53 protein-coding genes, 3 pseudogenes and 2 other annotated features (1 of these 58 only partly in view) are annotated in these 57671 nt (G+C 36.1%); of the genes and pseudogenes, 35 read left to right on the plus strand and 21 right to left on the minus strand.

Annotated elements, in window-relative coordinates:
* Positions 1-631 precede the first annotated feature (631 nt).
* Both ACIQ7L_RS19710 and fabI read left to right on the plus strand, forming a co-directional pair.
* The gene (locus tag ACIQ7L_RS19710) at positions 632-1681 is read left to right on the plus strand and encodes a Fic family protein (RefSeq protein WP_400571116.1); all 1050 of its coding nucleotides are present in this window, start codon (positions 632-634) and stop codon (positions 1679-1681) included.
* 143 nt (positions 1682-1824) lie between these two features.
* The gene (gene fabI / locus ACIQ7L_RS19715) at positions 1825-2601 is read left to right on the plus strand and encodes an enoyl-ACP reductase FabI (RefSeq protein ID WP_400571117.1); all 777 of its coding nucleotides are present in this window, start codon (positions 1825-1827) and stop codon (positions 2599-2601) included.
* 73 nt (positions 2602-2674) lie between these two features.
* Here fabI and ACIQ7L_RS19720 read toward each other — a convergent pair whose 3' ends face one another.
* Both ACIQ7L_RS19720 and ACIQ7L_RS19725 read right to left on the minus strand, forming a co-directional pair.
* Positions 2675-3055, minus strand: a complete 381-nt coding sequence (locus tag ACIQ7L_RS19720) for a hypothetical protein (protein WP_400571118.1) — start codon at positions 3053-3055, stop codon at positions 2675-2677.
* Positions 3056-3342: 287 nt separating this feature from the next.
* Positions 3343-3711 carry a class I SAM-dependent methyltransferase gene (locus ACIQ7L_RS19725; RefSeq protein WP_400571119.1) on the minus strand — a complete coding sequence of 123 codons (369 nt, stop codon included), beginning with the start codon at positions 3709-3711 and terminating at the stop codon, positions 3343-3345.
* A 486-nt stretch (positions 3712-4197) separates the two neighbouring features.
* Here ACIQ7L_RS19725 and ACIQ7L_RS19730 point away from each other — a divergent pair, with 486 nt between their 5' ends.
* The 6 genes from ACIQ7L_RS19730 to ACIQ7L_RS19755 all read left to right on the plus strand — a co-directional run bounded on the left by ACIQ7L_RS19730 (position 4198) and on the right by ACIQ7L_RS19755 (position 10473).
* On the plus strand, positions 4198-5058 hold the full coding sequence (locus tag ACIQ7L_RS19730) for a glycosyltransferase family 2 protein (protein WP_400571120.1): 861 nt from the start codon (positions 4198-4200) through the stop codon (positions 5056-5058).
* 486 nt (positions 5059-5544) lie between these two features.
* Complete coding sequence (locus tag ACIQ7L_RS19735) at positions 5545-6363, plus strand: UTP--glucose-1-phosphate uridylyltransferase (protein WP_400571121.1); 819 nt, start codon at positions 5545-5547, stop codon at positions 6361-6363.
* Between the two features lie 28 nt (positions 6364-6391).
* Positions 6392-7672, plus strand: coding sequence for a UDP-glucose dehydrogenase family protein (locus ACIQ7L_RS19740; RefSeq protein ID WP_400571122.1), 1281 nt, complete (start codon positions 6392-6394; stop codon positions 7670-7672).
* A 167-nt stretch (positions 7673-7839) separates the two neighbouring features.
* The gene (locus tag ACIQ7L_RS19745; RefSeq protein ID WP_400571123.1) at positions 7840-8937 is read left to right on the plus strand and encodes a glycosyltransferase family 61 protein; all 1098 of its coding nucleotides are present in this window, start codon (positions 7840-7842) and stop codon (positions 8935-8937) included.
* A gap of 314 nt (positions 8938-9251) precedes the next feature.
* On the plus strand, positions 9252-9506 hold the full coding sequence (locus ACIQ7L_RS19750; protein ID WP_400571124.1) for a hypothetical protein: 255 nt from the start codon (positions 9252-9254) through the stop codon (positions 9504-9506).
* Positions 9475-10473 carry a glycosyltransferase family 2 protein gene (locus ACIQ7L_RS19755; protein ID WP_400571125.1) on the plus strand — a complete coding sequence of 333 codons (999 nt, stop codon included), beginning with the start codon at positions 9475-9477 and terminating at the stop codon, positions 10471-10473. The genes ACIQ7L_RS19750 and ACIQ7L_RS19755 overlap by 32 nt, the downstream gene beginning before the upstream one ends.
* Positions 10474-10577: 104 nt before the next feature.
* Here the strand turns inward: ACIQ7L_RS19755 and ACIQ7L_RS19760 are convergent.
* Positions 10578-11623, minus strand: a pseudogene (locus ACIQ7L_RS19760) (ISL3 family transposase).
* Here ACIQ7L_RS19760 and ACIQ7L_RS19765 point away from each other — a divergent pair.
* A pseudogene (locus tag ACIQ7L_RS19765) lies at positions 11600-11875 on the plus strand (cupin domain-containing protein); the annotation flags it as partial. The pseudogenes ACIQ7L_RS19760 and ACIQ7L_RS19765 sit on opposite strands and share 24 nt — an antisense overlap.
* Before the next feature lie 258 nt (positions 11876-12133).
* Here the strand turns inward: ACIQ7L_RS19765 and ACIQ7L_RS19770 are convergent.
* Positions 12134-13087: a GDP-mannose 4,6-dehydratase gene (locus ACIQ7L_RS19770; RefSeq protein ID WP_400571126.1), complete on the minus strand. Its 954-nt coding sequence runs from the start codon at positions 13085-13087 to the stop codon at positions 12134-12136.
* A gap of 200 nt (positions 13088-13287) precedes the next feature.
* On the opposite strand from ACIQ7L_RS19770, the gene ACIQ7L_RS19775 reads away from it, so the two are divergent.
* Together ACIQ7L_RS19775 and ACIQ7L_RS19780 are read left to right on the plus strand one after the other, a co-directional pair.
* On the plus strand, positions 13288-14016 hold the full coding sequence (locus tag ACIQ7L_RS19775; RefSeq protein ID WP_400571127.1) for a glycosyltransferase: 729 nt from the start codon (positions 13288-13290) through the stop codon (positions 14014-14016).
* 50 nt (positions 14017-14066) lie between these two features.
* Positions 14067-14657, plus strand: coding sequence for a CotO family spore coat protein (locus tag ACIQ7L_RS19780; RefSeq protein ID WP_400571128.1), 591 nt, complete (start codon positions 14067-14069; stop codon positions 14655-14657).
* Between the two features lie 52 nt (positions 14658-14709).
* Here ACIQ7L_RS19780 and ACIQ7L_RS19785 read toward each other — a convergent pair whose 3' ends face one another.
* Positions 14710-15141, minus strand: a complete 432-nt coding sequence (locus ACIQ7L_RS19785; RefSeq protein ID WP_400571129.1) for a CotY/CotZ family spore coat protein — start codon at positions 15139-15141, stop codon at positions 14710-14712.
* Positions 15142-15271: 130 nt separating this feature from the next.
* Here ACIQ7L_RS19785 and ACIQ7L_RS19790 point away from each other — a divergent pair, with 130 nt between their 5' ends.
* The 3 genes from ACIQ7L_RS19790 to ACIQ7L_RS19800 all read left to right on the plus strand — a co-directional run bounded on the left by ACIQ7L_RS19790 (position 15272) and on the right by ACIQ7L_RS19800 (position 17208).
* Positions 15272-15628, plus strand: coding sequence for a DUF1360 domain-containing protein (locus ACIQ7L_RS19790; protein WP_400571130.1), 357 nt, complete (start codon positions 15272-15274; stop codon positions 15626-15628).
* Between the two features lie 76 nt (positions 15629-15704).
* A complete protein-coding gene (locus tag ACIQ7L_RS19795) occupies positions 15705-15869 on the plus strand; it encodes a cytochrome C oxidase subunit III (protein WP_400571131.1) in 165 nt (54 codons plus the stop codon).
* 550 nt (positions 15870-16419) lie between these two features.
* Positions 16420-17208, plus strand: coding sequence for a HipA family kinase (locus ACIQ7L_RS19800; RefSeq protein WP_400571132.1), 789 nt, complete (start codon positions 16420-16422; stop codon positions 17206-17208).
* 249 nt (positions 17209-17457) lie between these two features.
* Here the strand turns inward: ACIQ7L_RS19800 and ACIQ7L_RS19805 are convergent, their stop codons facing one another.
* Complete coding sequence (locus ACIQ7L_RS19805; RefSeq protein WP_400571133.1) at positions 17458-18075, minus strand: polysaccharide deacetylase family protein; 618 nt, start codon at positions 18073-18075, stop codon at positions 17458-17460.
* Between the two features lie 136 nt (positions 18076-18211).
* On the opposite strand from ACIQ7L_RS19805, the gene ACIQ7L_RS19810 reads away from it, so the two are divergent.
* Entirely contained in the window at positions 18212-18919 is a 708-nt protein-coding gene (locus tag ACIQ7L_RS19810; RefSeq protein WP_400571134.1) for a glycosyltransferase family 2 protein, read from the plus strand.
* A 167-nt stretch (positions 18920-19086) separates the two neighbouring features.
* On the opposite strand, the gene ACIQ7L_RS19815 is transcribed toward ACIQ7L_RS19810, so the two are convergent.
* The 5 genes from ACIQ7L_RS19815 to ACIQ7L_RS19835 all read right to left on the minus strand — a co-directional run bounded on the left by ACIQ7L_RS19815 (position 19087) and on the right by ACIQ7L_RS19835 (position 23651).
* Positions 19087-19554, minus strand: a complete 468-nt coding sequence (locus ACIQ7L_RS19815) for a CotY/CotZ family spore coat protein (RefSeq protein ID WP_400571135.1) — start codon at positions 19552-19554, stop codon at positions 19087-19089.
* A 166-nt stretch (positions 19555-19720) separates the two neighbouring features.
* Positions 19721-21784, minus strand: a complete 2064-nt coding sequence (locus tag ACIQ7L_RS19820) for an ATP-dependent helicase (protein WP_400571136.1) — start codon at positions 21782-21784, stop codon at positions 19721-19723.
* Positions 21785-21884: 100 nt separating this feature from the next.
* Positions 21885-22307 (minus strand): GNAT family N-acetyltransferase, encoded by a 423-nt coding sequence (locus tag ACIQ7L_RS19825; RefSeq protein ID WP_400571137.1) that lies wholly within the window; start codon positions 22305-22307, stop codon positions 21885-21887.
* 1 nt (position 22308) lies between these two features.
* Positions 22309-22827 carry a YjcG family protein gene (locus tag ACIQ7L_RS19830; protein WP_400571138.1) on the minus strand — a complete coding sequence of 173 codons (519 nt, stop codon included), beginning with the start codon at positions 22825-22827 and terminating at the stop codon, positions 22309-22311.
* A 92-nt stretch (positions 22828-22919) separates the two neighbouring features.
* Positions 22920-23651 (minus strand): alpha/beta hydrolase, encoded by a 732-nt coding sequence (locus ACIQ7L_RS19835; RefSeq protein ID WP_400571139.1) that lies wholly within the window; start codon positions 23649-23651, stop codon positions 22920-22922.
* Between the two features lie 283 nt (positions 23652-23934).
* On the opposite strand from ACIQ7L_RS19835, the gene ACIQ7L_RS19840 reads away from it, so the two are divergent.
* Both ACIQ7L_RS19840 and ACIQ7L_RS19845 read left to right on the plus strand, forming a co-directional pair.
* A complete protein-coding gene (locus ACIQ7L_RS19840; protein ID WP_400571140.1) occupies positions 23935-24846 on the plus strand; it encodes a DMT family transporter in 912 nt (303 codons plus the stop codon).
* A gap of 47 nt (positions 24847-24893) precedes the next feature.
* Positions 24894-25055 (plus strand): annotated as a pseudogene (locus ACIQ7L_RS19845) (PH domain-containing protein); the annotation flags it as partial.
* Between the two features lie 26 nt (positions 25056-25081).
* Here the strand turns inward: ACIQ7L_RS19845 and ACIQ7L_RS19850 are convergent.
* Together ACIQ7L_RS19850 and putP are read right to left on the minus strand one after the other, a co-directional pair.
* Entirely contained in the window at positions 25082-25471 is a 390-nt protein-coding gene (locus ACIQ7L_RS19850) for an Ig-like domain-containing protein (protein WP_400571181.1), read from the minus strand.
* Between the two features lie 177 nt (positions 25472-25648).
* Positions 25649-27115, minus strand: coding sequence for a sodium/proline symporter PutP (gene putP / locus ACIQ7L_RS19855; protein WP_400571141.1), 1467 nt, complete (start codon positions 27113-27115; stop codon positions 25649-25651).
* 306 nt (positions 27116-27421) lie between these two features.
* Positions 27422-27660 (plus strand) — a binding site (T-box leader).
* Positions 27661-27754: 94 nt separating this feature from the next.
* Positions 27755-27996, plus strand: a binding site (T-box leader).
* 51 nt (positions 27997-28047) lie between these two features.
* On the opposite strand from putP, the gene trpE reads away from it, so the two are divergent.
* The 10 genes from trpE to ACIQ7L_RS19905 all read left to right on the plus strand — a co-directional run bounded on the left by trpE (position 28048) and on the right by ACIQ7L_RS19905 (position 37649).
* Positions 28048-29466 carry an anthranilate synthase component I gene (gene trpE, locus ACIQ7L_RS19860; RefSeq protein WP_400571142.1) on the plus strand — a complete coding sequence of 473 codons (1419 nt, stop codon included), beginning with the start codon at positions 28048-28050 and terminating at the stop codon, positions 29464-29466.
* Positions 29463-30050 (plus strand): aminodeoxychorismate/anthranilate synthase component II, encoded by a 588-nt coding sequence (locus tag ACIQ7L_RS19865; RefSeq protein ID WP_400571143.1) that lies wholly within the window; start codon positions 29463-29465, stop codon positions 30048-30050. Before trpE ends, ACIQ7L_RS19865 begins: the two co-directional genes overlap by 4 nt.
* A complete protein-coding gene (gene trpD / locus ACIQ7L_RS19870) occupies positions 30047-31072 on the plus strand; it encodes an anthranilate phosphoribosyltransferase (protein ID WP_400571144.1) in 1026 nt (341 codons plus the stop codon). Before ACIQ7L_RS19865 ends, trpD begins: the two co-directional genes overlap by 4 nt.
* 1 nt (position 31073) lies before the next feature.
* Positions 31074-31835 carry an indole-3-glycerol phosphate synthase TrpC gene (trpC, locus tag ACIQ7L_RS19875; protein ID WP_400571145.1) on the plus strand — a complete coding sequence of 254 codons (762 nt, stop codon included), beginning with the start codon at positions 31074-31076 and terminating at the stop codon, positions 31833-31835.
* Complete coding sequence (locus tag ACIQ7L_RS19880; protein WP_400571146.1) at positions 31832-32446, plus strand: phosphoribosylanthranilate isomerase; 615 nt, start codon at positions 31832-31834, stop codon at positions 32444-32446. The genes trpC and ACIQ7L_RS19880 overlap by 4 nt, the downstream gene beginning before the upstream one ends.
* On the plus strand, positions 32443-33636 hold the full coding sequence (gene trpB, locus ACIQ7L_RS19885) for a tryptophan synthase subunit beta (protein WP_400571147.1): 1194 nt from the start codon (positions 32443-32445) through the stop codon (positions 33634-33636). The genes ACIQ7L_RS19880 and trpB overlap by 4 nt, the downstream gene beginning before the upstream one ends.
* Before the next feature lie 3 nt (positions 33637-33639).
* Positions 33640-34401, plus strand: coding sequence for a tryptophan synthase subunit alpha (trpA, locus tag ACIQ7L_RS19890; RefSeq protein WP_400571148.1), 762 nt, complete (start codon positions 33640-33642; stop codon positions 34399-34401).
* 274 nt (positions 34402-34675) lie between these two features.
* Positions 34676-36172, plus strand: coding sequence for an L-lactate permease (locus tag ACIQ7L_RS19895; RefSeq protein ID WP_400571149.1), 1497 nt, complete (start codon positions 34676-34678; stop codon positions 36170-36172).
* 163 nt (positions 36173-36335) lie between these two features.
* Positions 36336-36533, plus strand: a complete 198-nt coding sequence (locus ACIQ7L_RS19900; protein ID WP_400571150.1) for a DUF3955 domain-containing protein — start codon at positions 36336-36338, stop codon at positions 36531-36533.
* Between the two features lie 384 nt (positions 36534-36917).
* A complete protein-coding gene (locus tag ACIQ7L_RS19905; RefSeq protein WP_400571151.1) occupies positions 36918-37649 on the plus strand; it encodes a DUF5694 domain-containing protein in 732 nt (243 codons plus the stop codon).
* Between the two features lie 43 nt (positions 37650-37692).
* On the opposite strand, the gene ACIQ7L_RS19910 is transcribed toward ACIQ7L_RS19905, so the two are convergent.
* Positions 37693-38526: a zinc metalloprotease gene (locus tag ACIQ7L_RS19910; RefSeq protein ID WP_400571152.1), complete on the minus strand. Its 834-nt coding sequence runs from the start codon at positions 38524-38526 to the stop codon at positions 37693-37695.
* 415 nt (positions 38527-38941) lie between these two features.
* Between ACIQ7L_RS19910 and ACIQ7L_RS19915 the strand changes: the two genes are divergently transcribed.
* The 3 genes from ACIQ7L_RS19915 (at position 38942) to ACIQ7L_RS19925 (ending at position 41866) form a co-directional block, all read left to right on the plus strand.
* Positions 38942-39727: a zinc-ribbon domain-containing protein gene (locus tag ACIQ7L_RS19915; RefSeq protein WP_400571153.1), complete on the plus strand. Its 786-nt coding sequence runs from the start codon at positions 38942-38944 to the stop codon at positions 39725-39727.
* Positions 39728-39930: 203 nt separating this feature from the next.
* Positions 39931-41265, plus strand: coding sequence for a CoA-disulfide reductase (locus ACIQ7L_RS19920; protein ID WP_400571154.1), 1335 nt, complete (start codon positions 39931-39933; stop codon positions 41263-41265).
* A gap of 190 nt (positions 41266-41455) precedes the next feature.
* A complete protein-coding gene (locus ACIQ7L_RS19925; protein WP_400571155.1) occupies positions 41456-41866 on the plus strand; it encodes a DUF3908 family protein in 411 nt (136 codons plus the stop codon).
* Positions 41867-41899: 33 nt separating this feature from the next.
* Here the strand turns inward: ACIQ7L_RS19925 and ACIQ7L_RS19930 are convergent, their stop codons facing one another.
* From ACIQ7L_RS19930 to ACIQ7L_RS19955, 6 genes are all read right to left on the minus strand, one after another.
* Complete coding sequence (locus tag ACIQ7L_RS19930) at positions 41900-42490, minus strand: class I SAM-dependent methyltransferase (RefSeq protein WP_400571156.1); 591 nt, start codon at positions 42488-42490, stop codon at positions 41900-41902.
* 123 nt (positions 42491-42613) lie between these two features.
* Positions 42614-44182 carry a SagB family peptide dehydrogenase gene (locus ACIQ7L_RS19935; RefSeq protein WP_400571182.1) on the minus strand — a complete coding sequence of 523 codons (1569 nt, stop codon included), beginning with the start codon at positions 44180-44182 and terminating at the stop codon, positions 42614-42616.
* Positions 44183-44297: 115 nt separating this feature from the next.
* The gene (locus tag ACIQ7L_RS19940) at positions 44298-46250 is read right to left on the minus strand and encodes a TOMM precursor leader peptide-binding protein (RefSeq protein ID WP_400571157.1); all 1953 of its coding nucleotides are present in this window, start codon (positions 46248-46250) and stop codon (positions 44298-44300) included.
* Positions 46250-48181 (minus strand): putative thiazole-containing bacteriocin maturation protein, encoded by a 1932-nt coding sequence (locus tag ACIQ7L_RS19945; protein ID WP_400571158.1) that lies wholly within the window; start codon positions 48179-48181, stop codon positions 46250-46252. Before ACIQ7L_RS19945 ends, ACIQ7L_RS19940 begins: the two co-directional genes overlap by 1 nt.
* Before the next feature lie 179 nt (positions 48182-48360).
* Positions 48361-49620, minus strand: coding sequence for a 2-oxoglutarate dehydrogenase complex dihydrolipoyllysine-residue succinyltransferase (gene odhB, locus ACIQ7L_RS19950; RefSeq protein WP_400571159.1), 1260 nt, complete (start codon positions 49618-49620; stop codon positions 48361-48363).
* A gap of 129 nt (positions 49621-49749) precedes the next feature.
* On the minus strand, positions 49750-52605 hold the full coding sequence (locus ACIQ7L_RS19955; protein ID WP_400571160.1) for a 2-oxoglutarate dehydrogenase E1 component: 2856 nt from the start codon (positions 52603-52605) through the stop codon (positions 49750-49752).
* A gap of 1246 nt (positions 52606-53851) precedes the next feature.
* Between ACIQ7L_RS19955 and ACIQ7L_RS19960 the strand changes: the two genes are divergently transcribed.
* The 3 genes from ACIQ7L_RS19960 to ACIQ7L_RS19970 are packed head-to-tail and all read left to right on the plus strand — an operon-like array spanning position 53852 to position 54668.
* Positions 53852-54055 (plus strand): helix-turn-helix transcriptional regulator, encoded by a 204-nt coding sequence (locus ACIQ7L_RS19960; protein ID WP_097895985.1) that lies wholly within the window; start codon positions 53852-53854, stop codon positions 54053-54055.
* Between the two features lie 23 nt (positions 54056-54078).
* Complete coding sequence (locus ACIQ7L_RS19965) at positions 54079-54456, plus strand: permease (protein WP_400571161.1); 378 nt, start codon at positions 54079-54081, stop codon at positions 54454-54456.
* Between the two features lie 29 nt (positions 54457-54485).
* Complete coding sequence (locus tag ACIQ7L_RS19970; RefSeq protein WP_400571162.1) at positions 54486-54668, plus strand: DUF3976 domain-containing protein; 183 nt, start codon at positions 54486-54488, stop codon at positions 54666-54668.
* A gap of 288 nt (positions 54669-54956) precedes the next feature.
* On the opposite strand, the gene ACIQ7L_RS19975 is transcribed toward ACIQ7L_RS19970, so the two are convergent.
* Positions 54957-55841 (minus strand): LysR family transcriptional regulator, encoded by an 885-nt coding sequence (locus ACIQ7L_RS19975; protein WP_400571163.1) that lies wholly within the window; start codon positions 55839-55841, stop codon positions 54957-54959.
* Between the two features lie 187 nt (positions 55842-56028).
* On the opposite strand from ACIQ7L_RS19975, the gene hpaI reads away from it, so the two are divergent.
* Together hpaI and hpaE are read left to right on the plus strand one after the other, a co-directional pair.
* Complete coding sequence (hpaI, locus tag ACIQ7L_RS19980; RefSeq protein ID WP_400571164.1) at positions 56029-56955, plus strand: 2,4-dihydroxyhept-2-ene-1,7-dioic acid aldolase; 927 nt, start codon at positions 56029-56031, stop codon at positions 56953-56955.
* A gap of 56 nt (positions 56956-57011) precedes the next feature.
* Positions 57012-57671: the start of a 5-carboxymethyl-2-hydroxymuconate semialdehyde dehydrogenase gene (gene hpaE / locus ACIQ7L_RS19985; protein ID WP_400571165.1), read on the plus strand. 864 nt of this gene lie beyond the right edge of the window; only the first 660 of its 1524 coding nucleotides appear in the window; its start codon is at positions 57012-57014; its stop codon lies off the right edge, out of view.

Consider the following 57671-nt stretch of genomic DNA (forward strand, 5'->3'; position numbering starts at 1 on the left):
CTTTGTATAAATACACATAAAAAACCTTTCTTTTTAGGTGGGAGAGAGGATCCGACCATGCATAGAAGCGGTTAGGGCCTATTTTCGCCCCGTGCCGAGTGAAAACAAAGGGAGAAAGTGAGGGTAGGTCAGCTTGAGTTTTCGTAGCAGTAATTCAGATGTGAAACCCGAAAAGTATGATTGGTGATGGAAGTGTGACTTTGTATAAATACACATAAAAAACCTTTCTTTTTAGGTGGGAGAGAGGATCCGACCATGCATAGAAGCGGTTAGGGCCTATTTTCGCCCCGTGCCATGTTAAAACAAAGGGAGAAAGTGAGAGCGGTTCACTTTTATTCTTCATAGCCGCGGTTTATATTTTGAAAAAACATAATGGAATTATACAGATACAGATCGGACAGGTTTATTTTTTCATTATGAAATATTTTGTATTTTAATAAAGAAGAGAATATGTGATGTTCAAAATGACATGATGGACGAACTATCGAATGAAGTAACGAGAGAAGTACATTGTCGCAAAGAAAATATAATCATTTGTAAAAAAAAGAATATGTTTATTATTGTTTCACTATGTTTATGTTATAATAAAAATAATATTTTTTGTTTTTTTGAATATGATAAGGGGATGATAATGTTTATGATGTCATTTCGTAATGAAAGGTTAAATGATTTAGCTTTTCCGATGCATACGGTTCGCTTAATTAGTAAAATCAACGAGTTTAAAGGGAAACAAGAATTATACAAACAACAATCTCCGCAAATTTTGAATACATTAAAAAACGTTGCAATTATTCAAAGTACGAAAGCGTCCAATAGTATTGAAGGTATTGTTATTACAAATCAGCGCTTAAAAGGATTAATGGAAAATAAAGTAGACCCAATGGATCGATCAGAAGGTGAAATTGCTGGATATCGTGATGTATTAGCTACGATTCATTCAGCATATGAAGCAATTCCGATCAATAGTAATGTAATTTTGCAGCTACATAGGGATTTATATAAATTTGTACCATTAGAAGGAGGGAAGTGGAAAAATACGGATAATGTAATTGAGGAAAAGCTACCAACAGGGGAGAGATTTATTCGTTTTCAGCCACTTTCTGCCTTTGAAACCCCAAGAGCGATGGAAGAGTTATGTGAGTACTATAACGAATGTGTTCGTAAAGAAGAAGTAGATCCACTTCTTTTAATCTCTGCATTTATTTTAGACTTTTTATGTATTCATCCATTTAATGATGGAAACGGGAGAATGGCCCGGTTATTAACATTGCTTTTATTGTATCGTGCTGGTTATGAGGTAGGAAGATTTATCAGCTTAGAAAAAATTGTAGAAGAAAGCAAAGATTCGTATTATGAAATGTTGCGCAAGTCATCGGCAAATTGGCATAGCGGTGATCATAATATTTTATTTTGGACAAATTACTGGCTTGGCACAATGATTGCGGCATATAAAGAATTAGAGAGTCGTGTTGGAACAATTGAAACGACAAGAGGAAACAAGAGTCAGCGTGTAGAAGAGTTTATTACACATCGACTTGGTTATTTTACAAAAGAAGATATTCGGAATGCTTGTCCAGATGTCGCAGAAGCAACAATTAACCGAGTACTAAAGTCTTTGCGAGATCAAAAGAAAATTGAGCCCGTTGGTAAAGGCAGAAATGCGAAGTGGATGAAAATATAATGAGGAAATGACGTTGAACAAAATTGCATTGCTGAGAATCTGTGATTTTTTGTTTTGCCTTCTTTTAAATTTGTGATATGATATAAATATGTTACCAGGTACTAATAACTGATTATATTAAATAGATTTAGGGGGATAAATAAATGAATCTTCTCAACTTACAAGGAAAAAATATTATTGTTATGGGTGTTGCGAACCAACGCAGCATTGCATGGGGGATTGCTCGTTCTCTACATAATGCAGGAGCAAACTTAATTTTCACTTATGCTGGTGAGCGTTTAGAGAAAAACGTACGTGACTTAGCGGAATCATTAGAAGGACAAAAATCACTTGTTTTACCATGTGATGTAACAAACGATGAAGATATCGCTCGTTGCTTTGAAACAATTAAAGAAGAAGTTGGTGTTGTACACGGCTTAGCACACTGCATCGCATTTGCAAACCGTGACGACTTAAAAGGTGAGTTTGTTGATACATCTCGTGACGGATTCTTACTTGCACAAAACATTAGCTCATTCTCATTAACAGCTGTTGCAAGAGCTGCAAAACCAGTAATGACAGAAGGCGGCAGCATTGTAACATTAACATACCTTGGCGGAGAACGCGTTGTATCAAACTACAACGTAATGGGTGTTGCAAAAGCATCACTAGACGCAAGTGTAAGATACTTAGCAAATGACTTAGGACAACACAACATTCGTGTAAACTCTGTATCAGCAGGACCAATTCGTACCCTATCAGCTAAAGGTGTTGGCGACTTCAACAGCATCTTAAAACAAATCGAAGAACGTGCACCACTTCGCCGTAACGTAACGCAAGAAGAAGTAGGGAATACAGCATTATTCTTATTCAGTGATTTAGCAACTGGAGTTACTGGTGAGAACATTCATGTGGATTCTGGTTATCATATTTTAGGGTAATACTCCTATATGAATAGTTAAAATGAGTAAAAAACCTCTTGGATCGTAAAAAATTATACGATTCAGGAGGTTTTTATTTTGTTTTTTTATCTTGATATACAAGCGAAAAAATATGAGTATAAGCCATGATATTGCTATAAACACTTGTGGGAAGAATCACGATGATAGAACATGAGAAAATAATTTCCTTGATTGGAAGAGAATATGGATTGAAAGATATAGTTCCTTTATTACCAAGCGGTTTTAGAGATTTAGTGAAAAGAAGAGCTTTTTCTATTTTGTGCATATCTCCTGATGAAAAAGAGTGGGAATACAATGAAGAACTAAGACGGTAAACAGAGCAGGAGATTTTTGAAAAAATACATAAAGGAGTGGAGAAAGCAAGAGCAATCTGTAGAATTACAACTCCTTCTGGTGCCCTTGGAACAGGCTTTTTAATTAATAATGGAATCATTATGACGAATCACCATATCATTGAAGATAAAAATATGGCTCAAGGTAGTTTTGTTGTATATTATTTGAGGAAGAAAAAGCATTAGATGAGACAACGGAACTCAATCAATAAGGTAGTAATGATGATTAAGTTTAATAATTTATAGTGGATAACTTTGACTCAGATCAATCGCAGAACTAGATCCTATATATTTACAGCTTCCTAACGAATAATAAACTGTCATATATTGTAACATATTCAAAGTTTTCATTGTTACAAAGTTCATCTACTGCTTTGATGACTCCTGGCTAATAATCAGCATAATCATGAAAAACGATTAATCCTCCCTTTACAACTCTTGAGGCATAATGAATAATGTCGTGCTTAACACCTGGATATTCATGGTCTCCGTCTATGAATATCGCAGCGATAGAATTAGGACAATTATCATAAGCTTCTGTACTATATTTTTTTATTGGAATAACAAATTTTTCAAGTCTATGATTCTTTACATTATCTTCAAAAAACTTATAGGGAGGAGATGCAATGAATGGATCAATCGCGTAGATTGGACGTTTCTTTATGCTCATTAAAGAACTTCCGAGAGCTAATGCAATTGTAATCTTTCCTTTATATGAACCGATTTCAACTATATCTCCAGACAGATGATCAACCATTGAAGGTAAATGTAATAATGCAAATTGTTCATTTTTAAACAGCTATCCCTCAATACTTTCTACAATTGATAGTAGTTCGTATATACTTTTCATAGTTTTCATATTAAAACGGTACCCCTTTCTCAATCTTATAATGCCACATATTATTTTTGTGCTTGAATGTAATGTTTAATATAGTTAACATTACAAATTCCTCAAATGGACTTATAGACGAAAAAATATATGAAATTTTACATTCATAAATATGATATTTAAAATACTTCTTTTTGCTACTATTAATTCGATTTTTTACTTAAGTAGTGCATTTTCCAAAGTTATTTCAAAAAGACATGCGAGTAGTGTAAGGAGAGAAAATTATTTTTACGATGATCTTCAACTTTTTAGTACCTCATAGAACAAAATTAGTATAATTTTATATGACATTTATAAGTGTCCACTCCAGAAATTTTACATATTATATAACTAATTAATTAAAGAGGTGATGGTGTGACTCATACAACACAAACAATTGAACAATTATTTAAAACCATTGTACCTTTAAAGTCTCAAGAGGATCAAAATAGAAATATGTCAGAACTGTTGGATATTCCAGATTACAGTAAATGTTTTTTGCAGGGGTTGAGAGATAAATACTCTAAAGTAGAGAGGGAAAGTGTTTCAATTGTGACTTGCACAAGAAAATCTCATTATATAGAAAATATATTCGAAAATTATCAAAATCAGATTTGGGAAAAAAAAGAACTTATTATCATTTTAAATAGTGATGATATGGATATTAACGAATGGGAAAAAAAGGCGTATGGCTATAAAAATGTTTTTATCTATCAATTACCGCAAGAGAAGTCTTTAGGCCACTGTTATAATTTTTCCATAGAAAAGGCCAATTATGACTTTATTGCAACATTTGACGATGATGATTACTATGCCCCTAATTATTTAACTGACCTAATGCATGCATTTCTATACACTGATGCGGATATAGTTGGGAAAAACACCTATTTTATATACCTAGAAGAAAAAGAGATTCTTGCACTTCGGAATCCTTCTGAAGAATATAAATACCTAGATGCGAGTTCATTTTTAGATGGAGGAAAAAAAATTGTAAAAAGGAAGGTTTTTGATCAAGTTCAGTATCGAGATGTTTCCAATTCTGAAGATGTATATTTTTGCCAGGATAGTATTCAAAAAGGTTTTAAAATATTTTCAGCAGATAAATATAATTTGGTTTATTTAAGAAGAACCAATAAAGATGACCATACATGGAAGGAACAAGATGATGCCATATTACAGTGGCGGTGTTCAGTTATTGCTCACACTGACCACTATAAAACAAGTATAACGATCTAAAAGTACGGATCGATAAGGGAAGGTACATTCAGGGGTATCTAACCAATAAATCAATCATATCACCAAATTGTTGGTGCATTCTCATTCTATACACGTCAGATTTATCCAGATAAGCGAGGGAATTATTATCTCCAATTCTTCTAAGAACCGTACGTGCAAGTTTCTCTGCATTCTATCAATTCTGTAGTTTCAAGCTTACAATATGTCCTTAGGGTAATCAGATTATTCAATATTATATTATATTGAATAATCTGACTATATTCTCATTAATGGCGTCTAAGTTTCACATCCCACAGATGTGATGGATCGTAAACTTTTCTTCTACTCGATTTCTACATGTATTTTTGAAATATTTGATAAAAAAATAACAAGATGTAACAAAAAAGACATGTTTAAATATATTAACTAATGTAATCAGAAATAGTTTGGTGTAGATAAATATCACATATAATTCTTTTATCATATTAGGAAATGAGGTGATCGAGTTTGATAAAAAAAGCTGTTATACCAGCTGCAGGGTATGGAACGAGAAGTCTTCCCATTACAAAGGTTATACCAAAAGAAATGTTTCCTATCTGCGGTTGTCCTGCAATCAATTATATTGTACAAGAAGCAATTGATGCTGGTATCGAGGAAATTCTCATTATTACATCTAAATCTAAAAATATGATTATGGATTATTTTGATCGTTCTATAGAACTAGAAGTGTTCTTAACAAAAAATAAAAAAGAGCACTTAATCTCTACAATTATCCCTCCAAACGTTCATGTTCAATATATACGTCAACCTTATGCAACTGGATTAGGAGCTGCAGTGCAGCTAGCAGAGCGATTTGTAAGTAATGAGCCTTTTGCTGTATTGCTTCCTGATCAAATTTTTATGAATGAAGAAAGGAGTATGCTAAGCGAACTAATAGAGATTTACGATAAATATCAAACAAACGTTATAGGTGTTAAAGAGATGAAACAAGATGATTTGAGATTATACGGAGTAATAAAAGGAACTCAGATAGAAAAAAATTTGTATAAGATGACCGATATAATTGAAAAACCTCAAAGTTCTCCTCCATCTAATCTTGCTGCTATAGGGCGCTATGTTTTTACCTCTGAAATATTCTTCTTTCTTAATCAAGTTATTCCTGGTGTAGGAAATGAAATTCAATTAACAGATGCAATGAAACAAATGCTTCTTACTAAAAATTATATGGCAAAAGTATTAGAGGAACACTGCTTCGATTTAGGAAAAGAGAGTGAATATATAGCACTTATAAATGAAGTGTTTAAAAAAAGAAATAGCTCCTTGTAATTTACAGGTTTTCTTTAAGGAGGAAAATATGAATATATTGGTTATTGGCACAGGATATGTAGGAACGACAACTGCACTTGTATTTGCTGAACAAGGTCATCAAGTGATGGGGCTAGACATAGATGAAAAGAAGATCAGTAGTTTAAAAGCTGGGAAACTTCCTTTTTTTGAAGACGGTTTAGAGGAATTGCTTTGTAAACAATTAAGCCAAAAGAATATTATTTTTACAACAAATATGGAAGAAGCAATTCAAAAAAATGAAATGATTTATATTTGTGTAGGTACACCATCAAATCAGGATGGAAGTGCAGACTTAACATATGTAGAACAAGTAGCGAGAGCGATTGGAACATATATGAATGAATATAAAGTTATCGTTACAAAAAGTACAGTACCTGTAGGAACAGCAGAAAAGGTCACAAACTGGATAATGGAATCGAAACAAGCATCATATGAATTTGATGTAGTCTCTAATCCAGAATTTTTACGAGAAGGATCAGCCCTTTATGATGCCTTGCATCCGGACAGAATTGTCGTAGGTGCTTCTAGTACTAAAGCGTTTGGGAAAATGAAGGAATTATTTCATAATGTGAAAGCTCCTTATATGGAAACGACACAAAGAGCAGCAGAGTTGATTAAATATGCGGCTAATTCATTTTTAGCATTAAAAATCTCTTATATGAATGAGTTAGCGAGACTGTGCGAGAAACTTGATGTAAATGTGAAAGATATTTCAAGAGGAATAGGATTAGATAAACGGATTGGAACGCGTTTTCTTGAGGCAGGTATTGGATATGGAGGATCATGTTTCCCAAAAGACACGAAATCGTTGTTAAATATTTCAAAACAAAATGCTAGCAATTTATCTATTTTAGAAAGCGTTGTGAAGGTTAATAAAACGCAACCTTTGTATGTTCTAAAAAAAATAAGAAAGCAGCTTGGAATTTTTCAAGGGAAAACGATTACAGTTCTTGGATTGTCTTTTAAACCTAATACGGATGATATAAGAGAATCTCCTTCTTTAACTATTATTAATTATTTAGTGAAGGAAGAGGCTAATGTTAGAGTACACGATCCTATCGCAACGATATCGTTACCAAATGTTTATCAGTTTCAGAGTGTAGAAGAGGCTAGTGCAGGTGCTGATGCAATTATCATTTGTACGAACTGGGCAGAATATAAATCATTACAATGGGACTTGATAAGAATGAAAATGAGAGTCCCGTTTATTTTCGATGGTCGGAACTGTTTGGATGCACAAAAAATGAAAAGGTTAGGATTTATGTATCAAGGTGTTGGCTATTGTTAAGTATTTCTAATAAAGAGCAAATTTATGAATTATTTGTCACATAATAAATAGAATATTGAATGAGTTGATAAACCTAATAGCCTTGAAATTGGTACTAGCTATTATTTGAGCGAAGATAATATAGTATGAAAGACGAAGAGATGAATGTCTATAAGGGGCGTATAAAAATGAGTGAAAGGTTAAGACTGCCAAGAGGGGTATATACAACTGTAGATGATTGGAGAAATTCAAATGGAAGAAAGGAGCAAAATAGCTATATCGATTTAGGAATGATGGATTATCTTTGCACCTCTCCACCGAAAACTATCTATAGTGAAGTGCATTTGAGATTTGGTGAAGAACTGCATCTATCTAAACCTGCGTTCTTAGTTGTATTAAACAATGCGAGGGTTTTTTATGAGAGTATCATAACAGAGGATAATCATCTATTATTTGAATTATCGCCTGAGGTTGGTAAAAAGCCTGAAGAACATTCTGTATTTGATAGGAGAAATCTGCCTAGATTGCAAAAACATCGAGGGAATATTGCAGTGTTAACATTTAATGCTAGTGCTACCTATTATCATTGGATGTTTGATATATTAGCTCGCTTATACCTACTTGAATTAGGAAACATTCAGTATGACAAAATTATTATGAGCAACCAACACAATTTGAAATTTCAGAAGGAAACCCTTGATTTATTCGAGATTGAATCAGATAGCATCTTAACTGTTCATGAAAATTTTCATTTAGAGGCTAGAAACGTAATTGTACCATCTTTAATAGGTTATACAGGAGCTATACCGAAATGGGCCTGCGATTATTTGCGGAATAAACTTCTTCGATATAGCAAGAAAATAACAGGCTATGAAAGAGTATTTGTAAGTAGGGAGAATGCGAGATGGCGTAAGTTATTAAATGAAGAACAAGTATTCGAAATGTTGAAAAAACACGGGTTTAAGAAAGTGGTTTTAGAAGAATTGTCAGTCTTGGAACAAATCAACCTTTTTGTATCAGCAGAAGTTATTATTGCCCCGCATGGAAGTGGTTTCGCCAATCTTGTTTTTTGCAATCCGAATACAAAAGTAATAGAATTGTTTTCTCCCAACTATGTGCATCCTATGTACTGGAGGTTAAGTAACTATATGAATTTAGATTATTATTATATTATTGGGAAGATGGAAAGTCAGCTTGATTATGTAGACTCTTGGATTGTGGAAGACGACATAGTTATAGATATACAGCAATTAAAAAATACCTTATTACTAGCTGATCTTATATAATATTTCTTCTTGGCGAGAATTTTCATGGTTTTTTTCCCTTGGATATTTGGAATCTCTCAAAAATTATCATTTAAGAAGAGCCTGATAGATGCCGTAGGATCATTTTATAAAGGATTTAAAGGGTGGGGACAGAGGATTGGGAGCTCAGTTATCGTCTTTACAAACATGGGGCGAAGATAATGGATGCTCCCAATGGATGTACCTATCATCAAGAACACCCGAAAAATATTGTGAATGATAGTAAGGAAGGATACTTAAACAATATAATGTTTTTTTAAAAGTATTATAGCTTTGATGTTGGTTGTGTCTATTCCTTGTGGTATCCTGGGGAAGATTCAGATTTAATTGAAACTTCCCTTACATTTTTTGAAGTGATTTTAGAGAATATTGCTGCTGAGATAGAGATTATACGGTTAATTGAATTATCTGGGATAGACGGAGATAAGGTAAGCTCTGCATTGTTTCAAAAAGAGGACTTGGATAAGACGGGATTTTATCCGTATTTAACTGATACGCTTATAAGTGAGGGGAATCATAATGCTTATTTCTGTTATTACAGCTGTTTATAACGATGAGGACTACCTTCAGGAATGTATAGACAGTATCTTAAATCAAACCTATAAAGATTTTGAATATATTATTGTAAATGATGGATCTACAGATAGCACGAGTCAAATACTTGATACGATTGCTGATCCTAGAGTAAGAGTTGTTCACCTAGAGAAAAATCAAGGGGTAAGTTTTGCACGGAATGTAGCCATCGGACTTGCCAAAGGAGATTGGATTGCAATTCAAGATGCTGATGACATAAGTTTACCTAATCGATTAGAAGAACAAATTAAGTATGTGAAAATGAACTCAGATATAGTTGCCGTTTTTTCAATGATTGAGTGCATTTCTGGAAACATACCAGTAGACGAGAACAACCTTAAAGAAATAGAACGATACCATAATGGAATTATTAGTAGCGAACAAATCATGAACGCACGATTTGAGGGCTGCCCAGTATGTGTTGGAACGGCTCTTGCTTCTAAAAAAGTACTTGTAGAATGTGGTGGGTATGATACTACTTTAGGGATTGGTGAAGATTATGATTTATTTGTAATGCGAATGTTTGAAGTTGGACAATTAGAAGTGGTGCCAAAAGTTTTATATCAACGAAGGATAGATCCGTATTCTGTTAGTCATACTGATATTTTAAAAACGCAAATTCAAGTAAATATTGTTTCGTTAAGAGGGATAAGGAAGATTTGTTATTCAATGCTGGAATATACGCCTGCTCTTATTGTTATTGGAACAAGCGATAGTTGTGAAAATTTCAAGGGGAATGTTGCTCCTTTTGTAGATTTTACCGTACGAGAATATTGTCAGAACGGGGCTGTATTTAAAAACATAAAACAGCTCTTTAATGAGAAGCAAATAGATGGAATAGTCATCCTAGATGGATATGATACTTACCATTTGCTAGCTAGTTTAACAAGGATTAGAGGTATAGAATTTAATAAAAATTTATTTGTATTATGGAACGAGGTGTAAATTTAAAGTATATAATCGTTCGATTTTTTTGAGATGATTAAACTAAAATATAGGCTAACAAAAAAGATTTTCTGGTTCATCACCAAAAGTCGGGGGTGACAAACTCAACGCCTCGTTTCCAAGCGAAGTCGCAGGAAGAAATGATTGTCATTTCCATAACTAAAACCACGTCTTTTGATGAGTTTAATTTTGTTATTTGTGCCTTCCATGATGCCGTTTGAAAGTGGTGAAAGAATCGTATCAAGTAATGCTTTTTCACGTGCAATCAAGGTTTTAGCAATTTTTGAAACAGCACCACAAACATGAAATTGATAACGTTTGAACCAGTCTTTTAATCGTTTTTTGGATTGTATCAGTGTTGTTGTATATGTTGTGAAGCTTGATAAAGATGCTTCACATGCCCATCCTTTTGGCACCATTGCACGACAAATTCTCTTTCTTCCTCGGTTAAATCGCTCGGACAACGTGCAAGGCAACTGTCGATAAAACGTACTTTGCGATGCTTTTTTGCTTCATTTAAATAACGTCTGCGTCTACGTAACGCTTCTGTGAAAAACTGAATTAAATGAAAGCGATCCAGTACGTGAACAGCCTTTTGGAAAACGGATTGAATCGCATTCGTCATGGCTGGCGCAAAATCACTAACCATCGATTTGATGTTTCCTGTTATCTTCGCTAAGACCGATGCAATCGCTACCTGATCACGGTGGGGGACGATCGTCAAAATACGTCCGGTTTCTGCATTTAGCACACTTGTCGCATAGGAATGTCCTTTACGTATCGCAAACTCATCTACGCAAAGGTGTTGCGCCTCTTCTTCAACAAGTTGTTCGGGCGCATAGAAATAAAACCAACGTTCTAACGTGGTATAAGGAATGTCGTATTCCCGTGCCACATCTGACAAGGTACGACCATGACAACGACGCACAATTTCACGGCGAAACGAAGCCGTGGAAGAACGAATTAACCCAAGTCCGTAATCATATGTAAACGTAAAGTTACAGCACGTGCAACACTGGCGAGGCACAACGAGTTCAATCCAAAGTGTGCCAATATGCCAAGCAAAGTCATGACGAAAACGACGAATCGTGGATTCATGACGATGTGTTTTTCCGAAACAAATCGGACAAATATAAGTTATCAACAGCATAATAAAAGGCGGGAGTTATGGACAATTATTTCTGGAGAAGGGTTATTTGTACTCAATGATAAGTTATTTCATGTGAAGCCAGACGATATATTAGAAATTCCGATAGGTGCAAAATACGGTATTAAGGCGTTTACAGATCTTGAACTTATCGAAGTTCAAGTCGGAAGTGAGCTAATCGAAGAGGATATCGTCAGAATATATATGACATGCGAAGAATTAGAGCAATATCTAGTTAAAATAAAACTTGAATAATTCGGCACTATTTGCGTTAAGTTGAACGGTGTCATACAATTTATTTCTTTCATGATATAAAATCTGAAAAGGATTTAAGGATAGATTGCTTTAAAGATTAGAATCTAATAGCGTATTCATGCAAAACGCAGGATAAAATGAGCATGAGAAGCCAAGGTTTGTTCTGCTGGAATTGATATAAAAAAAGAAATACGGGTACAAAAAGTATGAAAGCAGCCTATCCTTGTAAAGGGAGGTTGCTTTCTGATTTCTGTAAATTCAAATATTTTTATATGCATCAATTGTAAGTTTCAATCCTTTTTCTAAATGTACAGTTGGTTCCCATCCAAGAAGTTTTTTAGCTTTTTCGATATTCGGTCTTCTTTGCTTCGGATCATCTTTTGGTAATGGATGAAAAGAAATTAAACTAGATGATTTTGTGAGTTTCTTCATTAAATGTGCAACATCTATAATTTTATATTCGATAGGATTCCCAATATTAATAATCTCACCATTTGCTGCTTCATTTTCCATCATTAACATAAGTCCTGCAATTGTATCTGTTACATAACAAAATGACCGTGTTTGCGAACCATCTCCATATACAGTAATGTCTTGTCCTGTCAATGCTTGTGTTACAAAATTGGATATAACTCTCCCATCATCATTTCGTAATCCAGCTGAATACGTATTAAAAATCCTAGCCGCTTTAACAGGAACGTTGTAAAGAGAATGATATAAATAACATAGAACTTCTCCCATCCGTTTCGATTCATCATAACAGGCTCTTGGTCCCCATGTATTTACATTTCCTCTGTATGTTTCATCTTGCGGATGAACTTCAGGGTCTCCGTAAGTTTCACTCGTACTCGTATATAGAATTTTTGCACCTGTTCGTTTCGCTAATTCTAGCATATTTTTTGTTCCTTGAATATTTACATCAATCGTTGCAAATGGAATTGATTGATAGAATTTTGGAGAGGCAGGAGATGCAAGATGATAGATTTCATCTACTGCTGATAGGGATGCTAGTTGTAAAATATCAGATGATGATACGTCGGCTTGTAGAAATTTGAAATTACTATTATGAAGTATTTCTTGCAAATTTTCTATCTTCCCGGTAGATAAATTATCCAATCCTATTATAAAAGTTCCATTTGTGTTTAAGAGAGTCTTAGCTAAATAAGAGCCAAGAAAACCAGCAACTCCAGTAATTACAACGGTTTTTGTCAATTTGCTCACCTCGTGCTGTTGTATACGAAAGTATGTTTTATTAAATGTAAAGAAATTCGCCAATAACAGTATATGAAAGACAAAATGGAACGTTCCGGGCGGTTTTTGGAATATACAATGGATGTTATTCGTATGATGTTATAAACATGTTTTGTGTAGGAAGGCCCCAGTGGGTAATAAATCATAATGGGGGCGAATAGATGGTTTCGATCATTACGGTTACAAAGCGCGGGCATTTTTTGGAGAATGTGTTTAACAATTATGAGCGTCAACGGCATAAGGAGAAAGAATTAATTATTATATTGAATAATGATGCTATGGATATAGATAGGTGGCGAAAAAAGGCACAAGAAATTGAAAATGTTCGTGTTTTTCGATTGAAAAGCAGTATTACACTTGGGGAGTGCTATAACTTTGCTATTCCGAAAGCAAAATACGATTATATTGCAAAGTTTGATGATGATGATTATTATTCCTCGTATTATTTACAAGAAGCGCTGAAAGGATTACAAGTAAGTGGTGCAGATATGGTCGGGAAGAGTACCATTTTTATTTATTATCTTAGTAATCAACTGCTTACTCTTTTTAATGAGAAGAAAGAATTTATTGAGTTACGTCTGAAAGAAGAATTATATGAGAAATATTTAGTAGGTGCCACTTTCGTTTTTAAAAAGGAAATATTTCAAGATGTGGCATTTGAAAAAGTAAATGTAGGGGAGGATACGCTTTTTTTGAAGGCTTGTTTTAGAAAAGGTTTTAAATTATACAGTACTTCTAAATATAACTATGTGTATATTCGCTACCCTAATATCCGTCATCATACTTCTACATTTCAAGAATATAAACTTTTTGAAAAATCAACGATGTTGAGGAGAGTTGCCAATTTTAAAGAATATATTGAGTATGATTCAAAGGACATTTTTCAGTAACTATAAAAAGGAACAGCAAGTAAGTCAAGTAAAGTAAAGGAGGAAGAAAGATGGGGAAGGAGAAAGAAAATTCTACAGAACAACAACCACTGCTCTATATTGCGCAATCAAAACGCTCCCAACTAGTTGGGAATATGCAAAAAGTATTTATTATAAAACAAAATCCTAGTGAACAATATCAATTAGATGTAAATCAGGAAAATAAGGGTGAAAGTTTATCCAATATACCTAGTTCAAAGGTGGAAAGTGAAGAAATAGAGACTGAGGGAGAAGAAAAGCCTTGTTCAGCTGAAGAGGAAAGTGTTTCAGTTGATAATAAGAAGGTAGAGGAAAAGGAAAAGCTTTGTTCAGCTAAAGAGGAAAGTGTTTCGGTTGATAATGAATTAGAAATAGAGAAAGAGGTAGAGGAAAAGAAAGTTTTTGCACAAATGACCAATGTGGAAAAAATCAATTATGTATTGAATAGACCTCATTACATTCCTAATATTCAGTGTGCCATTCAAACGAAGGAAGAGGTATATGTTGGATATATCATATCATTTGAGAAAGAAGTTTTGAAAATGAAAAGTGGTACTCAATTCAATTTTGTTACTATAGCACTTGCAGATATTGAAACGATAAGAATGAAGGGACTAGCGTAAATAGAAAAGCGGTAGAAAAATTCTACCGCTTATAGTTTTTAAGTTTACATAATTAAACGCCTTGAATAAAAGTGTCTTCTACGCATGCAATTGCGCAGAAACAATTTAAGTCTACAACGATACATTGATCTGTTTTTTCAAAATGACACATAGGAAAACTTCCATCGGCTAATTTTAATACTCGTAATACGGCACAACAGCCATCTACGCTTTCTGCTCGGAAGAACTTCGACTTCCTGTCGTCGTCATTGTCGCAACCGTGATCGAGGAAGTGTGCTTTAAATATGTCACCATTTTTAGTGTATAAGGAAAATACTCTTGTATTAGCCTTCATTCCACTAGACGGCATACCTAGCATAGGGTTTAAGCAATTGGAAGTACAGATAAAGTCGACGCATGCGGATTGTAATTCAACAATGAAATGTACAACATCACATACGCAGTCAAAATCTTTATTGTGACCATGTTTTTCATTACAACTCATTTATTTCACTCCTTATCGTTGAGTTTTCTTTTACATTAATAGAATATTGAAACTGGTGTGAATTGGTTACTACCCTAAGCTTGTCTTTTTGGAAATAGGCATGAGTTATTTTGAGGGGAGATGGGGGAATTTGTTATTGGATAGTTGGTTATTATTTGCTATATTTTCTTGCGCTGCGTTTCGTTTAACACGCCTTATTGTTTATGATAAAATTACATCATTTTTGCGTAGGCCATTTATTGAAGAAGTGCAAATAAATGAGCCGGATGGCACAGTATCCATTTATACGAAAATAAAAGGGAAAGGGATTCAAAAGTGGATTGGTGAATTGTTAAGCTGTTATTGGTGTACGGGAGTGTGGGTGAGTGCATTTTTACTTTTGTTGTATGATTTTGTTCCGAAAGTGGCAGAACCGCTTATATTATTGTTAGCCATTGCAGGCGCTGCAGCTATTATAGAAACGATAATTAGTCGATTTATTGAATAGGAAAATGGGGGAACAGAGCGGAAAGGTTGTTCATATAGTAAATTGATAGAATTATACTGCAGAGGAGACGTTTACTATGAGAAATGATCCGCAACCAAATCCATATTATACGATTCACCCAGCGTATCAAGCGCAACACCAGCAACAAATGCAGCAACTCCAGCAGCAAGGCTTTGTAAAGAAAAAGGGTTGTAATTGTGGCAAGAAAAAGAACACTTCTGATCAACAAAACCAAGGTTAAAAAACACTCATGTTCGTGGGTGTTTTTTTACCTATCACGCTACGTTAGAGTCAATTTATTTTCATTTATTGATATTCAAAATAGCACCTTCAGAGAAAATTTTAACAACGTTATTGTTATTCAGGAGTGTCGCAGTAATTTAATCTAAATGATCTATATATCCATTTTGATTTTCCAGCATATAAGTCACTGCTATGAAGAACAAAAAGTGACCGCTACTTATTTGCTCTCTTTGTTTTCACATGGCGCGGAGTAGAAAAAGGCTCTGACCGCTTCTATGCATGGCCAGATGCTCTCTCCCACCCAAAAAGAAAGGTTTTATGTCGATTTTTCAATTTGTACTTATTTAAATACATATCAACTTACGAGAAGAAATTTTGAATATCCCGTCACAATCTACGATACTACGGACCGTTATGATGAACTTCATTGTGTCAAAGACCATATATTCCAACAGGATTATCTGTTTACCAAAAAGAGTAAAAACATGTTAATTAGGAAGAGTTAATGCTGAATATAATGTGAAAAGACAATTTTTAGGAGGTATTCAATGCAAAAGATATCTAAAATTTATCCAATCGAGTACGTGGGTACGGTTAATAAAAAAGGAGAATCCGTGATTGCCCAATCGCATCCTCAAATTATATTATGTAATGATAATAAAAAATATTTAGTGAAATTTAAAAATAATCCACAAGGGAACCGAATGTTAATGAGAGAATTTGTTGGTACCATGTTGGCAAAACATCTCGGTCTTCCAACAGTAGATTTTAAGATTGCTTCTATACCAGAAGAATTCATTTTGAAAAATAAATTGAATAGATATAAATTTAAACATGGTAATCAGTTTGCAAGTCTATATTTAGAAAATTGTACGGGTCTATGGTTTAATCCTGAGAAGAATCAGCTGAAAAATCGAGATATACTAGCAGGTATTATCGTATTTGATTTTTGGCTTAGAAATCGAGACCGTGATCCAAGTAATATTTTACTGAAACCGATTGGACAGTCTGATTACTTCATCCATATCATAGATCATGGAAATTGCTATCCAAGTAAAGAAGAGTTAGTGAAATTGATAGTTGATCCTAGTCAGCTTAGGCTTTCTAATGTACATAAATGGTGTCTATCCATGTTGGATGATAAAAGAGAACTTACAGACTTTCTTAAAAAAATAATGAATGTAAAGGAAAGGTTAATCTGGGAATTCATTTCCTCTATCCCAGAAGACTGGAAAATCCCTAGTATTGAAAAAAAGGATTTTTACATCGATATTGTAGAAGCGAAGCAGATGCTGCCTCGTATTGTAAAAATAATAAGTCGCTATGTTCAATCTTGATTTTTTTCATGCTGCCTTTACAGAAACTTGTCAATTATATAATTCCTTGAATACCTCTGAACTAATAATTCTATAGGGTTATTCACACCATTAACAGAAATTTCTCCATTTCATTCATCGTAATTTTGATTTTTCCTCACTCGAACTATCCTTAATATACGTATCAAACAACTTATGATTACTCGAAAAAAATAATGATAGTCAAGGCATATTTGCTTGACTATCATTATTTTTTCGTAGCTTTTTATTTTACCATTTTTCTTTTATAAAACACTGATTATGAAATTCAGGAATAGTAATAAATTTGAAACCCGAATGTATTAAATACTCAATAATTCCTGGTAAGGATTTAACAGTAACATCTCTAGGACCGCTTCCGAATTGATCACCATCGTGTAAAAGAATAATGCTATCGGATTTTGTACGTGTTCGGATGCGCTTTTCAAGCAAATTCTTCTTTTTTATGGACCAGTCCAAGCTATCGACATTCCATAATACAGATGTCAGTCCGAGGTTATGAATGGCATGATAGGAAGTGTTATTGATTTTGCCATATGGAGGACGAAATATCGTTGGTTCCTCATCAATTAATTTTTTTATGGCCGAGTTAGTTTTTAATATTTGGTTCGTTATTTCAAGTGACGTGATATTAGTGATTGAAGGATGATTCCATGTATGATTTCCTATTACATGGTTCTCTTTTTTTATGCGTGTAACGATTTCGGGATACATCTTTACAGCTTTACCCACCACAAAAAATGTCGCTTTAATATTATAGGTACCTAAAATATCAAGGATTTGGGTTGTATACGGTGAGGGTCCGTCATCAAAGGTAAGTGAAACGAACCTTGGTTCAGTAATAGCCATTAGCAACATCCTTTATCTTAAGTTTTATGCTTCCATCTGGACATACGTATTAGCGCATTTTAAACGATACTTCATAAACTACATTAAACTATTAAATTGTGCCTTGAAAGCACGTATCTTGAAAGGGGACTTTTTTGTGGTATCTATTATCATTTGTACGAAAAGAGAAGCTTACATTGACAATGTGTTTGAAAATTACCAAAGACAAGAATGGGAAGAAAAAGAATTAATTATTATTTTGAATAACGATTCAATGAGTATTGAAAAATGGGAAGAAAAAGCCCGTTTGTTTCATAATGTCTCGGTTTATCAGTTATCAGAGTCGATTTCATTAGGGTATTGCTTGAATTTTGGAATTGAAAAATCACAACATGACCACATTGCTAAATTTGATGACGATGATTATTATGCTCCAAAATATCTCACACAAGCAATGACTGCTTTAAAGGAAAAAAGGGTAAGTGTTGTTGGTAAGATAACGACTTATTTATATTTTGAAGATAGAAAGTTACTTGCCGTTCATATGCCGAATTATGAAAATAACTACTTGCCGAAAAATATGAACTTAAAAGGCGCGACGATTGTTTGCAAAAAGGATGTATTCAGCAAGGTGCAATTTGCAAACAAAAATTGCGACGAGGATGATATCTTTACTAGGGATTGTCGTAAGCACGGAATCAAAGTATATGTTACCGACAGAAGCAACTTTGTCTATATACGGAGAGATAATCCGAGACATCATACTTGGAAACAAAAATATGATGAAATTTTAAAGTATTGCAGCAATATAAGATCAACTAATGACTATAAGGTGATAGCCTCTCGTGTATGGGATAAAAAATAAGGTTTCCACTCAATACGATATTCAAAGAGGTGAAAATTGTCACGGTTAGGGGGTTTATTTATGGAACAACAAAAATAAATCGAGGTGATTTTCTAGTTTCAAACAGCAACAGAAGTTTCGATTCAGGCAGAGTCTCCTTTTCATCATAGTCCAGTAACTATCGAACTTTAGCAGTTTGCAACAGCTGCATCACGTAAACACTGAATACCACAGAAACAATTTAAATCAACAGTGATAAAAGAAGGGGTTGCACACAATTTAGCATGCGGAACAGATAAATAAGTACAGACAGGGTTTGGGCTCGTGTCAGGTTCTTTCCCCACGATAACGATTAATGCACGTAATACTGCACAACAATCTTTATCGACACTTTCTACACGGAAAATAGGAGAGCGGCAATTTTTATTTGCAGAAGGGACGTATGCTTCAAATAGATTTCCAGATTGTGTAAATAAAATAAATGGGCGTGTATTGGGCATGTCAGTTTTATAATGCGAAGCAAGAAAGGGAATTTCATAACTCGTAGAGTAAGTAGTAGATGCACATTCTTGTAATTCATGTATGAATAGAACAACGTTACATACACAGCTTGCATCAAAGGATATGTCGTTTTCGTCGTTGCAATTGCAGCTCATATTGATCACCCCGTATCCTCAAGTCTATACTATTAGATTATGAGTCGAGAATGGGCGATATTACGGGAGACAAAGCCGAATTCTAATGGGGATTTTTTACGAATAGCGCTAGACAATAAGCTGGATATTGTTTGAGAAAGATATAAAAAAAGATCAGCACCACATGTTAAGGTGCTGACGTTTTCGGTACATCTTTTCGCGTGATATATAAAAAACGAGATATATCTAATTTTTTTCCTCTAAAAAATTGCGGAGAGGAAATATAAAGTTCTTCTTTTGCACGTGTGATAGCGACGTAGAGTAGCCTTCTTTCTTCTTCTAACGCTTCCGAAGTATCCGTGACGCGGTCATTTGCATCTTTTAAAGATGATGAGTGGGGCAGTATACCATCACTTGCGCCAAGTAAAAAGACGCACGGGAACTCAAGACCCTTTGCATTATGAATGGACATCAGGGATACGGCATCTTTCTGTTGCATTGTTTTTAATGCTTCCATTTCTTTTTGACTTTGAATAGCCGTATTAATAAATTCTAAATAAGCAGGGATATCAGTAAAACGATTTGCTGATTCCATCAGTTCTTCTAGCATCTCTTCTTGTATGTCTTTATGCATTGTAAAGGAAGAGCGGTCATTGCTTTGTAAGTACTCTAAATATTTACCTTTACCCTTGATAATTTCTTTTAGTGCTTTTTTTGGTTCCAATTCTTTTATAAATTTAATAAAATCAATCCGGTCGTTTATTTTCTTGACTTGAAATGGTTTTAAATTTGGGTTGAGCAATAGGAAATGGAGAAGGGAAGGGAATCTTCCTTCGCCATATTTCCACTGTTCACGTTCAATAAATGAAATACATTCATCACGGCCGATATACATCGTTGGCAATATGTTTGAGAGTGATTCGATTCGAAACGGTTCGTATGCTAGGCGCAGATGATCTAATACGGGTTTAATTAAAGAATGTTCATAGAACGATTGGCTCGCACCGTGTTTTATAAACGGAATTTTATGAATCGTAAGCTGATCGAGTAAAGAACGACTTACGGAGTGTGTACGATATAGCAAACAAAAGTCTTTGTATGCGCGCTCACCGCTCGCCACTTTATCCTGAATGAGTTGTAGAATTTGATTTGCTTCATCAAGAGTGGTTGCAGGACGTGCGTAAAATGGTTGTATCCCTTCTTCATGAACAGAATACAATTCTTTTTTAAAACGTTCTTGATTGAGTTTAATTACTTCATTTCCAAGTCCTACGATAAATGGATTGGAACGATAATTTGTATTAAGAGCAATGATGCTTGTATCATCAAATTCTTTCGGAAATGATAAGATAATTTGATGGCTTGCGCCGCGCCAGCCGTAGATCGCCTGATCATCGTCACCCGCGATAAATAAATTATTTCGCGGCGAAGCTAACAGCTTTACAATTTCATATTGTGCATAAGAGGTATCTTGGAATTCATCCACCTCAATATAGTGGAAGCGTTCTTGTAATTGCGTTAACAACGGAGCGTTATTTTCAAGCATATAGAATGTTTCTAGCAAGATATCGTCAAAATCTATGTAGCCGTATCGTTGTTTCACATCTTCATAGCGCTCATATACTTCACGAAATTCCTGTTCAACAGGTGTTTTAGCTTGTACATCTTTTGGGCGATTTAATTTGTTTTTTTCAAGTGAAATCATTGCGAGCATTGTTTCAGCGTCATAATCATCTTTTAAACGCAATTCTTTCAAAATTTTCTTAATCATAATTTGTTTATGTTTTTCATTCGCTAAAATTTGCTGATTATATCCTTGACTACGAAGTAATTTTAAAAAGACGGAATGAAATGTACCTGCGACAACATACTGGCTTGCAGTACGATTCATACCAGGTAAGCTTGCCAAGCGGATTCTGATTTCTTCAGCAGCTTTTTGTGTAAACGTCAGTAGTAAAATATTGCGCGGATGCACATTTTTTACGTTGATTAAATAGCCAACGCGGGTAGTTAAAACAGATGTTTTCCCGCTCCCGGCTCCGGCCAATGTAAGAACAGGGCCTTCTGTCGTTCGTACCGCTTCTAATTGTTTTTCATTTAAATAAACGCCTTGTTGTTCCAAAGCACGGAAATAAGTGGCATCTGCATCCTTCTCCACAATTAAATGGGAAGATGTTTTTGGAATATGGTATGTCGCTTGCGGAATGCCAGCGTGTGTTAATGATTTTTGTGAAAATTTTTCTTGAGTCATACATTCACCTTCAAATTTATAGCATCAACTTTTAACTTTAGCGGAAGAAAAAGAAAATAGCAATGTAAAAAACAGGAGGGGTTACCTCCTGTTTAGAAAATCACAACTCTTTTATCATCACAACATGTGGTATATCAGCTTCTATAAATACATCAGAAACAGTTTGATATCCGAGTTTCTTATAGAAGGATTCTGCCTGTGTTTGGGCATGGAGTTTCAATTTTGGCAGCGACTCTTCCATCGCATATGCTTCGAGCGCGTCCATAATGATTTTTCCAATTCCTTTTTTGCGATGGGAAGCGAGAACGCATATACGTTCTACTTTCCCAATGCCATCAACCGTGCGGAGGCGGCCTGCTCCGACTGGAATATTATCATCATATACAACAATGTGTTTAGCGATTTCTTCAAATTGATCATATTCTTCTTCAGCAGATACACGTTGCTCTTCAACAAAGACTTGTTTACGTACAGAGAATGCATCTCTTAGCTGCTGGTCTGTTTGTACGATTTGTGCTTGCAAATTACTTGTTCTCCTTTCCAAGATGAAATGTTTCGTGTACAGTCCACGTTTCATTTTCTAATTGGTAGAGAAGATGGAAACGATCGATTGGTTGTTCGTAATAAAAGTCCTTCATACGCAAGCGACCTAATACATCAGCATGCTCTGCGTCTGATAAATTTTGCCCGATTGTTAAATGTGGTACGAATGCGTACTCGCGTTCTTGGCTGAAGAATCCATTATGCATTTTTTCATTTAAGAATGTGAGTTCAGGTGTTTTTTCTACTTTAAAATAAATAACATTATTAACAGGTGCGAATGAGTTCACCTTTCCAACATGAAGGGTGAACGGATTTGTTTTGTTTGCGATTGTGTGTAGTTCCTGGACAATCGTTTCTAATTTTTCATCTGGTGCCTCAAAGGGTGCTTTTAGTGTGATATGTGGCGGAACCAATGCATAATGCGGATCATAACGCTTACGCAGTCCGTTCGCTTTATCTTGGATCATTTTTGATGGGAAAATTACAATGCCTAGTTTCATTTTTTAATTCCTCCCTTTGTAAGTCTAGTTAGATTTTGAGAAAACAAATCTCTTTTTATATTATATCAAATAATTCTGAATACTGCTTTCTTTTATTTCATTGATAGAATATGAGAGAATGCCTTTGGTAAATCTGCTTGCCAATATTTCCAAGTATGATTTCCTTCGAATTCCTCGTAATGTGTTGTGAAATGCTTTTCTGTAAGAAGTGCATGCAGTTCACGGTTCGGGCCAACGAAATCAGAAGTTTGTCCATCTGTTCGCTTCACATTTGTTTCTTCTGTACCAATTACATGATAAATGTCCAATGCTTGCGGCTCTGTAAAGTCTTTTGTAAGGCGAAGCACTGTTTCATCGACAAATGGCGATTGCATAACGACTTTACCAAATGTATGTGGATATTTAAGCGCCGTCATAAAAGATACTGTACCGCCAAGAGAATCACCGATTAATACGCGACCTTTTCCCATTTGATAGGTTGGATAATTTTCATCAATATATGGAACAAGTTCATGAGCGAGAAAACGAATATATGCCGCATTCTTTACGTCGTTTGGAAAATATTTTTCTCTACGATCGTGTACATTTTTATATGGAATACCGACAATAATTGTTCGGTCGATTTCTTCATTTTCGCGAAGACGCTCAATTACGCGGTGTGCTTTACCAAGTTGAAAATAATCTCTACCATCTTGTGCAATTACAACTGTATGTTTGTGTAATGGCGTATAATTGGCTGGTAAATAAACGAGAAGTGTAAGCTCTTCTTGAAGTGATGTACTGAAAAATGAAATTTCTTCGATTCTCCCGATTGCTTGATTCATGTATGATCCCCCTAAATAAAAAATATGCTGTAACTGTTCTGTGAGGGTAGCACGGCTGTGCTTCTCATTTTATATTTTACCATAATGGTAAGAAGAATCTAAAAAATTAGTATTTATCTTGTTATGTGCGGGCAGTAATACTTCCATCTCAAGATTCAGAGAAAAGCGAGGAAGGTAGGCGGGGAATAAAGCTCCGTTACTGATGGAAAATTCCCTTTATGTTCAGAAAGAAAAAAGCTATAATGAAGTGGGATTTTTCACAGGGGAGAGGGGCGAATTAAATTTGAAGCAAGAAAAAGCAATTGCACTACCGTTAGCAGTTTCCATTATAGCTATTTCATTTGCAGCTGTTTTCGTAAAGATGTCCTCAGCGCCATCTTCAATTTTAAGTATGTATCGATTATGGATTATTGTCGTGCTTATGCTGCCAATTGTTTGGAGGAAACGGGAAGAATTTCGCAGAATTCAAAAGCGAGATTGGATTTTTTTAATCGGATCAGGATTCTTTTTAGCACTGCATTTTCTTTTATGGTTTGCATCTTTAAAATTTACAACTGTTGCAAGTTCAACAATTATTTTAGCACTCCAGCCAATTATATCTTTAATTGGAGGCTTTTTTCTGTTTAAAGAAAGAACTACGTATTCGGCAGTTGTCACAATGGGAATTGCTATTCTTGGCGTGATGTGTATCGGCTGGGGAGATTTAGGATTAAGTGAACAAGCAATCATTGGAGATATTCTATCCTTTTTAAGTGTCATTGCAGTTGTTGGCTATTTATTTATCGGGCAAACAACGGTTAAGAAAGTTTCCCATTGGATTTATAGTTTCACTGTTTTTGCATTTGCAGGTATATTTATAGCAATTTATAACGTAGTAATGAGTGTACCGTTTACAGGATATTCTACATGGGACTGGTGGATTTTTATTTTGCTTGCGATTGTACCAACAGCTTCACATATGATTAATAACTGGCTGTTAAATTATGTGAATGCGACAACGATCTCAATGAGTATTTTAGGAGAACCTGTTGGCGCGTCCATACTTGCCTTTTTCTTACTTGGTGAGAAGTTAAATAGTATGCAAGTGATTGGGAGCGTTCTTGTATTATGTGGTGTATCTATTTTCTTACTGCAACAACAAAGAGGCATATCAAAAGAGCCGGTGAATGGTGCGGTATATACACAAGATTTGTAGACTATTAGAAAGCTGTTGGGAAAATACCAACAGCTTTTTTTCATATAAATCCATTAGCAGCTCCCGCACTATCGTTTGATAGACTTGAAATTCTTTACGGATCAGATTTTGAAACGGAGCTCGTTTCACCAAAAAATAAGCGACAATTCATGTCTTTGTTAAAAAGCATGAACCCTCAAATAGAAATAGAGAAAAGCATAACAAAATAAAAAGAGTGGTCATTCAACCACTCTTTTTATTTTGGATTCGTGATATAGGGATGCACATGAACGACACATAAATCGCGAAATTTTCCGTCGGCAGTTGTTACAATTACGATCGCTCGTCCTGCGTTTTTTCCTGTAATGATTGTTTTATTTTGCTGTGTATGAATCGTTATGATGTCAGGATTCATGTTTGTCCATATAAGCTCTTGATTTGTTGCATGTACAGGGAGGACAAAAGCGGATAATTCTGCACTTTGTCCCGCTTTTATTTTTAATTTATTTTTTTGCATGTGAACACCGATTACAGATACAACAGAAGGAGCAAGTGAAATTTGAGGTGAATTTGATTGTATGTTAAGACAAGAAGTATTTGTGATAGATGAAAAACGTTTCATATTTTGGTGTCGTAGTGATGCCATCATTCTGGAGTCTCCTTTCTGTATAAGAGTCGATACTAATACTATAACTGAATAGTGTTATAGTAAATTTAACGAAACATAAAGAAATTGTTAATTTCAAGGAGAAAATTGTCGAACAATGATTGAAAGAAAGGAACCTCCACTTTTATCATAAAAGCGGAGGTTCTCATTTTAAATTTATGCGGTTTTCTCAAACTCTTCAAACTGTTTTTCAACTTCTTTTGAAGGTTTTGTTAGTAAACTAACGATAATAATTGCAAGTAAACTTGCAGCAAATCCTGGAATCATTTCGTATAAAAAGTCTTTTAAAAACTTAAATTGTGTCCACGTAATAACAGTAGTAGCTCCAGCAATCATACCAGCTAGTGCACCCCATTTTGTCATACGTTTCCAATATAAGCTTAGTAAAACGACAGGTCCAAATGAAGAACCGAAACCAGCCCAAGCATACCCAACAAGTGCTAAGATTGTATCGTTTTGTTTAAATGCTAACCCGCACCCAATAAGGGCAATCACAAGAACAGCCATACGGCCGACAAATACAAGCTCGCGATCAGAAGCAGAACGTTTAAAGAATGTTCTATATAAGTCTTCTGTTACCGCACTTGAAGTAACAAGAAGCTGAGATGAGATTGTACTCATAATAGCTGCTAAAATAGCTGCTAATAAAAATCCAGTAATCAGTGGATGGAATAAAATCTTTCCTAGTTCAAGGAAAATCGTTTCAGGATTTGATAGTTTTAATCCTTCTTTTGAATAGTAAGCAATACCGATAAGACCAGTAAACATAGCTCCTACAACAGAGAAAATCATCCAGCTCATACCAATTCGGCGTGCGGCTTTAATTTCTTTTACAGAAGAAATCGCCATAAAGCGTACGATAATATGAGGTTGTCCAACATAACCAAGGCCCCATGCGAATAATGAAATAATGCCTAATACAGAAGTGCCTCTAAAAATATCTAATAATGCTGGATCAATAGATCGAATTGTACTGAATGCTGGACCAAGTCCATTTACATTCATAATTGTTACGACTGGAACAAGAATAAGAGCGACTACCATAATGATTCCTTGCACGAAATCTGTCCAACTTACAGCTAAGAAACCACCAAATAGTGTGTAAGCTACAACAACGCCTGCTACAATGAATAATCCAACATGATAATTCAGGCCAAATGAATTTTCGAATAATACAGCGCCTGAAACTAATCCTGAAGCTACATAAAAAGTAAAAAAGATCATAATAACAAGTCCAGATACTAGGCGTAACATATGAGATTTGTCATGGAAACGATGTTCTAAAAATTCTGGAATAGTAATGGAATTGTTTGCAAGTTCAGAGTAGGTACGTAAGCGAGGAGCGACATAGAGCCAGTTTGCGTATGCGCCAAGTGTTAGGCCAATCGCAATCCAACTGCTGCTTAATCCAACGCTAAACATTGCACCGGGTAAGCCCATTAAAAGCCAACCGCTCATATCGGATGCTCCAGCACTTAATGCTGTTACTGCGGGGCCTAGTGTACGCCCGCCAAGCATATAATCAGTTAAGTTGGATGTTCGTTTATAGGCGAAATAGCCGATAACTAACATCCCGAGCATGTAAATAGAGATAGAAGTTAAAGTTAACATCTGTGTACTCATGTAGTTCTCCTTCCGTTTGTAATGTCTTTTGATGAAATTTGCATATTTATAATCTATCATGATTATTCCAGGAAATCCATACACAAATACGAATTTTCTGAAATGTAAGCGTTTTTTGACAATGATTTATTTTTAGAATATATAATTTTCTGACAAAAAACCTTAATTTTAATAGAGTATTTATTATATTTACATAAAAATAGGTTGTTTTGTCAATATAATATTGAATGAAGAAAAAATAAAAATTTTAAAAAAAGTATTGACTTATGAAAAAAGTGAAGACTATAATGAGTGCAACTTAAAAAAATGCAAGCGTTGATGAAGAAGAGTACATATTATGAACATGTCAGAGAGCTGATGGTTGGTGCGAATCAGTATGGAATTAATATGGAATGGCCTTCGGAGCTTCCAAACCGAACCGAAAGAAGTAGGCTTTGGCGACATGATCTCATCGATACAAGAGACGCGTATTAACTTTTGATACGGTAAAGTGCGTTACATTTGTAACGAATGAAGGTGGCACCACGGGAGTACCCGTCCTTTTTATAGGATGAGTACTCCCTTTTTGTGTATAAATGCTTATTCAAAAAGGAGGATAATTTACCGGACTTTTTGAATATCCTGTATAAAAATAAATAAGTTAAATCGTTTAAGTAAGAAGAGTACGTATATTGGAGACGTTCCAGAGAGCCGGGGATAGGTGGGAGCCCGGTGCGGTGCCGTATGCGGAATGGACTTACGAGAGGTATGCTGAACAGAGATAAGTAGGCAACCCGGGTTCCGCCGTTACAAGGATAGGGTATATATTTTGTACCTGAATAAAGCGGGATGCTTTTGCATCCAACATGAGGTGGTACCACGGTAAATTTATCGTCCTCTACATATTTCGATATGTAGGGGACTTTTTTATTTTTCAGAGCGAGGTGAAAGACATGATAACGAAAGAAGAATTTATGACGCAAAAGAGACAAGGAAAAACATTTTTAGTAATCGATGAAGAAGAAGGAGATAGTGTCACGCCGATTTCTTTATATAGACGTATGAAAGGAAATAAGAAGTTTTTACTGGAAAGCTCGCAGCTTCATCAAGATAAGGGGCGTTATTCTTACTTAGGTTGTAACCCTTATGGAGAAGTGAAAAGTGTTGGCACGGAAGTAGAACGAACGATACATGGTCAAACTAAGAAACTGCAAAAAAATGTATTACCAGTATTGGAAGAAGTGCTCGCGCCATCGCAAGTAGAAAGTCCATTTCCATTTTGCGGAGGAGCTGTCGGATATATTGGCTATGATGTCATTCGGCAGTATGAAAATATTGGAGAGGAATTAGTTGACTCAGTAAACATTCCAGAAGTTCATGTATTACTGTACCGCGAGTTTATCGTGTACGATCATTTACGCCAAAAATTATCGTTTGTATATGTATACAAGGAAGAAGATTTATCTTCTTATGAAGAGGTGTACGAAAGATTACAAGTATATAAAATGACAGTACTGAACGGAGAAGAAGAGCAAGGAAACGAGGCAATATCATCTTTATCATTTACTTCTTCAGTAACAGAAAAAGAATTTTGCGAAATGGTAGAAACGGCGAAAGAATACATTCGTGCTGGAGATATTTTTCAAGTCGTATTATCCCAGCGTTTGCAAAGTGAATGTAAAGGGGATCCATTCGCGCTCTATCGTAAACTTCGGATTGCGAACCCGTCCCCATATATGTTTTATATCGATTTTCAAGATTATGTCGTACTCGGTTCTTCACCAGAAAGCTTGCTTTCAGTAAGAGACGATAAGGTGATGACAAATCCAATTGCAGGTACGAGACCACGAGGGAAAACAAGACAGGAGGATGAGGAAATCGCGAAAGAATTATTAGGAAATGAGAAAGAGCGGGCAGAACATATAATGCTTGTGGACTTAGGCAGAAATGATATCGGAAGAGTGAGTGAAATCGGCTCTGTTACGCTAGATAAATATATGAAAGTAGAGAAATACTCTCATGTTATGCACATTGTATCTGAAGTTTCCGGAACATTGCGAAAACAAACGAATGGTTTTAATGCCTTAGCTTATTGTTTACCGGCTGGGACAGTGTCTGGAGCACCAAAAATTAAAGCAATGGAAATTATAAATAAATTAGAAGGAGAAAAAAGAAATATATACGCTGGAGCTGTCGGATATATTGCCTTTTCAGGAAATCTTGATATGGCACTTGCGATTAGAACAATGGTTGTGAAGGACGAAAAAGCATACGTTCAAGCAGGAGCTGGTATCGTTTATGATTCAAATCCAATAGCTGAATATGAGGAAACGTTAAATAAAGCGAAAGCACTACTGGAGGTTATGAAATGATCGTACTCATTGATAATTATGATTCATTCACCTATAACTTGTATCAACTGTTAGGAGAATATGTAGAAGAGATTGTAGTTCTGCGTAATGATAAAGTAACGATTCAAGACCTTCAAGAGATGAAACCAAGAGCGATTATTCTTTCTCCAGGACCTGGAAAACCAGAGGATGCAGGGATTTGCATTGAGATGATTCAGCATTTTTATAAAGAAATCCCGATTCTTGGTATATGCCTTGGACATCAAGCTATTATTTCGGCATTTGGAGGAGAAATTGTAAGAGCGGATCGCATTAAACACGGGAAAACATCACGTGTGAAACATAATGGGACATCAATCTTTTCATATGTTACCCAGCCGCTGACGGCCATGCGTTATCATTCACTCGTCGCAGCACAAAATAGCCTGCCGCAATGCTTTGATGTATTAGCAACAGCGATGGATGACGGAGAAATTATGGCAGTTCGCCATAATTATTATCCACTCTTCGGTTTACAGTTTCATCCGGAATCGATTGCAACAGAAGAAGGCGGGAAGTTAATACGTGCATTTTTATCTCAAGTGAAAGAGGTGGAGAAAGTATGAATCATTATCTTCGTAAATTAGTAGAGGGACAAAATTTAACGGAGCAGGAAATGTATACAGCAGGTCTACTGTTATTAAGTGAAGATATATTAGAGAGTGAAATAGCCGCCTTTTTAGCATTGTTAAAGGCAAAGGGCGAAACAGCAGATGAAATATACGGTCTCGTCCGTGCTCTTCGGGAAAAAGCATTGCCATTTTCCAATCATATAAAAGGAGCGATGGATAATTGCGGAACAGGCGGTGACGGGGCGCAAACATTTAATATTAGTACAACGTCGGCATTTGTACTTGCAGGAGCCGATGTAAAGGTTGCAAAACATGGGAACCGTGCCGTTTCTAGTAAAACAGGAAGTGCTGATTTATTAGAGGAACTCGGTGTTAACATTAGTTGCACACCAAGCGAGATTGACCATTTATTAGAGAATGTTGGCATTGCCTTCTTGTTCGCACCAGCAATGCATCCAGCATTAAGACGCATTATGAAAATAAGAAAAGAATTAAATGTCCCGACAATCTTTAATTTAATCGGTCCGTTAACGAACCCGATTGATTTAGAAACGCAGTTTGTTGGGATATATAAACGAGATATGTTGTTACCTGTAGCAGAGGTACTACAAAAGCTCGGTAGAAAACAAGCGCTCGTTGTAAATGGAAGTGGCTTTTTAGATGAAGCATCCCTGCAAGGAGAAAACCACGTCGTCATTTTAAAAGATAACGAAATAATAGAAACGAGTATTGTTCCAGAAAAGTACGGATTTTCACGCGTGAGAAATGAAGAGATTAGAGGCGGAAATCCGAAAGAAAATGCGAAGATTACACTTCAGGTATTAAAAGGAGAAAAGAGTGTATACCGCGATACAGTTTTATTAAATGCAGGTCTTGCGCTTTTTGCAAATGGAAAAGCAGAAACGATTGGAGAAGGCATTCAATTAGCTGCTCATAGCATTGACTCAGGGAAAGCATTAACGAAATTACACTTATTAATTGCGGCGAGTCATGAAAAGTTAGAAAGGGTGAATTGAAATGGGAACAATTTTAGACAAAATTGTAGAGCAGAAGAAAAAAGAAGTCGCAGAATTATATGAAACATATACACCGGTGAAAGAGAAACGAAACGTGCACTCGCTTGTAGAGGCGCTGCAGCAATTTACAGTGATTGCAGAAGTGAAAAGAGCGTCGCCATCTAAAGGGGATATTAACTTACACGTTGATGTAACGAAACAAGTGAAAACGTATGAAGAATGCGGGGCTGGAGCTGCTTCCGTTTTAACAGACGGTCAATTTTTCAAAGGGTCTTTTCACGACTTAGAAACAGCAAGAGCACAAAGTAACATTCCGCTTTTATGTAAAGATTTTATAATCGATAAAGTTCAAATTGACCGAGCGTATGAAGCGGGAGCGGATCTTATTTTACTTATCGTTGCGGCATTGTCAAAAGAGAAGTTAAGGGAGCTTTACGAATACGTAATTGAAATGGGGCTAGAAGCAATAGTCGAAGTTCATGATGAAAGAGAATTAGAAATCGCACTAGAATTAAATCCGCATGTAATTGGCATTAATAACCGAAATTTAAAAACGTTTGAAGTAGATTTAGGTCAAACAGAAAAGCTCGGAAAACGATTAAATGAAGAAAACGTACTTTGGATTAGTGAAAGTGGTATTCACTCAAAAGAAGATATGATTCGTGTAAAACAAGCTGGTGCGAAAGGAGTATTAGTTGGAGAAGCGCTTATGACAACTGCTTCTATAAGTGACTTTTTTAAGGAGTGTAAGGTGAGAGTATGAAAGTGAAAATTTGCGGTATTACGGAGCTAGAAACAGCAAAAGTAGCTTGTGATTATGGTGCGGATGCGATCGGATTTGTATTTGCAAAAAGTAAACGGAAAATTGCTCCAGAGCAAGCGAAACAAATCATTAATGAGCTTCCAGCGTACGTAATGAAAATTGGTGTTTTTGTAAATGAATCGGTTGAAAGTATGCAAAAAATCGCAGCAGAGTGTGGTTTAACGCATGTACAATTACATGGGGATGAAGAGGATTACTATATCAAAAGATTGAATATTCCGTCTATAAAAGCTGTAGGAGTAGGATCAGAGGCAGATATTATAAAAGCGACAAGTTATGAAACGGATTATGTTTTATTTGACAGTCCGAAAGAAAAATTTCGGGGCGGGAATGGAAAAACATTTTCATGGAAGCTGCTTGAACATATTCCAAAAGAGTTGCAGAAGAAAACGATACTAGCTGGCGGACTGCACATTGGAAATATACAAGAAGCAATTCAAACAGTTCGGCCATATATGGTCGATGTTAGCAGCGGAGTGGAAACGGAAGGAAAGAAAGATATTGAGAAAATTAAACAATTTATTATAAAAGCGAAGGAGTGTTCCATATGAAATACGCATATCCAGATGAAAAAGGTCACTACGGTATATACGGAGGACGCTATGTTCCCGAAACGTTAATGCAATCTGTTTTAGAGCTAGAAGAAGCGTACAAAGAAGCAATGCAAGATGAAGCATTTCAGCAAGAATTAAATCAGTATTTACAAACGTATGTCGGAAGAGAAACACCACTTTATTTCGCAGAAAATATGACGAAGTATTGCGGCGGAGCGAAGATTTATTTGAAACGTGAAGATTTGAACCATACAGGAGCTCATAAAATTAACAATACAATTGGGCAGGCACTTCTAGCAGTTCGAATGGGCAAGAAGAAAGTTGTCGCTGAAACGGGAGCTGGGCAGCACGGAGTCGCAACAGCAACGGTATGTGCTTTGCTTGGTTTAGAATGCGTCATTTTTATGGGAGAAGAAGATGTAAAACGTCAAAAGTTAAATGTTTTTCGAATGGAGCTATTAGGAGCGAAAGTGGAAAGTGTGGCAGCAGGTAGTGGAACGTTAAAAGATGCGGTAAATGAGGCGCTTCGTTACTGGGTTGCACATGTGCATGATACGCACTATATTATGGGATCTGTTCTTGGACCGCATCCGTTTCCGCAAATTGTACGTGATTTCCAAAGTGTAATTGGGAAAGAAACGAAGAAGCAATATGAAGCATTAGAAGGGAAATTACCAGAAGCAGTTGTTGCTTGTATCGGCGGTGGTAGCAACGCGATGGGTATATTTTACCCATTTGTACACGATGAAGAAGTTGCTCTTTACGGTGTAGAAGCAGCGGGTAAAGGAACTCATACAGAGAAACATGCAGCGACTTTAACGAAAGGAAGCGTCGGTGTCTTACATGGTTCTATGATGTATCTTTTACAAAATGAAGAAGGACAAATTCAGGAAGCGCACTCTATTTCCGCAGGATTAGATTATCCAGGGGTTGGACCAGAACATAGCTTGTTAAAAGATATCGGCCGCGTTTCTTATCATGCAATAACAGATGAAGAAGCGTTAGAAGCCTTCCAATTATTAACGAAAAAAGAAGGAATTATTCCAGCGTTAGAAAGTTCACATGCTGTAGCGTATGCTCTTAAACTAGCACCGAAAATGAAGCAAGATGAAGGACTTGTCATTTGTTTATCAGGCCGCGGGGATAAAGATGTCGAAAGTATAAAACGTTATATGGAAGAGGTGTAAATGATGGGAGTAGAAAGAATTACAGTAGCGTTTCAAAATGGAAAAAAAGCATTTATCCCGTATGTAATGGGAGGAGATGGTGGTCTAGAAAAGTTAAAAGAACAAATTCGTTTTCTAGATGAAGCGGGAGCAAGCATTGTTGAAATTGGCATTCCTTTTTCTGATCCAGTTGCCGACGGACCGACAATTCAAAGAGCAGGAAAACGAGCGTTAGACAGAGGCATAACATTAAAAGGTATCTTTCAAGCATTAGCGGAAGTAAGGCAGGAAGTGCAAATTCCATTTGTACTTATGACCTATTTAAATCCTATTTTAGCTTTTGGAAAAGATCGCTTCATTGGAAGTTGTCTTGAAGCAGGCGTTGATGGAATTATTGTTCCAGACTTACCATATGAAGAACAAAACATTATCGCACCGCTTCTCCGTGATGCGAATATCGCCTTAATTCCACTTGTTACCGTAACAAGTCCAATTGAACGAATCGAAAAGATTACGAGTGAATCACAAGGCTTCGTATATGCGGTAACAGTAGCAGGTGTTACAGGGGTTAGACAAGACTTTAAGCAAGAGATTCATAGCTATTTAGAAAAAGTGAAATCACATGTTCATTTACCTGTAGTTGCGGGATTCGGTATTTCAACACCAGAGCAAATAGAGGACATAATTACGATATGTGACGGAGTTGTTGTAGGAAGTAAAGTCATTGAGTTATTAGAAAAAGAAAAGCAAGATGAAATTTGTGAGCTGATCGCTGCGGTGAAATAATAATAAGAGGCTTCCTACTAGGGGAGCCTCTTATTAAATTAGCTTAATGGATTCTCACCAAAACGTTCTGCTAGCTCGTTTTCATCTTCTTCCCAATCGAATTCGATTTCAGGTTCAGATGGATCGTATCCTTTTTCATCTAGTAATGATGAAAATTTGTCCCATATTTCATCAGATAAAGAATAACGAAAAAACGGCCGTTAAATTAATTGAATATTTTGTCATCTGTTATATAATAGTCACAATTGTATCCTTTAAGAAATGAGATGATGGTATGGCAATATTGTTGGCTCTTATTCCTATTATGATGATTTTTGTTTGTTTATTTGTGTTTAAACAAACGTCGTTAAAAGCTTCATTATTTTCTTATGCCGTCTGTGTTGGAATCGTTTTATTTACACCGATGTTTCGATTAGGAATAGGTGAGACTGTACATGCAACAATTAAAGGCGGATTAATTTGTTTTATTGTCGGTTACGTTTTGTTTTTTGGTATTTTTTTATTTCACCTTATGAATAAAATGGGGTATATCAATCAAGTTGCGCGGTTTATGGAACAAGTTACACACGATCGGTTATTACAAATGCTCCTTATGTGTTTCGGTATTTGTCCTCTTATTGAATCAGTAAGTGGATTTGGAATTGGGTTTATGGTGGCTGCTCCTATTTTTCTCTCCCTTGGCTATAAACCGTTCCAAGCGGTGTTATTATCTTTTATCGGTTTATTGGCAAGTTCATGGGGAGCGATGGCAACCGGAACAATTATCGGCTCACAACTTATCAATATGCCATTAACAAACTTAGGATCTAGCACAGCATTATTAAGCATTCCTATTTTTGCATACTTTGTCATCCTTTCTTTGTACGTAGTTGGTGGCTGGCAAGCAGTTAAGCAAAAATGGAAAGAAGGGTTCGGTTTTTTTCTCTTATTTTCTGTATCAATCTATCTTTCTAATACATATGTAAGTGTTGAATTAGCAGGGATTTTAAGTTCAATTGTTACGATTACATATGGCTTTCTCATCATTAAAATGACAGCGAAGCAAGGAAAGGAATTTTTATCGGAGCATGCTGCAACAGTAGAACGAGAAGTTTCTATTATAAAAATTATAAGCCCTTATTTATTTTTAACAGTTTGTATCTTACTTTCTCGTCTGATTCCATCGTTACACGATATGCTGAGGTCTTATGCTGTTCTTGATTTAAACTCATACTCGTATAAACTAGAATTATTGTATTCACCTGGGTTTTGGCTTGGTATTACATGTTTATTTACCATTATTTTCTTCCGTATTCCTTCTACTATTATTAAAGAATCTATCTCCCAAACAATAAAGCAGTGGATTCCTTTCGCAATTACGACGACAATGTTTATTGCCATTTCAGAATTAATGGGTGCAGCAGGTATGCATACATTATTAGCCGAAGCAGCTGGGCAAACATTTGGAACGTTATTTGTTTTTGTAGCACCTTTCATTGGTGGAATTGGCGGCTTTTTGACAGGGAGTAACGCAGGATCAAATGCGATGTTTATAAAACTACAAATGCAAACGGCACAGAACGTCGGGCTTCCGTGGCAATATGTAACAACCCTTCAAAATACAGCTTCTTCTGTAGCGACAATTGCTTGCCCATCACGGATTACATTAGGCGCCTATTTATGTAATATTCCGTTTCATGAGAATGAATTGTTGAAGAAGACAACATTAATGATTTTTGGAGCGGTGTTGATTGTAGTTGTGGAAGTAGTTGGTTGGTATGTATTACAGTGAAAGAGTTGAAGAAATTTTCGCGGCATATACCGCTTTGTTTTCTTACAAATCTGTAAGGTTTTTGTCACGTATTTAAATAGTACGAACTAGATGAGAGCATTATAATGACTAACAATAAAGCAATTATTTTGTATCAAAAAGTCCCAACGTATGGAGGTTTAAAATGAAAAAATATATTTTATCTTTAATACCATTTATCCTAGGAATCGGATGTTTAGTTAGCTTTAATACCATCGGCTCTAAAGTCGCAGCGGATGGTACTCTTGTAGAACCATTTTATTTACTACCAATGGGTTATTCATTGTTAGCTATCGGTATTATTAGTCTTTTTGTAAGTAAAATGAAAAAAGTGACTAAATAAAAAAGGGCCTTAGTAAGACCATAGCTATCAAGTTAACAAAAATAAACCAGATGCTGAAAAGTATCTGGTTTATTTTATACTATATATACATCAATTAAAAAACCGACATAAAGCTCCTCTTTTTAGGTGGGAGAGAGCATCTGGCCATGCATAGAAGCGGTCAGGGCCTTTTCTGCCACATGCGAAGTAAAAACAGAAAGAGCAAACGAGTGTAGGTTACTTGTTATTCTGCATCGCAGGGGGTTAGATACCGAAAAATTAAAATGGATTTATATAAAATAGAGAAAAATAGTTAATTATTTACAATTATAATATGGATGCGATAAAATTAGATTCAATATTCTGATTTATAGAGTATTTGTTATACATGTAAGGGGGATGGAAATGGAGGAGCATAAACCAAAAGTTCTAGTATTAGGATCATGCCATATGAGCGAGCATGAAGAGTTATTATCTGATAGGAGACAAGCAGAAATCGAGGGACTTGTTTCTTTATTGCAGAAGTTTAATCCAACAAAAATTGCGGTTGAAGCTATTACAGACTATCAGGATAAATTAAATGATAGTTTTAAACAGTATAAGTTAGATACATGTAAGTTAGTGTTGAATGAAATAGATCAAATCGGTTTTCGAATGGCTGCAAACTTACAGCATGAACAAATTTATGCAATTGATTGGATGGGCGGAAGCGACGTTATAGATTTTGGGGAAGTACATGAATGGGTAAAAGAGAACCAGCCACAACTTTTTGAGGAAATATTCGGTTGGGTACCCGAACTAGAAGAATTAACAGATGATAAGAGTGTTTTAGACTTTTATAAAGAATTGAATGATCCAGTATTACTTAATAAACTACATAAATTATACGTAAACATGGCACGTATAGGTGATTTTGGTCATTACGTCGGAATGGAATGGTTAACGTGGTGGTACAAAAGAAATTTAATTATGTACTCTAATATCGTTCGTTTAATTGATTCGCCTGAAGAGCGCATTTTATTTATAGTAGGTTCTTCACATTGCTCTATAGTCTCCAAGTTTCTTGAAGAAGGTGAAAATTGCGTAGTCGTATCACCACAAAAGTATCTTTATGAAAACCATCATGCATTGAAGTAAAAAAGGTATCCGAGCAAACATTGCTTGGATACCTTTTTCATATTTAAAATGAACTACCCCTTCTAATCTTATAAAAAACGTAGCTTATCAATGTAGAAATACAAGAAAAAAGCAAAGCTACACTAGAAAACGCAATGATGTACATATTGTATTTCATAACTTTTCCGATGAGTTGATTGCTGTCGTATTGAAAGAGTCCTGCTACTATATTGAATAAGAATAGTACAATAAACATCGCAATTACACCGTCTACTGAACCTTCTATATCTGGCTTACTTAAAGCAATATGCGCAGAGATGCAAATTGCGATAAATAAAAATAGCCAAAACGAAGGGTTAAATAAGTTGTTCATTGTAAATAAACTTTTTAATAAAAAGAATGCTGATAAAAACATATTTTGGATCATTTCTATATTGATAGAAGTAGATTGAGTCGTTGTTTCAAGCGTATGATTAAATAAAGAATACGACTCTGGTACGAAATAGTACATTAAAAGTATTAATGCAGTAATGCCAGAGAAAATGGGACCAATACCGATAAAGAAATTACCGATTCGTTGATATATATTTCCCCGGTTATATTGATGTTGTACGTAACCTAAAGCCCCGCCGCTTGTATTTGTCGGAAAGAACTGAGTCGCTACAATTTTATGCCCAAATAATACGCACATAATCGCATGTCCAAGCTCATGAATCGGGACACCAATCCACGCTGTTAAAAGGAAGCCTTTTCTTCCGAAAGCTCTCGACCAATATGTTCGTGTAAGTGATTCTAAATAGCCTAATATAAATCCGATTACAATGATGATGCCAATTAAAGAAAACAATTGGATCACGCTCGTAAGGAATATTTGAAATAGTGAGTTTGCGAATTCCATCGTCTTCCATCCAATCTTTTTATAGTGTTAAAAATATTGTTATATATATATCAATTTAAAAAACGACATAAACCCCCTCTTTTTAGATGGGAGAGAGCATCTGGTCATGCATAGAAGCGGTCAGGGCCCTTTTCTGCCACATGCGAAGTAAAAACAGAAATGGCAAACGAGTGCAGGTTATACTTTTTATTCTGCATAGCAGGAATTTAGATGTCGAAAAATTAAAATGGATTTATATAGCTATTTTTCATAATAGCATTATTTTTATAGATTGCTAACCTATATATATTTGCTTTCGTTGTTCATTTCAAAAGAAAGATTTCATATTATTTTTCTTGTAGTCATGTTTTATGTCCAAAAACATATATTGAATTTGTAACAGCTTAGAAGATATATGCCTAAGGGGGATGATAGAATGACGTGTCCGAGCTGTAATGCGGAGAATACAGATGAAGCAAAATTTTGTGGGAATTGTGGGCGAGCATTGACAGAGCAAGTAGTAGAAAGCGGTGTGAAGGAAGAAGAGCAGCAATTATCACGAACGGCACCTGTACAGGCAAGTCGTTCAAATGAAACGGTAGAACAGGCAAAACAATTTGCGAGTGGATATTTTCAATTCTTTAAAAATGCTTTAAAAGCGCCTACAGCAATTATGAAAAGTGGACACATTGAAGTGCGAAATGGAATTGTAAGTCTTGTGCTTATTTGCTTTTTAGGAGCATGTATTTTTTATCGAATGATGAGTGCGGCGACAGCGGTTACGAGGACGCTTGTGGCGGATGTAGCTACTCCTTCATTTTTTGGAGAGTCTGCAACGGTCTTTTTCTTTTTACTAATTTTAACGATTTTTATTGGATTTATTATTTTTGTAAGTGGCAAGCTTATGAGATCATCTTTTTCTTTTTTAGAGGCACTTGGTATATGGGGAACGGTAGCGACACCAGTGGTTGCTTTATTAGTAATAGCTTTTCTTTTTAGTTTCTTATTAATCTTTTTATTGCCACTTTTACTATGGATTGCTGTAACTTGTATGAGCATGAGTACAATTGTATCTATATTAAAGTTAGATAGAGGCGGATTAGATCCAGTTTATACGCTTATTATCGCAAATATTTGTATTGGAATTGCAACATGGATTGTACTTTGGTCGTACATTAGGACAGTAATTGAGGCCTTAACTAGCGGATTGACAGGCTTTTAGTAAATAAACGAGAAAACCATATCATAGATACTATGTGAGAAAGTATTTAAAACAGGTACAGTGGTGATTATGCTGGTGTACCTTTTTCTATTTGGACGGTAAAAAGGGAGTAGATATTATATAAGGAATTTGTAAAGAAAAAAGTGTTATTTAAAGCGAATTTGGAGAATGTAAAGAGTAGAGTGGAATAAAGGAGTGGTAAAGTGAACTATGTAATTATTGGCGGAGATGCAGCTGGTATGAGTGCGGCAATGCAAATTATTAGGAATGATAAAGATGCGAATGTTGTTACACTAGAAAAAGGTGAAATATACTCATATGCACAGTGCGGGCTCCCGTACGTTATTAGCGGTGTGATTACTTCTACTGAGAAATTAATTGCAAGAGATGTTACAGTATTTCGTGATAAATACGGGATTGATGCAAAGGTGCATCATGAGGTGACACGAATTGATACTGAAAATAAAATTGTCCATGGTATACATACAAATACAAAAGATGTATTTCAATATAAATATGATCGTTTACTAATTGCAACGGGAGTTAGACCTGTTATGCCAGATTGGGAAGGGGGAAATCTACAAGGAGTTCACCTTTTGAAAACCATTCCAGATGCCCATAGAATACTGGAGACGTTAAAAGAACAGCATGTGAAGCAAGTTACGATTATTGGCGGCGGAGCCATTGGTCTTGAAATGGCTGAAACGTTTGTAGAGCTTGGAAAAAAGGTGAGAATGATTGAACGAAATGATCATATTGGCACACTTTATGATGCTGATATGGCAGCCTATATACATGAAGAAGCAGCGAAACATCATATTGAAATTTTAACAAATGAAAATGTGAAAGCTTTTACAGGAAAAGGAAAAGTAGAATGGATTGAAACAGATAAAGGAACATATAAAACAGATCTTGTATTAGTATCCGTTGGTGTAAAACCGAATACAGATTTTCTTGAAGGGACCAATATAAGCACCAATAACAAAGGGGCTATAGAAGTAAATGCCTATATGCAAACAAATGTGGAAGACATTTATGCAGCTGGAGATTGCGCAACGCACTATCATCTGATAAAAGAAACTCAAGATCATATTCCGATCGGTACTACTGCGAATAAGCAAGGCCGACTTGCCGGACTCAATATGATTGATAAAAGAAGATCATTTAAAGGAACTCTCGGAACTAGTATTATCAAATTTATGGGGCTCACATTAGCGAGAACGGGTTTAAATGAAAAAGAAGCAAGTGGACTGAAAATACCATATAAAACGGTGAAGATAGATTCAACAAATATGGCCGGTTATTATCCAAGTGCCACAAAGCTTTATGTGAAATTACTGTATCGCTCTGATACAAAACAACTGTTAGGCGGACAAGTAATCGGAGAAGAAGGCGTGGATAAACGAATTGATGTCATCGCCATGGCACTATTTCATAAGATGAGCATTCATGATTTAGAGGATGTCGATTTAAGTTATTCGCCGCCATACAACAGTGTTTGGGATCCAATTCAACAAGCAGCAAGGCGAGCGGAATAGCACTTTTACAGAAGTGCTATTTTTCGTTTTGAAAACATCAAATTATAAAAAAGAGATAGGAAATCATATTTTTCCTTGAAAAAGGTAGTGCTTATCCATTATATTTTCATATAGTATTTATTTTTTTCATACATAAGAAGTAAGATTTATAGACAAAAGGCTAGCAATGAATGGTGCAGGAGGATTAGAAATGTCGATAAATATGAAAACAGTAGAAGAATGGATTGTAGAATCAAATGCAAGACAAGAGGAGGACTTGGGAGAAGTTGTCCAAGAAATGAAGGAATTATGTATTGCGATTGATAACGCTACATTAATTTACCCGAAACATGTATTTTGTTTTGGAAAAAAAGCTGAGGTATTCTTTTTCTTCCAAGATCATGTTGTCGTTGGTCAGACGCAAGAAGAATATATTCAAGTTGAAAAATTAAAGTACGAAGATATTACAGATACAAGCCTGAAAACAAATGATAAAAATACAACATTACAGCTAGAGTTCTCTAACGGAAAATCTATTATGCTAGATAGTTTAAATGATAACTGTGGCGCGAAGAATTGGCTGTTTGCAAGACAGATTAAGAGTATATTCAAGTTGATTTAGTAGTGAAAGCAGACCTTAGGAGGTCTGCTTTTTTCATTTACACCCTACTATACAAAGGCAGCCTTTTTCCTCATGAAATTCTACATGCTGAAATCCAGTAGTATAAAAAAGGTTCACTAATTCTTCGGTTGTTTTTAAATTTTGCATATGATAATTGATTTTAAAGGTTTCAGCAACAATTAGAAAGGAGCCATTCGGTTTTAGCACGCGGAAAACTTCTTGTACATCATTCTTTAAATCAGGCCAAAAATAATGGGTTTGAAAGGCAGTAATAAGATCGAAAAAGTTATCACGAAATGGAATAGAAGATACGCTTGCTTGATGAATCATTACCTTTTCATTTTTTACATCTTTTATATTGGTTTTTATTGAATTCTCGACAGCTTTTTCCGAGTAATCAATCCCGTATATTTTTCCGGCGGGAGTCATCTTGGAAAGGGTATGTATCGTTTTACCGCCGCCGCAGCCAATATCTAGTATGACCGCATCTTTACGTACATTTATTTTTTGCAAAGCCCAATTTGTTAATCTTGTATGTGCAGTATTCATAATACAAAGCATGGAAGAACCGATGGAACCTCTAGGGTTTTTAGCCTGTTCAATTAATTTTTGTAATACGCTCAACCTTATCTCTCCTTATATATATAAAATGAAATTCTTAAATTTGTATATTCGCTTTAGATAATTCAAATCCTTTAAAAAAATCTGCCCTATGCTAGTACAATGTACGAAGCATAGGGCAGATTTTTAACTATGCAAATATCCTTTTAACCAAGTGCGAGGGCGATGGAAACCAACGGGAATTTGAATAAGAGTGGTTTTTCGAGTTGTATCAATTTCATATAATGTATCACAAAGGTTGACATCAAATCCTAAGAGCGGGTGCCCTCCCATACCCATTGAAGAGGCAGCTAAGACGAGCCTATGAACAAGGATACCGGCTTCCATTTGTTGAATCCGGTATCCTCTATATCCGAAATCATTTTTAAAATAATCTTTATTACCTATTACATGCAGACAGAGTGGTACTTGGAAGAGGTTCACATTATCCATAGTCATACCTGAATGTAGGGGATAACGAAGGTCCCCGGCTTGGATCTGTCCTAATGTGTGTGTGTTACCGTTATAGGAATAGGACCCATTTGGTATGCCGTCTACGTTATAAAAGCATCCATACAGTGAGACGCGTGCTTTTGGATGAATATGTTTTCCATCTAAATCATTTTGATAAGGAAAAGAAAGACATGCTTCTTGAAGTAAGGCAGCGAGTTGTGTTTGATTTAATTTCTTTAAGGAAAAATCTACATCAGGTGAATAACGCTTTTGGCAAACAGTTGCGAAATCGTATGATAATCGCTGCAGCTTGGGTAGCGCTAAAGTTTGTGTGTGATGTGGAACGGTTGTTTCTTCTGTTACAGTTCGAAACTGTTCTGTTGATTCTAGTATGGATGCTGCATTCATTTTGGTTATAATCGGATGCTCGGTAATATTTTTGGAGCGAACAAAGTGCTCATGTTGCAGAAGAGGAAGCTGCCCTGATAGCTCATAAGATGTGACATTTACGCCGGATATGTTATCTTGGTAAAACCATGTATCGGTACGTTGAGTAGATAAAGGAATAACAGCATACACGCTTTCCTCTTGTTCATGTAGTCCAAGTAAATGATTAATTGCTCGATCTAGAAATTGATAATACACACCAGATGTATAGCCGAATTGTTTAGAGGATTCTAGTAATTGACCAATGAGGACACCGGTATCTAGACCTTGGAGACGATAAGAAAAATTATTATATTTAAAGAAGTTTTTCCAAAACATTGTTGATACAAAGGCGGCGCCAAAACAAGCAGATAGATTGCAGCGATTTCCGAGTGCTTCCGTGAGATAAGAGTCAAAGTTTCCTTCGCGCAGTAAAACGAGGCGATGATGTGCTGCGTCATAATGGTAGATTCCATGTGGGTAATGACTGAGCTTTAAATATACATATAATTCATTTGGATATAAAGCTCCGCCAGAAGGAATAAATCTTCGAAATATACTTGCTGAGTTTTGCTCTTCTAAGTCGAAAGAAGGCTGGCACAATTGAGTAAGACCAAATGTATACCAAAGGCAATGTCCGATTTGCTCTAAAGTAGGTTCGCTAGATATATTTTGATTTCGTAATGTTAACGGTATGTCTAGAGAAAGAGGAATGACGGGTAAATTCCGGTATAATTTATAGGGAAGCGGGGCATCGTCCCAATCAACTTCCTTATTTTCAAACATAATTTCATCGATAGAAAAATGTAAATGGTGTAGAAATGTTTCTAGTTGCATCAACAATCGGCCTCCTTATTAGGAATACCCCTACCTTAATATTTAGCAAAAGAAAAGGAAGAGAGGTAGGGGGACAGAGAAAGTTCTACTGTTTAACGTTTCACTTTATCATAGCTTATGGAAATGGGTGTGGATGTTGGTTTAGTTGTTTAAATGTAAGTGGCTCATCGGTATATCCAAGTTTCATTGGTACGGTAAGTGCTCTTTGTAGTCCTGTTGTACGAGTGAGGTGATGACCAAATGTCATTGGTAACATACCAGGAATCAGTACTTTCACACAAGATAATCCATTTTTCTCTATGAGAGGAACAGTTTGATCAATGACGATGACTTCAAGTCCAGATTGGTGTAATCGATCTAAAAGATGGCGCAAATCTGAAGTTAAATCTCTATTGGTAGATTTTAGATGATTCATTTGTTGAAATGTTTTTTGTACAGTACGATCGTCGTTTAATAAAAAATGAAAGCGTTCTTCGGCCTCTGGTAAGCCATATAGCATACTATGATCTTCCATTTGGGTGACAAGATAGGGATCAAGTAAACATTGTTCGTATTTTTGTCTGTTTGTTTCCAAATTCTCATCCATGATAAGTAACATACCTGCTAATTCATGGATCGCATTTTTAATAGCCCGTAGTGGTTCCATATGGGCGCCGCCTGCACAGACGAGATTCATTCCATCTTGTTTTGTATTTTTGGCAATAGCCCATATGCTTGGAATACCGTGCTCCATCGTTGCATCAAAAACATGTAAATCATAGCCTGTAATCGTGTGCATTCGTTCGATCATCCATTGTAATTCCACATCGTCCGCAGAAGCTAGATCAAGGCGGGGAAGTGGCAATTGTGCATACCAAGTTAGCAAGAAAGCATCGCGTTCGACTATTTCTAAAATACCATGGAAAATCGCTTCTTCTAAACTACCTCCAATTGCACAGCCGTTTGAAGTTTCGTAGACAAAGGCGTCTCTGTGTCCTAGACTATAATACGCAATAGATTCCGGGACTAAAACTGGACGGTTTTGTAATAAAGAATACGCCCATACCCAATCTTGAGGGTAATCAGGATCAAATGGTTTGAACGGGAAGTCTGCTCTTCTATAATGTTCAGCTGTATGTACACCAATTGTGAGAGGATTGATGGCAGTATTTTCAAAATCTCGGTAGCTACCATGAACATTTGTCCGTTTCCCGCGAGGCGCCATTCCGCAATATCTTTCTAATCCTTCTAAAATAGCCGTTGCCTCGCTAATTGCGAACGAATGGGTTCGACCTGCAACTCCTTCATTACCGAGGAGTAACGGCATATTTACAATGACATCAGCGAATGGTAATAAGGTATGTTGCATTTTCCCGTTTAAAAGTCCAGTCCGATAATCTAAATAATCTTTAGCCAAAAATGTATTTAAATCTTTGATAGAACGACACCGGTAACTTTCATCGTTCGTTTTAAAGCTTGGTTGTAGCGAAAGTGAGGCAGCAGCTGCAGAGTCGTCACGTATTGTGCTACACACCGGGCATAGAGGATCGGGAAGAAATGGATGACGTGAAGCTTGGAATGTTTGCAAGTTAAGAAAAATTAGCTCTTCAGCTAAAGAGGTATGCCCTTTGGATAGTATCTTTTCTGTTTCAGCCTGAATAAGGTGGCACATTTGCAGTAATCCAGTTTGTGTTGCACATATATCTCGCTGTATGACATCATCTGTTTTTAAGGAATATTTCCGTTGTAATTGCCACATTTCTTTTTGGTCAAAGCTAGCGATAAAACGTCTTGCATCAGCACAATGGGAACATCCCGGTTGATTCGGCCTAACATAAGGGCCAATAATCCCTTCACCAAATGAAGTAAAGCCACGAAGCCAAGGGATGTTAGCAGAGCGAAAGATTTCTTCAGCTGTATGATGTATAGAGAGAGGAGAACCATCGTGTAATACGAGAGCGAGATGAATATTTTCAGGGAGGGATTCTTCAAGTGTATGTCGATGAATGATAGGATAGTGAACAGATAATTGCTGATTTACATAGTCTGCAAGTAGGCCGTCTCCTACAATTAATATTTTACGATCCATCAGTCTACCTCCTCTTTTATTACCACACCAATTACACCGCCTAATCCTTCTTGTAAAAATGGTTCAATTGCTAGATCGAGGATGTAGGGGTGAAGATTATGTTCTTTTAAATGCTGTAAGGCTAATTGTAAAGAATTTAACTGTGGAATCTCTTCTTCTTCTTGTACTTCAATTCTAAATGAATTTGTATATGAATTTGTATCATGTAAAAGGACAGATGAATCCCATAATATAGTAGAGTTATAGGGGACATCTTGGTTCTGGATATGGAGTAGTGCTTGTTGCAATGCGCTTCTTAGTGCTAATGTCACATTTAGATTGGCACTGCCATACCACTGATTGTGTACGCGGACCCAAACAACAGGGAAACCTAGTATTTCTTCACCAATTCCTATTTGTGGTGTCCCGTGTATGACGCGGAGTGCATCTAAGTAAAAGCGGCAATGTTTATCATGAATTTCTGTTAATTGCAGTGGCATAATTTCTTCAGTTTGACTTTGTTGCCTTGTATTCAATGTGTGTGCTAAATAATGTTGTAATGAGCGATACACCCCTTCTAATATTGTTTCTCCAGCTCCAATTCCGATAAACTCATCTTGTTCAGGAAGAAGAAAATCAATCATTTGAGTTACGTATGCTTCAATTCCAGTTAGGCCTGCTTCGCGCCTTGCTTCGTTATGAGTCAATCCGCCGCAAATGATAGTAGGGAGGAGCGTAGTAGGCCCTTCTGATAATGGATTTGCGACTTGAATATAACATTGAGACAACGGTAATTGCTGTAAGTCTCGTTCATCCCATATATGAAAAATGCCAGAAGTGCTTGAAGTTAACTTATCAAAAAAATGAAAAAGGTCGTTCGAATGATTTGGGTTTGCATGTCGTTCGAGAATTGTATCAAGGTCTTGTATCATTTCTATCGTAAAGTTTTTAGTGGCGATAAGCGGATGTTTAATAAAATGATGCCAATTGCCTTCAAGCGTTTCTAGATTTAGTAAAAAGAATTGCTTGTTTTTCTCCCTGCTTGAAGCACCTGTAACATGTTTAAATAACTCAAAAACAATAATATTTGCTAACATAGCGCCAGCAATTGGAGAGAAGGGTTCTGGTGATTGATCTTGTTGAAGGGCGGTTTCATGCATACGGTGCCATGCTGATTCCCAGCATTCTTCAGAATCTGAAGTAATGACAGGGCCTGCCAAACCTACTTGCTGCAAATATAGAACAGGAATTAAGTTTTTCTGTTCTTCTCTACAAATTGCGTGTAGAGCTCGCAATTTTTCAATATTGCCATTTTGAGATACATATAGAATCCAATCAAAAGGCTGGAAAACTTCCTGCAAAGAACAATCTCTCGTTTTATCTATTTCATGAACACATACATTTTGATCGGTAGCGTGGGCTTTTTGGATCAGTTCGTTTAGCCGAGAGCGATTTGTTGCATCAGTATCAGTAATAAGATAGTGAAATTCGGGTAACCCAGATTCAAGTAAAGAAGAAATTAATGAAGTGAAAATAGAACCAGATCCGATTGCTAAAACTTTAGCTTGTCGGTACATTTGAAATTTTAGGGCACCTGAGTGAGAGGACGTCTCTAAAAATTCAATTTGCGATGCGTACCTTTCAAGTAATGTATCCTCTAATTGATGAGGAGAATCTTGACTTACATCTCGGACAAAACCATTTTGGTACAAAAGTTCTCCAATTTCAAATACCCTATTTTGATAAGGGAGGGGGAGGCCATTTGTTAGTTCTTCCAAAGTGTGATCCCCATTAAACATAGGCATTAATTTTTCAATCCATTCATAAATACCGTTACCTTCCATTCGGAACGAACTGGAGTTATTTCTAAAATAGACACCCCCGTTTGAGTCGGGGAGGAAAAAGGTATCTTTGTTCATTTTTAGTTTTGTGGAAGCTCGCAGAGCACTCATTGTATTCCTCCTTATGAGCTAATTTTTCTAGGCGCACATTATTAGTGTATGTACTGTGATTTGTCCCTTATGAATTTGGAAAGGTTACTAGTATTTTCGTGTCCGTGTAATAAAAAAGGCTGCATGAAAGATCGAATACATCGATTCTTTCATGCAGCCAGTATGATTTAGAAAGTCTATCAACCTTCTAATAATAATGATTTTGGATCTTCAAGCATATCTTTAACAGCAACAAGGAAGCTAACTGCTTCTTTACCATCGACAATACGGTGATCGTAAGATAGTGCAAGGTACATCATTGGACGGTTTTCCATACGCTCGTTATCGATTGCAACTGGGCGTACTTGGATTTTATGCATTCCTAGAATACCTACTTGTGGGCTGTTTAGGATTGGTGTCGACATTAGAGAACCGAACACGCCACCGTTTGTAATTGTAAATGTGCCACCTTGTAGTTCTTTTAATGTAAGTTTGTTATCACGTGCTTTTTTACCTAGTTCGCGAATTTCGCTTTCGATTTCAGCGAAGTTCAATTGGTTTGCATCACGCACAACAGGAACAACTAATCCATCTGGAGCTGCTACAGCGATTCCGATATCATAGAATTTTTTAATGATAAGCTCGTCACCTTGAATTTCAGCATTTAACAATGGGAATTGTTTTAATGCTGCAACAACTGCTTTTGTGAAGAATGACATAAAGCCAAGACGAACATCATGTTTTTTCTCGAAAGCATCTTTGCGTTCTTTACGTAATTCCATGATTGCACTCATATCAACTTCGTTAAATGTAGTTAACATAGCAGATGTTTGTTGAACTTCTACAAGACGTTTTGCAATTGTTTGACGGCGGCGGGACATTTTCACGCGCTCAACTGGTTTTTCGAATTCAGTTTTTGCAACTGGAGCTGGACTTTGTTTTGGAGCAGCCGGTGCTTCTTTCGGTGCTGCAGCGTGAGCTTGTACATCATGTGGTCTCACGCGTCCAAGTGGATCAGTGCTGCGTACTTCATTTAAGTCAATTCCTAATTCACGTGCCATTTTTCTAGCAGCCGGTGATGCGATAGGGCGGTCTGTATTTGGAAGACCTTGTAAAGCTGTTGTGCTTGGTGCAGCACTTGGAGCCGCAGCTTTTGGTGCTTCAGTAACTTCTTGTTTTGGTTGTTCTGGAGCTGCTGCTGGAGCAGGTGTACTTACTGCTGCGCCGTTTGCATCTAAAATAGCGATAGTAGCGCCAACTTCAACTGTATCTCCAGGCTCTCCTAGTAGTTGTGTTACAATACCTGAATCTTCTGCAATGATTTCTACATTGACTTTATCCGTCTCAAGCTCAACAACGCTGCCACCTTTCTCAACTTTGTCGCCTACGTTGATAAGCCATTGTGAAATAGTTCCTTCTGAAATAGATTCTGCAAGCTCAGGTACTTTAATTTCGATCATTTTAAATGTCCTCCCCTTATTTGCCTAACGGTGTGTTTTGTCTTCTTTTTTCTTCGGTAATCTCCAGTTTTTAGCCCGACTTGGGCAGAGTATCTGCCCAAGTCAAGCCAGAAAAATTCATTGTTACTTTTAGTTGCTGTAAACTTCAATTTCTTGTTTATCTTGACGGAAGTTGTATTTCACGTCTAAAGAGTGTGCAACAATTAGTTCTTGCTCAGCTTTATGAGCAAATGGATCGCCACCAGATGGGCTAGAACGATCTGGGCGTCCAATGTAACCAGTTTTCACTTTATCGCCAGCTAGTTCGAACAGAATTGGAGCCATGTAATGCCATGCGCCCATATTGCGAGGTTCTTCTTGAACCCAAATAATTTCTTCTAAGTTTTTAAAGCGTTTCATAATAGATTGAACTTTTTCAGCAGGGAATGGGTACAATTGCTCAATGCGAACGATATGAAGTTCATCTAAGTTGTACTCATGTTTACCAGATTCGATTTCTGCTGCTAAATCAATAGCCATTTTACCTGTACTTAAAACAAGACGTTTTACTTTGTTTGGTTTTGTACCAAGGTTTTCTTGCTCTAAAGCAGGTTGGAAACGTCCTTCACTTAACTGGCTACCTGCTGAAAGTGTAAGTGGGTGACGTAATAAGCTTTTCGGTGTCATAATTACTAACGGTCGAACAGCTTCTGTTCCTAAGATAGATGCTTGACGGCGCAAGATATGGAAGTATTGTGCCGCACTTGTTAAGTTTGCAACTGTCCAGTTGTTTTCTGCAGCTAATTGTAGGAAACGTTCTGGACGAGCGCTAGAGTGCTCTGGTCCTTGACCTTCATAACCGTGAGGTAATAGAAGAACTAGACCTGATTTTTGACCCCATTTTGCTCTTCCTGCTGAAACATATTGATCAAATAATGCTTGTGCAGTATTTGAGAAGTCACCGTATTGTGCTTCCCACATAACAAGAGTTTCTGGAGCGAACACATTGTAACCATATTCATAACCAACAACAGCAGCCTCTGATAACGGACTGTTATGAACAGAGAATGATGCGTTAATATTAGGCAAACGATGTAACGGTGAATATGTTTCGTTTGTTTCTGTATCATGTAATACGATATGACGGTGTGCGAACGTACCACGTTGTGAATCTTGACCAGTTAAACGAATTGGCGTACCTTCTTGTAAAATAGAAGCGAATGCTAACGATTCAGCAAGTGCCCACTCAATTTTACCGTTCTCTTCAAGAGCATCTTTACGGCGCTCAAGAATTTTCTTCACTTTCGGATATACGTTAAAGCCTTCAGGCCAAGTTAAAAGACCTTCATTAATTGTACGAAGTGTGTCAAGCGGAATACCAGTATCAATCGGTTGAATTCCTCTTGCAACAACGTCTGGAACTTTAACGTGAATTGCTGCATCACCCGTATCAGCTGGTGGTACTTGTGCGTATTCAGCTTTTAATTGTTCTTGAATAAACTGCGTAATTGTTTCAACCTCATCTGCATTTAGAACGCCTTCAGCTTGTAATTGATCTGCATAAATCGCTCTTACAGTTGGGTGCTTTTTAATTTTCTTATAAACTTGTGGTTGTGTAACTGCTGGATCATCCATTTCATTATGACCATAGCGACGATAACCGATTAAGTCGATTAAGAAATCTTTCTTGAAACGCGTGCGATATTGAATCGCAAGGTTAGCAGCAGCAAGACAAGCTTCAGGGTCATCAGCATTCACATGAACAATCGGAATATCGAACCCTTTAGCAAGATCACTTGAATATTTTGTAGAACGAGAATCATAGCTATCTGTTGTAAAACCAACTGCGTTATTTGCAATAACATGAATTGTTCCGCCAGTTTGATATGCGTTTAATCTGCTTAAGTTCAATGTTTCAGATACGATACCTTGACCAGGGAATGCAGCATCACCATGAACTAAAATTACGAAAGATTTTGAAACATCTTGCTCAGGATAACCAGATGTTTTGCGATTTTCTTGAGCAGCACGTGCATAACCTTCAACAACTGGGTTAACAAATTCAAGGTGACTTGGATTGTTCGCTAATGTAACACGTGTATGTGCATCTTCAGAGCCAACAACTTGTTCTCTACCTAAATGGTATTTCACGTCGCCAGTCCAGCCAGCATTACTATTTACACCTTCTATAGTTGCATGTTTAAACTCAGCGAACATGTGACTATATGGTTTTTCTAATACGTGAGCGAGAACGCTTAGACGGCCGCGGTGAGCCATACCAATCATTACGTCGTTTACGCCGCCCTTAGTACCTTCAGCAATAACTTCATCCAGTACAGGCACAAGCATATCAACGCCTTCTATAGAGAAACGTTTTTGCCCAACAAATGTTTTATGCAAAAATTGCTCGAAACTTTCAACCGCTGTTAAGCGTTTCAAGAGAGCAGTTCGTTTTTTATTTGTTAATGGTTGACGCAAGGAATTTGATTCCACCATTTGATGCAACCACGCGCGTTCTTCACTATCTTGTACATGAGAAAATTCATAGGCTAAAGATTTTGTATAAACATCTTTTAATCTATTAATTACATCAAGAGCTGTGTGAATACCATTTGGTGCATCTGACCATACTGTTTTTGCTGGAATCGCTTTCAAATCTGCATCGCTTAATTCGTGCATGAGAGATTGTCCATCAGCAGGCTCTTCCATTGGATTAATATGAGCCGATAGATGCCCGAATGAACGGATATTCTCTACAACTTGCACTGCTTTAAGAATTTTTTCAATGTTTCCTGTGTTTTGAGGAGAAAAATTTGTTTCCTTGTTGTCCCCTGTTACGACATCTGCTTGGAATGGAGGAGCTCCAAAAGTTGCAAAAAGCTCTTGTAATTCCGGATCAACAGAACCTTCTCCCGTCATGTAACGATCATACTGTTCAATAACATAGCCAAGGTTCGGACCATAGAATTTGGCCCAAGGGTTTGTCGTTGTATTCTTCCTCGTCATTTGATTAAACCTCCCAATGCATGTAATCCTTTTTTTATACAAAAAGGATGCATTTTGCTCTTTTCATAATTGATGAACCAGTAATGAATGTAAATGTTATCTTTACTCATATGTTATTACAATAATTTACATAATACCAAACATTATTACTTATCCGTTTTGTGAAAAAACATTCACAATTACTTATCACCTAAGTTAATCTTTCATGTTGTAAACTAATTTTAAGGAAAAAACAGGTGAATTCATTTGGTATACCTGTATTTAAAACGAAAGTCGCCGGATTAAGATACAGGTTAAATTATTAGAATTTTTCGCCAAAAGGACATTTGATTTATGTATATTAAAATAATAAGCGCTTTCAAGAATATTATACAACAATATAACGGAATATAGTGTAAAAAATAAAAAATTATGAATTTATCATAAACTTTATTTCGATAGTGTTAAATATTGAAAGGAAAAATGAAGTATTTGCTTATAAGTGGTGATTATAAATAAAAAATGGTTGATAAATCGTTCGTTTTTGCAAATATAGCAGAAAAATGCTTGAAAACGGTAACGTATTTTATTCATATGTGAGAAAGAATGAAATATTTTAAAAAGATAAAGGGCATATAACAATATTAATTTTTCCTAATGATGAATGATTGCTATAGTAAATTTCTTTATGTAGATTAAGTAATGATGAAATGAAATATCTTAACAGAATAGTTTAGAGTGTTCTTATTTGTTATTATTATCTATTTTTATGATATTCAACAATGATTTAAAATAAAAAATTGGCTATATATACATCAATTAAAAAACCGATATAAAACCCATCTTTTTAGGTGGGAGAGAGGATCTGGCCATGCATAGAAGCGGTCAGTGCCTTTTTCAGCCACATGCGAAGGAAAAACAGAAAGAGCAAACGAGTGGAGGTTACTTTTTATTCTGCATAGCAGGAATGTAGATGTCGAAAAATGAAAAGGGATTTATATAAAAATATTATATTAAAAATAGGCAGGAGAGAAATATGCAAGTAAAGTGGTTTGATGAAAGAGACTAATTGTTTGATTGGAAAATTAGTTTCTTTTTTTGTGAATACAGTTTGCATATGAGCAGAATTACTTCATTCATTATAAAAATAATCTTGATTAAAAAGAAAAGGTAGGAGTAGGGAGGTTTGAGGAGTTTATGTAAAGTAAACTTGACGTAAAGTTTGCTTTACATTTATACTCTGTGTAAGGAGGAGGGGAATATTTCCTTGGAAAACAAAATGGTAGAGTACAGAAAAAAATTTGGCCTGTCACAAGAGAAGTTAGCTGAAAAACTTGGCGTTTCTAGACAGACTATTATTTCAATTGAAAAAGGAAAATATGATCCATCACTTCCTTTAGCATTTGAAATTGCGAAAACATTTCAGACAACGATAGAAAATGTATTTATTTATGAAGGGAAAGAGAAGTAAATCTACATAAGGGGGAAATAAAGATGAACTACTCACAAAAGTATTTTTTGATTATGGGGATTATCTTTTCGGCTATGAGTGGATTTATGCTATTTATAGGTATAATGGCGCATTCTTCACCACCGCCACAAACGTACACATTACTAGCAATGACAGTCATGTGCTTTTGCTTAAGTTATCTCCATCCACAATTTAAGGAGAAAGACGAAAGGATGAAGTTAATCCGTCAAAAAGGAATGTTCTATTCCTACTTTGCGTTGTTGGCGTACTATATTCTATTTTCTATCGGATTAAATTTAAAGATAATAACATTGTCTGCTGCAGAACTGCTCAACATTTTAGCGGCATTAACAATTTGTACGGTCTTTATTTCATTCGTTATTTTGTCTAAAAAATATTAAAGCTGGAATGAGAAAGGTGAATCAGATAGATGCAAAGTATATATGCTTTTGGGTTAGCTCTGCTTTTATTTTTAGCAGTGTACTTATTTATTCGTAAGGACATACAAGGGAATACATTGACGAAGAGAGGTTTCTATAAGCTGATCGGGTGTTTGGGCGTAATGCTTGTAGGCATTATCGTGATGATTGTCTTGGTAAGTAAGCGATTATAAGAAAAGGATAGAATGAAAACCCTGTTTTTGTTTTGGTGTCAAAAATAGGGTTTTTATTATGGCATGATAGAGAGTGATTATATATACATCAATTAAAAAAACGATATAAAACCGTTCTTTTTAGGTGGGAGAGAGCATCTGGCCATGCATAGAAGCGGTCAGGGCCTTTTTCCGCCACATGCGAAGTAAAAACAGAACGAGCAAACGAGTGGAGGTTACTTTTTATTCTGCATAGCAGGGATTTAGATGTCGAAAAATAAAAATAGCTTTATATAAATTGTATCTTTTCTATACAAGTGATTCACTGCGAAATGTTTCAAGGAAATGCATAGCGACTTTTGAAAGGGAACGATTTTTTAGCCATATAACGGCGGAGTCGGATGTAATGGTAGAGTCTTCTATGTCAACGATTTTTATACCATTTAAAGGGAGTGCGATGAGAGTTGATTTTGGGAGTAGTGTAAATCCAACACCGGATCTAACTAGTGATAGAAGCATAGCTGCATCTGGACAATCGCAAATAATATTTGGTTTTAATCCGTGTTTTTTAAAGCCGTCAATGACTTGCTCATAAAGACCGAGCCCTTTTATACGCTGCAGTAACATAAGCGGGGCATTGGCGAGTTCTTTCATTGGGATCATTGTCCGATTATCTGCGCTTTCATTAGGTATGACCGCAACGAATTTATCTGTAGGTAACGGAAGGGAAGAAAAGTCCTCCATCTCTAACGGAAGTCGTACAATGGCAAGTTCAATCTCCCGGTTCTTTATAGACTGCGCAAGACGAAATGAATCTCCCTCATGTAGACGAAAGGTAACGAGTGGATATTTTTCACGAAATAAGCGGAGTCTTTCTGGTAAATGAGAGAACGATGATTTCACGGAGCCGATTGATAAGGTTCCTTTTAACCCATTTCCTACCTCTTTTACTTCTATAATTGCTTCATCAAATTGATTTAAAAGTTCTTGTGCTTTTTTAAATAAAACACTTCCGGCTTCTGTGAGCTCTAATTTTCTCCCGTTTCTTTCTAACAATTGAACACCAAGTTCTTGTTCTAGTAATTTCAATTGTTGACTTAATGGGGGTTGTGCCATATGAAGCTTTTTTGCTGCTCGTGTAATTTGACCTTCTTGTGCAATTGTGAAGAAATAGCGAAGTTGTCTAATATCCACACTACCTACCTCCTGTAGCTAAGTATATTTTTTTCGTATTGAATGCCAACTTTTTTAGTATTTTTCATCTATGATATCACATGATACAGTAACACTGTAATTAATTTTCAGATAAGTTCGACTTTTACAAAAAAAGATTTCTGTTAAATGCGTGCAGAAGTACAAATGAAAAAGGGGAGACTTTAAGATGGCTAAATTCGCAGAAGCAAAGAAAAAATTGAGAGGTTCTATCGCTCCAATTATTACGCCATTTGATGAGAGCGGTTCGATTGATTTTGAAACGCTAGAAAATCTAATTAATTGGCATATAGAAAGTGGAAGTCATGGTATTTCGGTTACAGGTACAACGGGAGAACCAAGTTCATTAAAGATTGAAGAACGTGTACAAGTAATGGAGGCGGCGGCAAAGGCGATTCGTGGACGAGTTCCTTTTGTGCCAGGGACAGGTTCTACCAATCATGAAGAGACATTGTATTTAACGAAAAAGGCACAAGAAATTGGTGCAGATGCAGCGCTTGTTATTGTGCCTTATTATAATAAACCATCACAGCATGCGTTATATAAACATTTTAAAATTGTCGCGGATTCTGTTGATATTCCAATTATTATTTATAACATTCCAGGAAGAACAGCTGTAAATCTACAAGTCGAGACGATCGCTAAACTGAATAAAGATTGTCCGAACATTATTGGAGTGAAAGAGTCGAATAAAGACTTTGAACACATTAATCGCGTTCTTTTAAACTGCGGAAGAGATTTTCTTTTATTCTCCGGTATTGAATTGTTATGTTATCCAATGCTAGCAATTGGTGGTGCAGGACATATTAGTGCTACCGCTAACGTTGCACCGAAACAAGTTGCAGAAATATATGATGCTTGGAATGAAGGGGATGTAAAGCGTGCATTAAATCTTCATTATGAGTTAATGCCGCTCAATGATGTTTTATTTAAAGATACAAACCCAGCTCCTTTAAAAGCAGCGTTAGGAATGATGGGGAAAATTAAACCTGTATTACGTTTACCAATGGATGTTCCAACGCAGGAATTACAAGATGAAATTCGTGAGGTTTTAAAGCAGTATGTAGAATTACCAGAAAGTATTATATCTAGATAAGAACATGGCCCCTTTAGATTAAAGGGGCACAATAGCTGAGCTGTGGAGGGAAGAGGATGCATACGGAAGCAAAGAATGCCCAAAAATACAGAGCACATGAGCAAGTGCAAAATATAGATTTATATATTAACGGGGAATTTATACCGGCGCAATCAGGTAAAGTATTTACAAATATGAATCCGTTTACAAATGAAGAGATTAATAGAGTAGCAGAGGGTAGTACTGCAGATATAAATGCGGCAGTAACTGCAGCAAAGGTGGCTTTTGAAAAGGGGCCATGGGGTAAGATGAAAATCGAAGAGAGAATGAAATATATAAATCGCATTGCCGATTTAATTGATGCAGAAATAGAAGAAATCGCCTATTTGGAAGCGTTAGATACGGGCCTTCCTATTAGTCAAACGAGAAACATGACGTCTCGAGCAGCTGAAAATTTTCGTTTTTATGCAAGAATGGTTCAGACGAAATTACATGGTGAATCGTATCCAGTTAACCGTGAGTTTATTAACTACACTGTGTATAATCCAATCGGGGTTGTTGGACTTATTACCCCATGGAATGCACCGTTCATGTTAGAAACTTGGAAAGTTGCTCCAGCATTAGCTACTGGGAATACGGTTGTCTTGAAGCCTGCTGAATTATCTCCTTTAACAGTTAACAAGCTTGCGGAAATTATTGATAAAGCAGAAGTGCCAAAAGGAGTATTTAATGTAGTT

This window comes from Bacillus sp. NPDC094106 (assembly GCF_044764345.1).
In the GTDB taxonomy this organism is placed as follows: domain Bacteria; phylum Bacillota; class Bacilli; order Bacillales; family Bacillaceae_G; genus Bacillus_A.

Bases quoted from the DNA above. Each gene is read 5' to 3' on its own strand.
- ACIQ7L_RS19710 (WP_400571116.1), top strand. From the start codon at position 632: ATGTTTATGATGTCATTTCGTAATGAAAGGTTAAATGATTTAGCTTTT.
- fabI (WP_400571117.1), top strand. From the start codon at position 1,825: ATGAATCTTCTCAACTTACAAGGAAAAAATATTATTGTTATGGGTGTT.
- ACIQ7L_RS19720 (WP_400571118.1), bottom strand. From the start codon at position 3,055: ATGATTCCATTATTAATTAAAAAGCCTGTTCCAAGGGCACCAGAAGGA.
- ACIQ7L_RS19725 (WP_400571119.1), bottom strand. From the start codon at position 3,711: ATGGTTGATCATCTGTCTGGAGATATAGTTGAAATCGGTTCATATAAA.
- ACIQ7L_RS19740 (WP_400571122.1), top strand. From the start codon at position 6,392: ATGAATATATTGGTTATTGGCACAGGATATGTAGGAACGACAACTGCA.
- ACIQ7L_RS19745 (WP_400571123.1), top strand. From the start codon at position 7,840: ATGAGTGAAAGGTTAAGACTGCCAAGAGGGGTATATACAACTGTAGAT.
- ACIQ7L_RS19755 (WP_400571125.1), top strand. From the start codon at position 9,475: ATGCTTATTTCTGTTATTACAGCTGTTTATAACGATGAGGACTACCTT.
- ACIQ7L_RS19775 (WP_400571127.1), top strand. From the start codon at position 13,288: ATGGTTTCGATCATTACGGTTACAAAGCGCGGGCATTTTTTGGAGAAT.
- ACIQ7L_RS19780 (WP_400571128.1), top strand. From the start codon at position 14,067: ATGGGGAAGGAGAAAGAAAATTCTACAGAACAACAACCACTGCTCTAT.
- ACIQ7L_RS19785 (WP_400571129.1), bottom strand. From the start codon at position 15,141: ATGAGTTGTAATGAAAAACATGGTCACAATAAAGATTTTGACTGCGTA.
- ACIQ7L_RS19795 (WP_400571131.1), top strand. From the start codon at position 15,705: ATGAGAAATGATCCGCAACCAAATCCATATTATACGATTCACCCAGCG.
- ACIQ7L_RS19800 (WP_400571132.1), top strand. From the start codon at position 16,420: ATGCAAAAGATATCTAAAATTTATCCAATCGAGTACGTGGGTACGGTT.
- ACIQ7L_RS19805 (WP_400571133.1), bottom strand. From the start codon at position 18,075: ATGGCTATTACTGAACCAAGGTTCGTTTCACTTACCTTTGATGACGGA.
- ACIQ7L_RS19815 (WP_400571135.1), bottom strand. From the start codon at position 19,554: ATGAGCTGCAATTGCAACGACGAAAACGACATATCCTTTGATGCAAGC.
- ACIQ7L_RS19820 (WP_400571136.1), bottom strand. From the start codon at position 21,784: ATGACTCAAGAAAAATTTTCACAAAAATCATTAACACACGCTGGCATT.
- ACIQ7L_RS19830 (WP_400571138.1), bottom strand. From the start codon at position 22,827: ATGAAACTAGGCATTGTAATTTTCCCATCAAAAATGATCCAAGATAAA.
- ACIQ7L_RS19835 (WP_400571139.1), bottom strand. From the start codon at position 23,651: ATGAATCAAGCAATCGGGAGAATCGAAGAAATTTCATTTTTCAGTACA.
- ACIQ7L_RS19850 (WP_400571181.1), bottom strand. From the start codon at position 25,471: ATGGCATCACTACGACACCAAAATATGAAACGTTTTTCATCTATCACA.
- putP (WP_400571141.1), bottom strand. From the start codon at position 27,115: ATGAGTACACAGATGTTAACTTTAACTTCTATCTCTATTTACATGCTC.
- trpE (WP_400571142.1), top strand. From the start codon at position 28,048: ATGATAACGAAAGAAGAATTTATGACGCAAAAGAGACAAGGAAAAACA.
- ACIQ7L_RS19865 (WP_400571143.1), top strand. From the start codon at position 29,463: ATGATCGTACTCATTGATAATTATGATTCATTCACCTATAACTTGTAT.
- trpD (WP_400571144.1), top strand. From the start codon at position 30,047: ATGAATCATTATCTTCGTAAATTAGTAGAGGGACAAAATTTAACGGAG.
- trpC (WP_400571145.1), top strand. From the start codon at position 31,074: ATGGGAACAATTTTAGACAAAATTGTAGAGCAGAAGAAAAAAGAAGTC.
- ACIQ7L_RS19880 (WP_400571146.1), top strand. From the start codon at position 31,832: ATGAAAGTGAAAATTTGCGGTATTACGGAGCTAGAAACAGCAAAAGTA.
- trpB (WP_400571147.1), top strand. From the start codon at position 32,443: ATGAAATACGCATATCCAGATGAAAAAGGTCACTACGGTATATACGGA.
- trpA (WP_400571148.1), top strand. From the start codon at position 33,640: ATGGGAGTAGAAAGAATTACAGTAGCGTTTCAAAATGGAAAAAAAGCA.
- ACIQ7L_RS19895 (WP_400571149.1), top strand. From the start codon at position 34,676: ATGGCAATATTGTTGGCTCTTATTCCTATTATGATGATTTTTGTTTGT.
- ACIQ7L_RS19900 (WP_400571150.1), top strand. From the start codon at position 36,336: ATGAAAAAATATATTTTATCTTTAATACCATTTATCCTAGGAATCGGA.
- ACIQ7L_RS19905 (WP_400571151.1), top strand. From the start codon at position 36,918: ATGGAGGAGCATAAACCAAAAGTTCTAGTATTAGGATCATGCCATATG.
- ACIQ7L_RS19910 (WP_400571152.1), bottom strand. From the start codon at position 38,526: ATGGAATTCGCAAACTCACTATTTCAAATATTCCTTACGAGCGTGATC.
- ACIQ7L_RS19915 (WP_400571153.1), top strand. From the start codon at position 38,942: ATGACGTGTCCGAGCTGTAATGCGGAGAATACAGATGAAGCAAAATTT.
- ACIQ7L_RS19925 (WP_400571155.1), top strand. From the start codon at position 41,456: ATGTCGATAAATATGAAAACAGTAGAAGAATGGATTGTAGAATCAAAT.
- ACIQ7L_RS19935 (WP_400571182.1), bottom strand. From the start codon at position 44,182: ATGCAACTAGAAACATTTCTACACCATTTACATTTTTCTATCGATGAA.
- ACIQ7L_RS19940 (WP_400571157.1), bottom strand. From the start codon at position 46,250: ATGGATCGTAAAATATTAATTGTAGGAGACGGCCTACTTGCAGACTAT.
- ACIQ7L_RS19945 (WP_400571158.1), bottom strand. From the start codon at position 48,181: ATGAGTGCTCTGCGAGCTTCCACAAAACTAAAAATGAACAAAGATACC.
- odhB (WP_400571159.1), bottom strand. From the start codon at position 49,620: ATGATCGAAATTAAAGTACCTGAGCTTGCAGAATCTATTTCAGAAGGA.
- ACIQ7L_RS19955 (WP_400571160.1), bottom strand. From the start codon at position 52,605: ATGACGAGGAAGAATACAACGACAAACCCTTGGGCCAAATTCTATGGT.
- ACIQ7L_RS19965 (WP_400571161.1), top strand. From the start codon at position 54,079: ATGAACTACTCACAAAAGTATTTTTTGATTATGGGGATTATCTTTTCG.
- ACIQ7L_RS19970 (WP_400571162.1), top strand. From the start codon at position 54,486: ATGCAAAGTATATATGCTTTTGGGTTAGCTCTGCTTTTATTTTTAGCA.
- hpaI (WP_400571164.1), top strand. From the start codon at position 56,029: ATGGCTAAATTCGCAGAAGCAAAGAAAAAATTGAGAGGTTCTATCGCT.